At 70.2% G+C, this 55712-nt stretch carries 53 protein-coding genes and 1 pseudogene (2 of these 54 cut by a window edge); 33 read left to right on the top strand and 21 right to left on the bottom strand.

Annotated elements, in window-relative coordinates; genetic code table 11:
* A protein-coding gene (locus ACIQD6_RS18260; protein WP_401883665.1) for a glycosyltransferase family 2 protein crosses the window boundary here: on the bottom strand, positions 1-303 show its beginning. The gene continues 519 nt to the left of window position 1, outside the view; the window shows 303 of its 822 coding nt (coding positions 1-303); the start codon lies at positions 301-303; its stop codon lies off the left edge, out of view.
* Between the two features lie 500 nt (positions 304-803).
* On the opposite strand from ACIQD6_RS18260, the gene ACIQD6_RS18255 reads away from it, so the two are divergent.
* Both ACIQD6_RS18255 and ACIQD6_RS18250 read left to right on the top strand, forming a co-directional pair.
* Positions 804-1610: an SGNH/GDSL hydrolase family protein gene (locus ACIQD6_RS18255; RefSeq protein WP_401883663.1), complete on the top strand. Its 807-nt coding sequence runs from the start codon at positions 804-806 to the stop codon at positions 1608-1610.
* A gap of 202 nt (positions 1611-1812) precedes the next feature.
* Positions 1813-2076: a hypothetical protein gene (locus ACIQD6_RS18250; RefSeq protein ID WP_401883661.1), complete on the top strand. Its 264-nt coding sequence runs from the start codon at positions 1813-1815 to the stop codon at positions 2074-2076.
* Positions 2077-2289: 213 nt separating this feature from the next.
* Here ACIQD6_RS18250 and ACIQD6_RS18245 read toward each other — a convergent pair whose 3' ends face one another.
* Both ACIQD6_RS18245 and ACIQD6_RS18240 read right to left on the bottom strand, forming a co-directional pair.
* Positions 2290-3087, bottom strand: a complete 798-nt coding sequence (locus ACIQD6_RS18245; protein ID WP_401883659.1) for an ABC transporter permease — start codon at positions 3085-3087, stop codon at positions 2290-2292.
* Entirely contained in the window at positions 3084-4133 is a 1050-nt protein-coding gene (locus tag ACIQD6_RS18240) for an ATP-binding cassette domain-containing protein (RefSeq protein ID WP_401883657.1), read from the bottom strand. The genes ACIQD6_RS18245 and ACIQD6_RS18240 overlap by 4 nt, the downstream gene beginning before the upstream one ends.
* Positions 4134-4197: 64 nt before the next feature.
* Here ACIQD6_RS18240 and ACIQD6_RS18235 point away from each other — a divergent pair.
* Positions 4198-4908, top strand: a pseudogene (locus ACIQD6_RS18235) (TetR/AcrR family transcriptional regulator); the annotation flags it as partial.
* A gap of 127 nt (positions 4909-5035) precedes the next feature.
* Here ACIQD6_RS18235 and ACIQD6_RS18230 read toward each other — a convergent pair.
* The 3 genes from ACIQD6_RS18230 to hmgA form a co-directional block, all read right to left on the bottom strand.
* Positions 5036-6373: a type ISP restriction/modification enzyme gene (locus tag ACIQD6_RS18230; protein ID WP_401883655.1), complete on the bottom strand. Its 1338-nt coding sequence runs from the start codon at positions 6371-6373 to the stop codon at positions 5036-5038.
* A gap of 96 nt (positions 6374-6469) precedes the next feature.
* On the bottom strand, positions 6470-7228 hold the full coding sequence (locus ACIQD6_RS18225; protein WP_401883653.1) for a GntR family transcriptional regulator: 759 nt from the start codon (positions 7226-7228) through the stop codon (positions 6470-6472).
* A 140-nt stretch (positions 7229-7368) separates the two neighbouring features.
* Complete coding sequence (gene hmgA, locus ACIQD6_RS18220; RefSeq protein ID WP_401883813.1) at positions 7369-8688, bottom strand: homogentisate 1,2-dioxygenase; 1320 nt, start codon at positions 8686-8688, stop codon at positions 7369-7371.
* A gap of 93 nt (positions 8689-8781) precedes the next feature.
* Between hmgA and ACIQD6_RS18215 the strand changes: the two genes are divergently transcribed.
* From ACIQD6_RS18215 to ACIQD6_RS18190, 6 genes are all read left to right on the top strand, one after another.
* Positions 8782-9531 carry a TetR family transcriptional regulator gene (locus tag ACIQD6_RS18215; protein ID WP_401883651.1) on the top strand — a complete coding sequence of 250 codons (750 nt, stop codon included), beginning with the start codon at positions 8782-8784 and terminating at the stop codon, positions 9529-9531.
* Positions 9532-9655: 124 nt separating this feature from the next.
* Positions 9656-12019, top strand: coding sequence for a molybdopterin oxidoreductase family protein (locus ACIQD6_RS18210; RefSeq protein ID WP_401883649.1), 2364 nt, complete (start codon positions 9656-9658; stop codon positions 12017-12019).
* A 194-nt stretch (positions 12020-12213) separates the two neighbouring features.
* Positions 12214-13737 (top strand): CitMHS family transporter, encoded by a 1524-nt coding sequence (locus ACIQD6_RS18205; RefSeq protein WP_401883647.1) that lies wholly within the window; start codon positions 12214-12216, stop codon positions 13735-13737.
* The gene (locus ACIQD6_RS18200; RefSeq protein WP_401883645.1) at positions 13737-15086 is read left to right on the top strand and encodes an MFS transporter; all 1350 of its coding nucleotides are present in this window, start codon (positions 13737-13739) and stop codon (positions 15084-15086) included. The genes ACIQD6_RS18205 and ACIQD6_RS18200 overlap by 1 nt, the downstream gene beginning before the upstream one ends.
* Positions 15087-15130: 44 nt before the next feature.
* Positions 15131-16543 carry an aldehyde dehydrogenase family protein gene (locus tag ACIQD6_RS18195; RefSeq protein WP_401883644.1) on the top strand — a complete coding sequence of 471 codons (1413 nt, stop codon included), beginning with the start codon at positions 15131-15133 and terminating at the stop codon, positions 16541-16543.
* Positions 16544-16628: 85 nt separating this feature from the next.
* Positions 16629-17711, top strand: coding sequence for a zinc-binding dehydrogenase (locus ACIQD6_RS18190; protein ID WP_401883643.1), 1083 nt, complete (start codon positions 16629-16631; stop codon positions 17709-17711).
* A 187-nt stretch (positions 17712-17898) separates the two neighbouring features.
* Here the strand turns inward: ACIQD6_RS18190 and ACIQD6_RS18185 are convergent, their stop codons facing one another.
* On the bottom strand, positions 17899-18747 hold the full coding sequence (locus ACIQD6_RS18185; RefSeq protein WP_401883641.1) for a LysR family transcriptional regulator: 849 nt from the start codon (positions 18745-18747) through the stop codon (positions 17899-17901).
* Between the two features lie 163 nt (positions 18748-18910).
* Here ACIQD6_RS18185 and ACIQD6_RS18180 point away from each other — a divergent pair, with 163 nt between their 5' ends.
* A complete protein-coding gene (locus tag ACIQD6_RS18180; RefSeq protein ID WP_401883639.1) occupies positions 18911-19399 on the top strand; it encodes a nuclear transport factor 2 family protein in 489 nt (162 codons plus the stop codon).
* A gap of 8 nt (positions 19400-19407) precedes the next feature.
* Positions 19408-20319, top strand: a complete 912-nt coding sequence (locus tag ACIQD6_RS18175; protein ID WP_401883637.1) for an NADP-dependent oxidoreductase — start codon at positions 19408-19410, stop codon at positions 20317-20319.
* Positions 20320-20409: 90 nt separating this feature from the next.
* Here ACIQD6_RS18175 and ACIQD6_RS18170 read toward each other — a convergent pair whose 3' ends face one another.
* The gene (locus tag ACIQD6_RS18170; RefSeq protein ID WP_401883635.1) at positions 20410-21075 is read right to left on the bottom strand and encodes a TetR/AcrR family transcriptional regulator; all 666 of its coding nucleotides are present in this window, start codon (positions 21073-21075) and stop codon (positions 20410-20412) included.
* A gap of 119 nt (positions 21076-21194) precedes the next feature.
* Here ACIQD6_RS18170 and ACIQD6_RS18165 point away from each other — a divergent pair, with 119 nt between their 5' ends.
* The 3 genes from ACIQD6_RS18165 to ACIQD6_RS18155 all read left to right on the top strand — a co-directional run bounded on the left by ACIQD6_RS18165 (position 21195) and on the right by ACIQD6_RS18155 (position 23438).
* The gene (locus ACIQD6_RS18165; protein WP_401883633.1) at positions 21195-22346 is read left to right on the top strand and encodes an acyl-CoA dehydrogenase family protein; all 1152 of its coding nucleotides are present in this window, start codon (positions 21195-21197) and stop codon (positions 22344-22346) included.
* A gap of 89 nt (positions 22347-22435) precedes the next feature.
* Complete coding sequence (locus ACIQD6_RS18160) at positions 22436-22723, top strand: YiaA/YiaB family inner membrane protein (protein WP_401883631.1); 288 nt, start codon at positions 22436-22438, stop codon at positions 22721-22723.
* An 88-nt stretch (positions 22724-22811) separates the two neighbouring features.
* Positions 22812-23438 carry a TetR/AcrR family transcriptional regulator gene (locus ACIQD6_RS18155; RefSeq protein ID WP_401883629.1) on the top strand — a complete coding sequence of 209 codons (627 nt, stop codon included), beginning with the start codon at positions 22812-22814 and terminating at the stop codon, positions 23436-23438.
* Between the two features lie 34 nt (positions 23439-23472).
* On the opposite strand, the gene ACIQD6_RS18150 is transcribed toward ACIQD6_RS18155, so the two are convergent.
* Complete coding sequence (locus ACIQD6_RS18150) at positions 23473-23934, bottom strand: MaoC family dehydratase (RefSeq protein ID WP_401883627.1); 462 nt, start codon at positions 23932-23934, stop codon at positions 23473-23475.
* Between the two features lie 139 nt (positions 23935-24073).
* Between ACIQD6_RS18150 and soxR the strand changes: the two genes are divergently transcribed.
* Positions 24074-24595, top strand: coding sequence for a redox-sensitive transcriptional activator SoxR (gene soxR / locus ACIQD6_RS18145; RefSeq protein WP_401883626.1), 522 nt, complete (start codon positions 24074-24076; stop codon positions 24593-24595).
* 151 nt (positions 24596-24746) lie between these two features.
* Here the strand turns inward: soxR and ACIQD6_RS18140 are convergent, their stop codons facing one another.
* Positions 24747-25358: a hypothetical protein gene (locus ACIQD6_RS18140; protein ID WP_401883624.1), complete on the bottom strand. Its 612-nt coding sequence runs from the start codon at positions 25356-25358 to the stop codon at positions 24747-24749.
* A gap of 240 nt (positions 25359-25598) precedes the next feature.
* Here ACIQD6_RS18140 and ACIQD6_RS18135 point away from each other — a divergent pair, with 240 nt between their 5' ends.
* On the top strand, positions 25599-28499 hold the full coding sequence (locus tag ACIQD6_RS18135; RefSeq protein WP_401883622.1) for a penicillin acylase family protein: 2901 nt from the start codon (positions 25599-25601) through the stop codon (positions 28497-28499).
* Positions 28500-28613: 114 nt separating this feature from the next.
* On the opposite strand, the gene ACIQD6_RS18130 is transcribed toward ACIQD6_RS18135, so the two are convergent.
* A complete protein-coding gene (locus ACIQD6_RS18130) occupies positions 28614-29021 on the bottom strand; it encodes a RidA family protein (protein ID WP_401883620.1) in 408 nt (135 codons plus the stop codon).
* A gap of 235 nt (positions 29022-29256) precedes the next feature.
* Between ACIQD6_RS18130 and ACIQD6_RS18125 the strand changes: the two genes are divergently transcribed.
* From ACIQD6_RS18125 to ACIQD6_RS18105, 5 genes are all read left to right on the top strand, one after another.
* Positions 29257-29595, top strand: a complete 339-nt coding sequence (locus ACIQD6_RS18125; RefSeq protein ID WP_401883811.1) for a winged helix-turn-helix transcriptional regulator — start codon at positions 29257-29259, stop codon at positions 29593-29595.
* Positions 29596-29818: 223 nt separating this feature from the next.
* Positions 29819-32545, top strand: a complete 2727-nt coding sequence (gene lanL, locus ACIQD6_RS18120) for a class IV lanthionine synthetase LanL (protein ID WP_401883618.1) — start codon at positions 29819-29821, stop codon at positions 32543-32545.
* A 44-nt stretch (positions 32546-32589) separates the two neighbouring features.
* Positions 32590-32745, top strand: coding sequence for a VenA family class IV lanthipeptide (locus ACIQD6_RS18115; protein ID WP_401883616.1), 156 nt, complete (start codon positions 32590-32592; stop codon positions 32743-32745).
* A gap of 143 nt (positions 32746-32888) precedes the next feature.
* The gene (locus tag ACIQD6_RS18110; protein WP_401883809.1) at positions 32889-33944 is read left to right on the top strand and encodes an ATP-binding cassette domain-containing protein; all 1056 of its coding nucleotides are present in this window, start codon (positions 32889-32891) and stop codon (positions 33942-33944) included.
* Entirely contained in the window at positions 33941-34795 is an 855-nt protein-coding gene (locus ACIQD6_RS18105) for an ABC transporter permease (RefSeq protein WP_401883614.1), read from the top strand. Before ACIQD6_RS18110 ends, ACIQD6_RS18105 begins: the two co-directional genes overlap by 4 nt.
* Positions 34796-34815: 20 nt before the next feature.
* Here ACIQD6_RS18105 and ACIQD6_RS18100 read toward each other — a convergent pair whose 3' ends face one another.
* On the bottom strand, positions 34816-34956 hold the full coding sequence (locus tag ACIQD6_RS18100; protein WP_401883612.1) for a hypothetical protein: 141 nt from the start codon (positions 34954-34956) through the stop codon (positions 34816-34818).
* A gap of 105 nt (positions 34957-35061) precedes the next feature.
* On the opposite strand from ACIQD6_RS18100, the gene ACIQD6_RS18095 reads away from it, so the two are divergent.
* From ACIQD6_RS18095 to ACIQD6_RS18075, 5 genes are all read left to right on the top strand, one after another.
* Positions 35062-36297, top strand: a complete 1236-nt coding sequence (locus tag ACIQD6_RS18095; protein ID WP_401883610.1) for a helix-turn-helix domain-containing protein — start codon at positions 35062-35064, stop codon at positions 36295-36297.
* Between the two features lie 93 nt (positions 36298-36390).
* Positions 36391-36714, top strand: coding sequence for a hypothetical protein (locus tag ACIQD6_RS18090; RefSeq protein WP_401883608.1), 324 nt, complete (start codon positions 36391-36393; stop codon positions 36712-36714).
* Positions 36711-36926, top strand: coding sequence for a hypothetical protein (locus ACIQD6_RS18085; protein ID WP_401883606.1), 216 nt, complete (start codon positions 36711-36713; stop codon positions 36924-36926). Before ACIQD6_RS18090 ends, ACIQD6_RS18085 begins: the two co-directional genes overlap by 4 nt.
* Before the next feature lie 413 nt (positions 36927-37339).
* Positions 37340-37981 carry a pentapeptide repeat-containing protein gene (locus ACIQD6_RS18080; RefSeq protein WP_401883604.1) on the top strand — a complete coding sequence of 214 codons (642 nt, stop codon included), beginning with the start codon at positions 37340-37342 and terminating at the stop codon, positions 37979-37981.
* Positions 37982-38089: 108 nt separating this feature from the next.
* Positions 38090-38674: a hypothetical protein gene (locus ACIQD6_RS18075; protein ID WP_401883602.1), complete on the top strand. Its 585-nt coding sequence runs from the start codon at positions 38090-38092 to the stop codon at positions 38672-38674.
* A gap of 4 nt (positions 38675-38678) precedes the next feature.
* On the opposite strand, the gene ACIQD6_RS18070 is transcribed toward ACIQD6_RS18075, so the two are convergent.
* Positions 38679-39212 (bottom strand): GNAT family N-acetyltransferase, encoded by a 534-nt coding sequence (locus ACIQD6_RS18070; RefSeq protein ID WP_401883600.1) that lies wholly within the window; start codon positions 39210-39212, stop codon positions 38679-38681.
* Between the two features lie 275 nt (positions 39213-39487).
* On the opposite strand from ACIQD6_RS18070, the gene ACIQD6_RS18065 reads away from it, so the two are divergent.
* Positions 39488-40768: a serine hydrolase domain-containing protein gene (locus ACIQD6_RS18065; protein WP_401883807.1), complete on the top strand. Its 1281-nt coding sequence runs from the start codon at positions 39488-39490 to the stop codon at positions 40766-40768.
* Between the two features lie 63 nt (positions 40769-40831).
* Here the strand turns inward: ACIQD6_RS18065 and ACIQD6_RS18060 are convergent, their stop codons facing one another.
* Together ACIQD6_RS18060 and ACIQD6_RS18055 are read right to left on the bottom strand one after the other, a co-directional pair.
* Positions 40832-42115, bottom strand: coding sequence for an MFS transporter (locus tag ACIQD6_RS18060; protein ID WP_401883805.1), 1284 nt, complete (start codon positions 42113-42115; stop codon positions 40832-40834).
* Positions 42116-42359: 244 nt separating this feature from the next.
* The gene (locus ACIQD6_RS18055; RefSeq protein WP_401883598.1) at positions 42360-43646 is read right to left on the bottom strand and encodes an exo-beta-N-acetylmuramidase NamZ domain-containing protein; all 1287 of its coding nucleotides are present in this window, start codon (positions 43644-43646) and stop codon (positions 42360-42362) included.
* Positions 43647-44004: 358 nt separating this feature from the next.
* Between ACIQD6_RS18055 and ACIQD6_RS18050 the strand changes: the two genes are divergently transcribed.
* The 3 genes from ACIQD6_RS18050 (at position 44005) to ACIQD6_RS18040 (ending at position 47160) form a co-directional block, all read left to right on the top strand.
* The gene (locus ACIQD6_RS18050) at positions 44005-44769 is read left to right on the top strand and encodes an SDR family oxidoreductase (RefSeq protein ID WP_401883596.1); all 765 of its coding nucleotides are present in this window, start codon (positions 44005-44007) and stop codon (positions 44767-44769) included.
* On the top strand, positions 44766-46421 hold the full coding sequence (locus ACIQD6_RS18045; RefSeq protein ID WP_401883594.1) for a class I adenylate-forming enzyme family protein: 1656 nt from the start codon (positions 44766-44768) through the stop codon (positions 46419-46421). The genes ACIQD6_RS18050 and ACIQD6_RS18045 overlap by 4 nt, the downstream gene beginning before the upstream one ends.
* 142 nt (positions 46422-46563) lie before the next feature.
* Positions 46564-47160, top strand: coding sequence for a TetR/AcrR family transcriptional regulator (locus tag ACIQD6_RS18040; protein WP_401883593.1), 597 nt, complete (start codon positions 46564-46566; stop codon positions 47158-47160).
* A 243-nt stretch (positions 47161-47403) separates the two neighbouring features.
* On the opposite strand, the gene ACIQD6_RS18035 is transcribed toward ACIQD6_RS18040, so the two are convergent.
* From ACIQD6_RS18035 to ACIQD6_RS18010, 6 genes are all read right to left on the bottom strand, one after another.
* Entirely contained in the window at positions 47404-48618 is a 1215-nt protein-coding gene (locus tag ACIQD6_RS18035) for an acyl-CoA dehydrogenase family protein (RefSeq protein ID WP_401883592.1), read from the bottom strand.
* Positions 48619-48627: 9 nt separating this feature from the next.
* Positions 48628-49650, bottom strand: a complete 1023-nt coding sequence (locus tag ACIQD6_RS18030; protein WP_401883590.1) for a phosphotransferase family protein — start codon at positions 49648-49650, stop codon at positions 48628-48630.
* 198 nt (positions 49651-49848) lie between these two features.
* The gene (locus ACIQD6_RS18025; protein WP_401883588.1) at positions 49849-50760 is read right to left on the bottom strand and encodes an MBL fold metallo-hydrolase; all 912 of its coding nucleotides are present in this window, start codon (positions 50758-50760) and stop codon (positions 49849-49851) included.
* A 171-nt stretch (positions 50761-50931) separates the two neighbouring features.
* Positions 50932-51318, bottom strand: a complete 387-nt coding sequence (locus ACIQD6_RS18020) for a DUF202 domain-containing protein (RefSeq protein ID WP_401883586.1) — start codon at positions 51316-51318, stop codon at positions 50932-50934.
* Positions 51318-51689, bottom strand: coding sequence for a YidH family protein (locus tag ACIQD6_RS18015; protein WP_401883804.1), 372 nt, complete (start codon positions 51687-51689; stop codon positions 51318-51320). The genes ACIQD6_RS18020 and ACIQD6_RS18015 overlap by 1 nt, the downstream gene beginning before the upstream one ends.
* Before the next feature lie 43 nt (positions 51690-51732).
* Complete coding sequence (locus ACIQD6_RS18010; protein WP_401883584.1) at positions 51733-52254, bottom strand: NUDIX domain-containing protein; 522 nt, start codon at positions 52252-52254, stop codon at positions 51733-51735.
* A 175-nt stretch (positions 52255-52429) separates the two neighbouring features.
* Between ACIQD6_RS18010 and ACIQD6_RS18005 the strand changes: the two genes are divergently transcribed.
* The 3 genes from ACIQD6_RS18005 to ACIQD6_RS17995 all read left to right on the top strand — a co-directional run.
* Positions 52430-54085: an FAD-binding dehydrogenase gene (locus ACIQD6_RS18005; protein WP_401883582.1), complete on the top strand. Its 1656-nt coding sequence runs from the start codon at positions 52430-52432 to the stop codon at positions 54083-54085.
* A gap of 165 nt (positions 54086-54250) precedes the next feature.
* Positions 54251-55210, top strand: coding sequence for a hypothetical protein (locus tag ACIQD6_RS18000; RefSeq protein WP_401883581.1), 960 nt, complete (start codon positions 54251-54253; stop codon positions 55208-55210).
* 97 nt (positions 55211-55307) lie between these two features.
* Positions 55308-55712: the start of an APC family permease gene (locus tag ACIQD6_RS17995; protein ID WP_401883579.1), read on the top strand. 1272 nt of this gene lie beyond the right edge of the window; 405 of the gene's 1677 nt are visible here — the first part of the coding sequence; its start codon is at positions 55308-55310; its stop codon lies beyond the right edge, outside the window.

Below are 55712 nucleotides of genomic sequence, written 5' to 3'. Positions count from 1 at the left end.
GAACCCGCTGATCAGCGCGTCGCCCTTGCCCTTGCCGCGCTGCTCGACGACCTTGACGCCCGGCCACAGATCGCGGGCGACCTGGATGGTGTCGTCGCTGGAATTGCCGTCCACGAGGACGACTTCATGGATCCAGTCGGGCAGTGTCTTGAAGACGTACGGAAGGTTCTCCGCCTCGTTCATCGCGGGGATCACCACGCTCACCGGCGGAGCGATCGCGAGATACGAGGTGATCGGCCGGTACTGGACCGGAGGTATCAACGGATCTTCGCCAGGCGCCGCCGGGCGCAGAAAAGTGCTCACGAGTCTGATTCCCTCTCGTCCGGTGGACCGCCCACCCCCGGGCGGTCCGTGTGTTTTTCCGGTTCGAAAGGGGGGTTCTCACCCCGGTCATGACGGCATGGAACTCCGTGCTGGATGGGTGAGCTGTGGAACTGGCCGCGCGGCACGCGACTCGGCACGTAGTGCACTGTGTGCGGTCATCGAGCACGGCACCCCCCTACCGCGCCCCGCTCCGGGACCCATCGCGGCGCTTGACCCCTCCCCTGGAGCCGCTGTGCGTGATAGTCCGATGCGGGTGAATGTACGACGATATTGACGATTGGAACTGTATGGCAAGGCCTGGAGCCTGAGCTCACTTTTTTACTTCTTTGGCCATACTTCGACGGTCGTATCCGGAACATCCCTCGTCGATGACGATCTGTCAGGAAACCTGCACGGAATGTACTTGGCATGGACACTTCCAGTGAAGTGTGTCCGCTGGTACGACAGTTGTGGCAGAAAACCCGCAGAGGAGAGGTTCTATGAAACTGTCCCGAATCACGGCATTCTCGTCCTCGCTCCTTGTGGCCGCCGTCCTCGCTCTCACCGGAGCGGTCTCGGCCCAGGCGGCACAGTCGGCCGCCGTCGACTACGTGGCGCTCGGCGACTCGTACTCCTCGGGTCTGGGATCCGGCGGTTACGACAGTGCCAGCGGTGCCTGCAAGCGCACCCCCAAGGCCTATCCGGCCCTCTGGGCGGCGGCGCATTCACCCTCGACCTTCGCCTTCACCGCCTGCTCGGGTGCCCGTACGGGTGATGTGACCGCCGGTCAGCTCGCTCCGCTCGGCGCGGCGACCGACCTGGTCAGCATCAGCATCGGCGGCAACGACGCGGGCTTCGCCGATGTCATGACGACCTGTGTCCTCCAGTCGGAGGCCACCTGCGTCAGCCGGATCAACCAGGCCCGCGGGTACATCGACAGCACCCTGCCCGGGAACCTCGACTCGGTGTACACGGCGATCAGATCCAAGGCCCCGGCCGCCCGGGTCGTCGTCCTCGGCTATCCCCGCTTCTATCAGCTCGGCGGAAGCTGCGTCGCCGGGCTGAGCGAGAAGGAGCGCACCGCGATCAACAACGCCTCCGACTATCTGAACGCGGCGACCGCCAAACGGGCGGCCGACCACGGCTTCACCTTCGTCGATGTCGCCGGGGCGTTCACCGGTCACGAGATCTGCTCGGGGTCGGCCTGGTTGCACAGCGTGAACTGGCTCAACATCGGGGAGTCGTACCACCCCACCGCCGCAGGTCAGTCGGGCGGCTACCTGCCGTCCTTCGCTTCGGCCGTCTGAGTCGGCGGTGCACTGACCCCCGGGCCCGGGGCCCGTCCTCTTCCGATCTGTCCAACTCGCCCTGAAATCAGCCGTATCGAAGTCTGAGCCTCTCACCCCGTACGGGTGTGGTTGACCGCGGAGGCGGGATACACGAGTGTTGTCGAGGAGCGATAGGGTTAATCTGCCCGGGCCGGGTGTCTCGTATCGGGTGGGGAGTGAAATGGAACAGATAACAGTGCACAGCAGGGCGCGAATCCCTGCGATCACCTGCGGAAGCAGCGCGACCAGTTCGCGCCTCGACCGCCATCTCTCGGTGCTCGGCGGTCCCGCCGTACCACAGCGGGAGACAGTCGAGGCCACGCTGCTCATGCGTGAACTGACCTCGCGTGACCGGTCGGAGCGTCACCGGAGCAGGAGCGCGCGTGTCTCGCTCTTCGCGCCGCTGCGGCGTCTTCGTCGTTCGCTGTTCGGCAGCCGCGGCTGACCTCATACGGCATCACGGCGTTCTGAACGCGCTCGGGCGGATCACATCGTCCGACGCAGTGCTGTTGCCCGGTCTTCTGACGTCCCCACGGCCCGCAGTAGTGCGTCGGTGGATTCGCCGAGCGCGGAGATTTTCCTTGTTTCAGCGGGGGCCCGGCCGGTGAGTTGACTCCCCGACACCGGCCTTGGCCTCCGTTTTTCGCCCCGATTCCCGTCACTCTCCGTTGTTGGCATATTGCCGTACTGCTAGCGGTACGAACAGTACGAGCAGCGCCAGCGACCAGAGCATGGATCCGGCCACCGGGTGGGTCACGGGCCAGGCGGCACCCGCGACATCCGTCGCCGGCCCGGCGTTGCCGCAAAGATCACGTACGGCCGTAGCGAGGGCGCTGATCGGGTTCCACTCCGCGGTCGTCCGCAGCCAGCCCGGCATCCCGTCCGTCGGGATGTACGCGTTGGAGAGCAGCGGCAGGATGAAGGTCGAAGAGCCCAGTTGACCTGCCGCTTCCTCGTTGCCGATGAGCAGTCCGAGGTACACGCCGACCCAGGTGGTGGCGAAGCGAAAAAGCAGCAACAGGCCTAGGGCGCCAAGGGTTTCGAGCACTCCGCCCTCGATCCGCCAGCCCACCGCGAGCCCCACCAGAAGCAGCGGAACCAGGCCCGCCGCCGTCGTGAGCAGGTCCGCGGCGGTCTGTCCGAGCGGTACCGCGACCCTGCTCATCGGCATTGTCCGGAACCTGTCCATCACCCCGCGCTGTGCGTCCTGTGATGCCTGGAACATCCCGGTCATGATGCCGCCGGCGGCGGTGGCGGCGAGCAGGCCCGGTACCAGGTAGGCGCGGTACTGCTCACCCGGCACGGCCAGCGCGCTGCCGAACACGTAGCCGAAGAAGAGCAGCATGGTGATCGGCATGGTCTGGGTGAGGATTACCACGCCGGGCGCGTGCTTGATCCGCTGGAGATGACGCGCCAGGACGGCGCCGCTGTCGTACGCGATCGTGCTGCTGCTCATGCGGCGTGCTCCTCGGTGGTGGGGCTGGTGGACCCGGTGGGGGCGGTGGGGTTTTCGGGGCGGTGGGCGGTACGGCTCGTGGTGCGGTCGGTCAGCCGGAGGAAGACCTCGTCCAGCGTCGGCGGGCGCAGGCTCGCGTCGATCACCGGCACGCCCGCCGCGTCCAGCTCCCGGACGATCCTGGGCAGGGTCAGCGCGGGGTCCCTCGCCACCGCTCCCGCCGTACGGCGCTCCCGGTCGAGTACCGGCTCCGCGCCGGTCAGTTGGTCGAGCACGCCCGCCGCCGCGAGGAGCGCCGCCTCCTCGGCCGCCGCCGTCGCCTCCTCGGCCAGGACCACCTCCGCGTACGAGCCGATACGCGACTTGAGCGCGGCCGGGGTGCCCCGGTGCGCGGCCCTGCCGTGGTCGATCAGCACGATGTCGTCGGCCAGTTGGTCGGCCTCCTCCAGGTACTGCGTGGTCAGCAGGACGGTGGTGCCCCGCGCGGCGAGGTCGCGAACGGCGTCCCAGATCTGGTTCCGGCTGTGCGGGTCGAGGCCGGTGGTCGGCTCGTCGAGGAACAGCACCCGGGGCCGGGTCAGCAGGCTGGCGGCCAGGTCGAGCCGCCGCCGCATGCCGCCGGAGTAGGTCCGCGCCACCCGGTCCGCGGCGTCGGTCAGCTCGAAGCGCTCCAGGAGTTCATCGGCGCGCGCCCGGCCGGCCGCGCCCTTGACGCGGAGCAGCTTGGCGAAGAGCCGCAGATTCTGACGTCCCGTCAACTCACTGTCGACGGAAGCGTTCTGACCGGTGACGCCGATGGCCCGGCGCACCGCGCCCGGATCGCGGACGACGTCGTGTCCGGCGACCAGAGCGGTCCCGGCGTCGGGAGTGGCCAGGGTGGTCAGGATCCGCACGGCGGTGGTCTTGCCCGCGCCGTTCGGCCCGAGCACCCCGCAGACCGTGCCCTCGGCGACGGCCAGATCCAGCCCGCTCAGGGCCCGCACCCCGCCGTCGCCGCCGAATCGCTTCTCCAAGCCTTCACTAAGTACAGCGTACGTAGTTGTCATGCGGCCCACCGTACCGCACTACGTACGTTGTACGTAACTAAGATGGTGGGCGAGGTGATGACCGATGGCGGGGCGACCTGCTGAACCCGAAGTGATCTGGTCGCGTCCGGAGCGGGCCGGCCGCGGCCCCAGGCCGGCGTACAGCCGCGCGGACATCGCGGCCGCCGCCGTCCGGCTCGCCGACGCGGACGGCCTCGAAGCCGTCACCATGCGGCAGGTGGCCGGTGAGCTGGGCTGCGGCACGATGTCGCTCTACAACTACGTGCCGCGCAAGGAAGACCTGTACGAGCTGATGGCCGACGCGGTCGCCGGGGAGTACGAACTGCCCGAGAAGCCGTCCGGCGACTGGCGGGCGGATCTGACCGCCCTCGCCCACCGGGCGCGCACGATGATGCACCGGCACCCGTGGATGTCGCGGCTGATGTCGTCGGTGTACGGATTCAGCCCGAACTCGTTGCGGTACATCGAGTACAGCCTGGCCTGCCTGGACGCGCTCGACATGCCCTACGGCGAGAAGATGGAACTGGTGGCGATGGTCAACGGGGTGGTCACCACCTACGTCGCCAACGAGCTCCAGAGCGCCGAGCGCACCCGGTCCCTGCCCTGGTCCGCGGAGCAGGAACACACGGTCCGGATGGCCTATCTGGGGCGCGAGATCGCCTCCGGCCGGTTTCCCCGGCTGGCGTCGGCGTTCGCGGAGGACTCCGGGCCGGCCGACATGGAGGTCTTTTTCGACCGGGCGCTCAACCGGGTGCTGGATTCGTTCACCGGGCGGCCGGAAGCGCCCGGTGGAAGCTCCGGCTCTGCTTCCGGTTCCGGTTCCGGCTCTGGTTCCGGTTCCGGCTCTGGTTCCGCTCCGACTCGGAAGCAGGCTCCGACCGGAGCGTGAGGTCGCTCTCCGGTCAGATCAGCGCGAACTGGCCTTCCGGGCCCTCCTCGTGGTGATCCAGTACGGAAGCGGGTCTGCGGGCAGCCGCCGGTACGGGGAGAACGCCCGCCGCCCGCAGTTCCGTCCGGCCGATCCCCGGGCCGCTGTCGCCGCCGGTGGCTCCCTTGGTGATGTCGTGCAATTCGCTCTGGAGCGGGCGGAGTTCCGCGAGGAGTGCCAGGACCGTGATCAGCTCCAGCAGCTCCGAGGTCCACTCCTGCGGCCAGGCCGACGGGCGGATCGCCGCCAGGGTGCCCGGCTCGGGAGCGACCGTACGGCGCTCGAACCACAGCTCCAGTATCCGTACGTCTCCCACCGAGTAGTCCCAGGCCTCGGCCGGTACGGGCGAGACGCGGCCCGTGCCGAGCCGGAGCACCTGGTCCTCGGGGTCGTACGAGATCGTCTCGGGGCGGGCCGGTACGGCGGCGCGTACGTAGGGGCGGCGACCACCGGGCAGCCGGGGCCGTTCGCCGCCGCGCGCCCCGCGCAGCTGGATCCCGGTCATCCGCCGCCCCAGCTCCACCCCGGAGGCCCAGACGCCGGGATCGGCGGTCAGCGGGACGGAGGGGCCCTCGGGGGTGGCGACGGCGGCGGCCACGGACCAGGCCAGCACCTCGTCGGCGGTGACCTCGTGGCCGTAGCGTGCCGTCAGCAGGGCGAGCAGACCGGGGGCGAGGTTCGGTTCCGTACCGCCGGGGCGGCGGTAGAGCGGACGGATCCGCCCCGGCCTTCCCGCCGGTGAACGGCCGACCGGGAGCAGGGCGCTGACCAGCAGCGCGGGGCTCGCGGCCGGGGCGCCGGGTACGTACCCCTGCTCCACGGCGAAGAGCTGGTGGTCGTCGGCCACGCGCCACAGTTCGGGGCGGGCCGCGTCGATCAGCCGGTGGTCGGGGATCAGCCACTGCTCGTCGAACGGCCCGTGAAGCACCCGCGACGGCGGGGGACAGCGGCCCGATTCCCGTACGAACCGCCCGGTGCCCGTGGCCCGCCCCGGCAGCGCGGCGACCGCGCTGTGCGGTGTACGCGCCCGGGTCGGCTCGAACAGCGCCTCGCGCTCGGCGTCCTCCGCCGCCACGAGGCGGTCCCAGCGGGCCGTGAGGGACGAGCGGTCGGGGGCCAGGATCCAGTTCCTGCCGAACCGCAGCGGAGCCGTCGACCACGGCATGAGCTCGCTCAGCAGCGGGATTTCGGAGACCGGCACTGCCTCGGAGCGCGGCGACGGCGGCTCCGGGGCCGGGGTCTGGGGAGCAGCGGGCCGTGGGGCCTCGGTGAGCGGAGCGTCCCCGGCCGAGCCGGACCGCGTCGCCGTCATGGGGGCATCCTTCCGTTTCGCCCTGTATGGCGCTGTGGGCCGTCGGCGGCATCGTAACCGCCCTGACCGGACCGGGGGCCGGGGCGGGTTCTGGCCTCACCCCATGAGGTCCGCCTCGACGGTGACCGAGAAGGAGAACCGGTCGCCCCGGTAGTGGATCCGGGCGACATCCACGACCCGGCCGTCCCTGTCGTACGTCACCCCCGTGTAGTGCAGGATCGGGCTGAGCAGTGGCACCCGGAGCAGCTCGGCCGTGACCGGGTCCGCGAGCCGTGCCTCGACCGTGTCCGTGATCCGGCTGATCCGTACCCCCACCGCGTCGCGCAATACCTTCGTCATCGGCCAGCGCTCCAGATCGGCGACGTCGAGACCGTCTGCCACCTCCGGGCGCACCGCGTTCTCGGCCCAGTTGACCGGCTCCCCGCTCGCGCCGTCGCAGCGCAGCCGCCGGTAGGTGACCACCGAATCGACGTCCGGAAAATACTCCGAGAGTTCACCGGGCACCGGCGCCGGGCCGTGGCCGAGGACCGTGGTCAGCTCGCCCGACTGCTGGGCCACGATCGCGTCGATGGACCCGAGCAGCCGGCGCGGGGCGCCGCGCCGCGCGCCCGGTTCGATAAAGGTGCCGCGCCGCCGGTGCCGGCTGATCAGGCCCTCCGCCTCCAGCTCCTTGAGTGCCTGACGCATCGTCAGAACGCTGACGCCGTAGTGCACGGCGAGTTGTTCCTCGGTGGGCAGCCGCAGCGGATCGTGCGGGCGGCGGCCCAGTATCGAGGCCCGCAGCGACTGCGAGACCTGGTACCAGAGCGGCAGCTTGCGGTTCAGGTCCAGTGAGTCGGGGGCGAAGGCGGTCACGGTGTCTCCGTTGGCTCCGTAAGGTCTGTCGGTTCTGTCGGTTCTGTCGGTTCTGTCGGGTGTCCGGTGCCGGCGTTCCGGTATTTGTTCGCTCCGGATCAAGGTCTGCTCGTTCGGGATCAGGGCCTGCTCGTTCGGGATCAGGGCCTGAAGTGCCGCTCCAGCCCCTGCCATACGGTGTCGTACCCCTGCTGGAGATGCCCGGCCCTGGCCGCCTGCGCGGTCGTGGTCACCGGCCAGCGGGTCTCGAACATGAAGGCCAGCCCGTCGTCGATCTTCTGCGGCTTCAGTTCGGCGGCGCTCGCCCGGTCGAAGGTCTCCCGGTCCGGGCCGTGCGCCGACATCATGTTGTGCAGCGAGCCGCCACCGGGGACGAAGCCTTCCGCCTTCGCGTCGTACGCGCCCTCGATCAGGCCCATGTACTCGCTCATCACATTGCGGTGGAAGTACGGCGGCCGGAAGGTGTCCTCGCCGACCAGCCAGCGTGGTGCGAAGACGACGAAGTCGACACCGGCCAGGCCCGGGGTGTCGGACGGCGAGGTCAGTACGGTGAAGATCGACGGGTCCGGGTGGTCGTAGCTGATGGACCCGATGACATTGAAGCGCCGCAGGTCGTACACGTACGGCACATGGCTGCCGTGCCAGGCGACGACATCGAGCGGCGAGTGGTCGTAGGTGGCGGCCCAGAGGTTCCCGCAGAACTTGCTGACCACCTGGGTCGGCCGCTCGATGTCCTCGTACGCGGCGACCGGCGCGAGGAAGTCCCGTGCGTTGGCGAGGCCGTTGGCGCCGATCGGGCCGAGGTCGGGCAGCACGAAGGGCCGGCCGTAGTTCTCGCAGACATAGCCGCGCGCGGTGCGCTCCAGCAGCTCCACACGGAACCGCAGCCCGCGCGGGATCAGCGCCACCTGGCCGGGACGGGCGGCGAGCAGGCCCAGTTCGGTACGGATCAGCAGGCCGCCGTGCTCGGGGACGATCAGCAGCTCGCCGTCGGCGTCGCTGAACACCCGATCGGTCATGGGGGCGTTGGCGTAGTAGAGGTGAACCGCCATGCCCACGCGCTGGGTCACGTCCCCGTTGCCGCCCAGAGTCCAGAGGCCTGTCAGGAAGTCGGTGCCGGGAGGGGGTTCCGGCAGGGGGTTCCAGCGCAGCCGGTTGGGGTCGGGGACGGTCTCGGTGAACGGGGCGCCCCGCACCGAGCCGTTGTCGATCCGGACGAAGGGCGGATGCGCGGCCGACGGGCGGATGCGGTACAGCCAGGACCGGCGGTTGTGGGCGCGGGGCTCGGTGAACGCGCTGCCGCTCAGCTGCTCCGCGTAGAGGCCGAGCGGCGCGCGCTGCGGTGCGTTGCGGCCGTGCGGCAGGGCGCCCGGGACGGCCTCCGAACTGTGTTCGTTGCCGAAGCCGGGGGAGTGGTCCAGATCCCCGGCCGTCTTCCGCGCCTGCTCGATGCCGCTCATCATCCGCGTCCGCTCCTCGGTGAAGGAAACCTCGAATCCTATGGATCACCGTAGGATTGTCGGCACAGCGCGTCAACGGAGCCACGCGGCATCATGGAGCGCGTGTCCCACGACCGTACGAACGCGACGCCGCAGGCAGGGGCCGATGTCGATGCCGGTGGTGATGCCGGTGGTGATGCCGGTGGTGGTGATGGCAGAGGCAGAGGTGGTGGCAGCGGTCTCCGGCGCACGCCGGTGCAGCGGCGCAGTACGGAGCGGCTCGCCCGGATTCTCGACGCCTGCGCCGAACTCCTCGACGAGAGCGGCTACGAAGCGCTGTCCACCCGTGCCGTCGCCGTCCGCGCGGGGGTGCCCATCGGTTCCGTCTACCGCTTCTTCGGCAACAAGCGCGCCATGGCCGACGCCCTCGCCCGGCGCAATCTGGACAGGTACGCCGCGCGCGTCACGGAGCGGTTCGCCGCCCTCGCCGCTGCCGACTGGCGAGGTGCGCTCGATGTCCTGCTGGACGAGTACCTCGCGATGAAACGCGGTGTGCCCGGCTTCGCCCTGGTCGACTTCGGCGCCCAACTCCCTCTGGGCACACGCGTTCCGGCGTCCGGCCGGTCCTCGGCCGACCCGGCGTCCGATCCCAACCAGCGGGTCGCCGACCGCCTCACCGCTCTCGTCTCCGGCCACCTCGGCCTTGCCCCGAGCGCGGTGCTGCACCGTACGGTCCTGGTCGCCGTCGAGGCCACCGACGCGCTGCTGCAACTCGCGTTCCGTACGGACGCCTCCGGTGACCCCAGGATCGTCGCCGAGACCCGGGAACTGCTCCGCGCCTACCTGGCCAGGACGCTCGACTGAGCTCGCGAGGGTCTGTCCGGCGGATCTCCGGGCCCGTTACGCGCTTCCCCTTCCGCTGCCCGTACCGGTCGGTATGCTCGGCAGTGCTCGCGCGCCACCGCTGCCGCCGCCCCGGAGGACCCCCATGCTTCCCGAGAACACCGTCCTTCCCGAGAACACCGTCGGGGGCGCGCACCGAGTCCGTACCGCCCTCCGTATCTGCCCCCTCTGCGAAGCCACCTGCGGACTGACCCTCACCATCGAGGGGCGTACGGTCACCGGCTCCCGGGGTGACCGTGAGGACGTCTTCAGCAAGGGCTTCATCTGCCCCAAGGGCGCGTCCTTCGGAGAGCTGGACGCCGACCCCGACCGGCTGCGCGCCCCGCTCGTCCGCCGTGGCGGCCGGGACGGAGTGCTGGCGGAGGCGAGCTGGCAGGAGGCGTTCGAACTGATCGCCGCCCGGCTCCGGCCGCTGATCGAGGAACACGGGCCGCAGTCCGTCGGTGTCGTCCTCGGCAATCCCAATGTCCACACCATGGCGGGGGCGCTCTACCCGGCGGCCCTGCTGGGCGCGCTCCGTACCCGTAACCTCTTCACGGCCAGCACGCTCGACCAGATGCCCAAGCATGTCTCCAGCGGGCTGCTCTTCGGCGACCCGTTCGCGATTCCCGTACCGGACCTGGACCGTACGGACCATCTGCTGCTCCTGGGCGCCAACCCGCTGGAATCCAACGGCAGTCTGTGCACCGCACCCGACTTCCCCGGCAAGCTCAGGGCACTGCGCAAGCGCGGCGGCACGCTCACCGTCGTGGACCCGCGCCGTACCCGCACCGCGCGTCTCGCCGACCGGCACGTCGCCATCCGGCCCGGTACCGACGCCCTGCTGCTCGCCGCCCTCGCACAGGTCCTCTTCGAGGAGAAGCTCACCGGCCTCGGACGGCTCGCGGACCATGCCGAGGGGATGTCCGAAGTCCACGACGCGATACGGGACTTCACCCCCGAGGCGGTCGGTCCGGCCTGCGACATGAGCGCCGGGGAGATCCGTGCGATCGCCCGTGAACTCGCTGCCGCGCCGACCGCCGCCGTCTACGGGCGGATCGGCAGCTGCACCGTCGAGTTCGGCACGCTCGCCAGCTGGCTGGTCGACGTACTGAACATCCTCACCGGCAATCTCGACCGGCCCGGCGGCGCGCTCTTCCCGCTCTCCGCGACCGACCGGGCGCCCCGAACTCCCGCTCCGGGCAAGGGTTTCGCCCTCGGCCGCTGGACCAGCAGGGTGAGCGGACACCCCGAGGCGAAGGGGGAACTGCCCCTCGCCGCGCTGGCCGAGGAGATCGAGACACCGGGAGAGGGACAGATCCGCGCGGTGATCGCTCTCGCGGCCAATCCCGTGCTGTCCGCCCCCGACGGCGACCGCCTCGACCGGGCCCTGGCCGGCGTCGACTTCATGGTCAGCGTCGATCCGTACCTCAATGAGACCTCCCGTCACGCGGATGTCGTGCTGCCTCCGCCGCCACCCGCGCAGAGCGCGCACTTCGACTTCGCCTTCAACGGCTTCGCCGTGCGCAACCAGGTCCGCTACACCCCGGCCGCCGTTCCGCTGGAGGACGGCCGGCTCGACGAGAGCGAGATCCTGGCCCGGCTCGTCCTCGCCGTGAGCGGGATGCACGGGGCGGCCCCTTCGGCCGTGGACGAGATGGTGATCGACCGTACGCTCGGCAAGGCCGTCACCGACCCGGGCTCACCGGTCCACGGGCGCGACCCGAAGGAGCTGGCGGCGCGGCTCACCGGGCGTACGGGACCCGAGCGGCGGCTGGATCTGATGCTCCGCCTCGGCCCGTACGGAGCCGGCTTCAGCACCGAGGAGCCCTCCGGTGCATCCGGCGCATCCGGTGCATCCGGTGCATCCGATGCCTCCGATGCCGAGGATCCCTCCGGCACCGAGGGCCTCTGCCTCGACCGGCTGCTGGAGCGTCCGCACGGCATCGACCTCGGCCCGCTGCGCCCCCGGGTCCCGTCGCTCCTCAAGACCCGCAGCGGACGGATCGAGCTGCTGCCCGCGCCGATCGCCGCCGATCTGCCCCGGCTGCGCGGCGCTCTGGCCGCGCGGCCCGCCTCGCTCGTGCTGGTCGGCCGCCGTCACCTGCGGTCCAACAACAGCTGGCTGCACAACATCCCGGCGCTGAGCGGCGGTTCCAACCGCTGCACCCTCCAGATCCACCCGGACGACGCGGCCCGGCTCGGTCTCGCGGAGGGCCGTCCGGTCCGTATCAGCGCGGACGGGGGCGTGCTGGAGGCGCCGGTGGAGATCACCGACGCGGTACGGACCGGTGTGGTGAGCCTGCCGCACGGCTGGGGCCACAGCCGTCCGGGCACCCGGACAACGGTGGCGAGCGCCCGGCCCGGGGTCAATGTCAACCAGCTGCTCGACGGCTCACGGCTCGACCCGCTCTCCGGCACCGCCGTGCTCAACGGCTTCCCGGTCGAGCTGTCGCCCACGGCCGGATAGGCGGCCACGGCTGAATCGGTACCCGCCGCAGTCTCCCCATTCCGGCATCCGTACTACCACCCCCGTCATGACCTGGGCTTTTGCTCGTATTGCTCGCACGTCAACATCTTGTTAACGGCTGGAAACCGGCCCTAACGTCATCCGCACCGCCGCCCCCGGCGGAGTTCAACGGTGAACGTGAGGGGCCTCCCAACATGCTGACTATCCTCGGCTTCGGCATGATCGCCACCTTCCTGGTGCTGATCATGATGAAGAAGATGTCGCCGATCGCGGCGCTGGTGCTGATTCCGGCACTCTTCTGCGTAATCGTCGGGCAGGGCGGCCAGCTCGGTGAATACGTCCTCAAGGGCGTCGGCGACCTCGCGCCCACCGCCGCCATGCTGATGTTCGCCATCGTCTATTTCGGCGTGATGATCGACGTCGGGCTCTTCGATCCGATCGTCCGGGGCATCCTGCGCTTCTGCAAGGCCGACCCGATGCGGATCGTCGTCGGTACGGCCGTGCTCGCCGCGATCGTCTCGCTCGACGGTGACGGCTCCACCACCTTCATGATCACCGTCTCCGCGATGTACCCGCTCTACAAGCGGCTCGGGATGAGCCGGATCGTGATGACCGGTGTCGCCGCCACCGCGAACGGCGTGATGAACACCCTGCCCTGGGGCGGCCCGACGGCCCGCGCCGCCACCGCGCTCAAGGTCGACGCCGGTGATGTCTTCGTCCCGATGATCCCGGCGCTCGCCGTCGGACTGCTCGCCGTGCTGTTCCTCGCCTACGTGCTGGGCATCCGGGAGCGCAAGCGCCTGGGCATGCTGACCCTCGACGAGGCGCTGGAGACCGGCACCGAGACCGCAGGGGGCTCCGGAACCACGTCCGGGAGCAAGCTCGAAAAGCTGCTGGTGAAGACCGGAGTCAGCACTGCCACGGCCGGAGGCTCTGCCACGGCCGGAGGCGCGAGCGCCGGTGCCGGTGCTGGTACGGGAAGTGGCACCGCGACCGGTGGTGCGGGCGAGTCCGGTACGGCGTCCGCCGGGAACACCGACGGGACCGACGAGTCCGACGAGTCCGACGACGACGGCTTCCAGGGTCTCGACCCCAACCGCGCCACCCTGCGCCCCCGTCTCTACTGGTTCAACGCCGGGCTGACCGTCGCGCTGCTCACCTCGATGATCCTGGAGATGCTGCCGATCCCGGTCCTGTTCCTCCTCGGCGCGGCCCTCGCCCTCACCGTCAACTACCCGAACATGGCCGAGCAGAAGGCCCGGATCGCGGCCCACGCCGACAACGTCCTCAACGTCTCCGGGATGGTCTTCGCCGCCGCCGTGTTCACCGGCGTCCTCACCGGTACGGGTATGGTCAAGCACATGGCCGACTGGCTCGTCGGCGCCGTTCCCGAGGGAATGGGCCCGCACATGGCGATCGTCACCGGTGTGCTGAGCCTGCCGCTCACGTACTTCATGTCCAACGACGGCTTCTACTTCGGAGTCCTGCCCGTGCTCGCAGAGGCCGGCGCCGCCCACGGCGTCTCCCCGCTGGAGATCGCCCGCGCTTCCCTCGTCGGCCAGCCGCTCCACATGTCGAGCCCGCTCGTCCCCGCCGTCTACGTCCTCGTCGGCATGGCCAAGGTCGAGTTCGGCGACCACACCAAGTTCACCGTCAAGTGGGCCGCGCTCACCTCGCTGGTGGTGCTCGGCGCCGGAATACTCTTCGGCATCATCTGATGGTCCAGGCTTCCGGCCCGGACCGGGCGCCCGGTGACTCCGGCCCGGACCGGGCGCCCGGCAGGAGAGGCTGGCTCCTCCGCCTCGTCATCGCCTTCGCCTTCGCGCAGGGCGCGGTGTCGATGGCACGGCCGGCGGTCTCCTACCGGGCGCTCTCCGTGGGCGCGGACGAGCGCGCCATCGGTGTGATCACCGCGGTGTACGCGCTCCTGCCGCTCTTCGTCGCCGTACCCCTGGGCCGCAGGACCGACCAGGGACGGTGTGCCCCGCTGCTGGTCGTCGGTGTCTTCCTGATATCCGGCGGCTGCGCCCTCAGCGGCCTGGCGGGCTCGCTCACCTCCCTGGCCGCCTGGAGCGGAGTGATGGGCCTCGGCCATCTCTGCTTCGTCATCGGAGCCCAGTCCATCGTCGCCCGCCGCAGCGCTCCGGCCGAACAGGACCGTAACTTCGGCCACTTCACCATCGGCGCCTCCCTCGGCCAGCTCGCCGGACCGATGGCGGCCGGTCTCGTCGTCTCCGGACAGGGCGACGAGATGGCCCGGACCAGCGGCCTCGCCCTGCTGGCCGCCGCCGCTGCCGCCGCGGTCTCCTTCACCTCGCTCTGGCGGATCGAGGCCCGTACGGCGCGAGGGACGGTGACCGAACGGTCCGCGAAGGTCCCCGTCCTGGGCATCCTGCGCACCAGAGGGGTGGCCGCGGGCATCTTCATCAGCCTGGCCGTGCTCTCCGCGACCGACATCCTCACCGCCTACCTGCCGGTCATCGGTGAGCAGCGGGGGATCGCACCGGCCACCATCGGCCTGCTGCTGAGTCTGCGCGCGGCGGCCACCATCGCCTGCCGGCTGGTGATGACGCCGATGATCCGGCTGGTCGGCCGTACGGTGCTGCTCACCGTCACCTGCCTGGTCGGCGGGCTGCTGTGCGCGGGCATCGCGCTTCCCGTACCGGTGTGGGCGCTGGCCCTGATGCTGGCCGTGCTCGGTTTCTGCCTCGGGGTCGGCCAGCCGCTGTCGATGACCACGGTCGTACGGGCCGCTCCGGACGGGGCACGCTCGACGGCCCTGGCGCTCCGGCTCACCGGCAACCGTCTCGGACAGGTCGCGGCCCCGGCGTCGGCCGGACTGGTCGCGGGCATCGCGGGGACGGCCGCGCCGTTCGTCATGCTCGGGGTGCTGCTGCTGGTGGCGGGTGGACTGGGGCTGCGGAAGCCGGGCGGCGACGGCGCCGGGGAGGAACCGGGTCCGGCCGTCACCGAACCTCAAGAGGAACCGGGTCCGGCCGTCGTCGAACCCCAAGCCGACTCCCACGGCTCTCCCGCTCCTCTGGCGCCGAAAAACTATCGTCGCTAGTTTGGGGCGGGCGAAGAGATTCGGCAGCCCCGGGAGGAATGGCGATGAAGGCATACGACGGGATGTACATCGGGGGATCGTGGCGGCCCGCCGCCGGCACGGACACGATCTCCGTGGTGAACCCGGCGGACGAACAGGTCATCGCCACCGTCCCGGCCGGTACGGCGGAGGACGTCGACGCCGCCGTACGCGCGGCGAGGGCGGCCCTCCCCGGCTGGGCCGCCACTCCGCCCGCCGGGCGCGCCGCGTACATCACCGCGCTGCGCGATCTGCTGGTGGCCCGTACGGACGAGATCGCCGAAACCGTTACCGCCGAACTGGGTGCGCCCATCGCCCTGTCCCAGCGCGTGCATGTCGGCCTGCCGGTCATGGTCGCCGGTTCGTACGCCGAACTGGCCGTCACCTACCCCTTCGAGGAGAAGCTCGGCAACTCCGCCGTGCTGATGGAGCCGGTGGGGGTCGTCGGCGCGATCACCCCGTGGAACTACCCGCTGCACCAGATCGTGGCGAAGGTCGCCCCCGCGCTGGCGGCGGGCTGCACCATCGTCGTCAAGCCCGCCGAGGACACCCCGCTGACCGCGCGCCTCTTCGCCGAACTGGTGCATGAAACCGGCCTGCCCGCAGGCGTCTTCAACCTGGTCACCGGCCTCGGCCCGGTCGCGGGCCAGGCTCTCGCCGAGCACGAGGACGTCGATCTGGTCTCCTTCACCGGCTCCACGGCCGTCGGCAGGCGGATCGGTGCCATCGCCGGAGCGGCGGTCAAACGGGTCGCCCTGGAACTGGGCGGCAAGTCCGCCAATGTCATTCTGCCGAGCGCCGATCTCGCCAAGGCGGTCAAGGTCGGCGTCGCCAACGTCATGTCCAACTCGGGTCAGACATGCAGCGCCTGGACCAGGATGCTGGTCCACACCGATCAGTACGACGAGGCGGTCGAGCTGGCGAAAGCCGCGGTCGCCGCCTACGCCGCGGGCGACCCGCACGACCCCGCGAACCGCCTCGGCCCGCTCGTCAACGCGAAGCAGCGGACGCGGGTGCTCGGCTATCTGGAGAAGGGCGTCGCGGACGGCGCCAGGGTCGTCGCGGGCGGCCCCGAGGCCCCGCACCCCACCGGTTATTACGTCGCGCCGACCGTCTTCGCCGATGTCACCCCCGATATGACCATCGCCCAGGAGGAGATCTTCGGCCCGGTCGTCTCGCTCCTCCGGTACGAGGATGAGGAGGACGCCCTCCGTATCGCCAACGGCACGGTCTACGGCCTCGCGGGGGCGGTCTGGGCCGGGGACGAGAACGAGGCCGTGGCCTTCGCCCGGCGGATGGACACCGGGCAGGTCGACATCAACGGTGGCCGGTTCAACGTGGTCGCGCCCTTCGGCGGCCACAAGCAGTCGGGCGTCGGGCGCGAACTGGGCGCACACGGGCTCACCGAGTACCTTCAGACCAAGTCCCTCCAGCTCTGAGCTTCTTGAGAGCTCTGAGCTTCCTGAGCCCTGAACAGAGCCCTGAACAGAGCCCTGAACAAGAGAAGAAGGAGAGAAGGAACCCGTGGTCCGCGCAGCCATTCTGCCCGCCGTCGGAGCTCCACTGGAGATCGCCGCGATCGACCTTCCCGAGCCCGGTCCGGGCCAGGTACGGGTCCGTCTCGCCGCCGCCGGGGTCTGTCACTCCGACCTGTCCCTGTCCAACGGCACGATGCGGGTACCGGTCCCCGCCGTCCTCGGCCACGAGGGCGCCGGTACGGTCGTCTCCGTCGGTGCGGACGTCACCCATGTGGCACCCGGCGACGGCGTGGTCCTCAACTGGGCGCCGTCCTGCGGCACATGCCACCCCTGCGCCATCGGTGAGGTCTGGCTCTGCGACAGGGCGCTCGTGGGCGTGGCCGGCATCCACGCGGTCCGTACCGCCGACGGCACGGAACTCCATCCGGGCCTGAACGTCGGGGCGTTCGCCGAGGAGACCGTCGTCGCCGCCAACTGCGTGCTGCCGCTGCCCGAGGGCATCCCGCTCACCGACGCCGCGCTGCTGGGCTGCGCGGTCCTCACCGGGTACGGCGCCGTCCATCACGCCGCGCGCGTCCGCGAGGGCGAGTCCGTGGTGGTCTTCGGAGTCGGCGGGGTCGGCCTCGCCGTCCTCCAGTCCGCCAGGATCGCCGGCGCCCCGACGGTCATCGCCGTCGACGTCTCCCCGGCGAAGGAGGCCTTGGCACGCGCGGCCGGGGCCACCGACTACGTCGTCGCCTCCGACACGACCGCCAAGGACATCCGGAAGCTCACCGGCGGCCGGGGCGCCGATGTGGCCGTCGAGTGCGTCGGCCGCGCCACGACCATCCGTACCGCCTGGGACTCCACCCGGCGCGGCGGCCGTACGACGGTCGTGGGCATCGGCGGCAAGGACCAGCAGGTGAGCTTCAACGCCCTGGAACTGTTCCACTGGGGCCGTACGCTCTCCGGCTGCGTCTACGGCAACAGCGACCCGGCGAAGGACCTGCCGGTGCTCGCGGCACACATCCGGGCCGGACGCTTCGACCTGGGGGCACTGGTCACCGAACGGATCGGACTCGACGGCATCCCCGCCGCGTTCGAGAACATGCTGGCGGGCCGGGGAGGCCGTGCGCTGGTCGTTTTCTAGGGTCTTTCGTTTGGATCAGGCCGGATCAGGGAGCGGGGTCTGGTGCCGTGGATCGCAAGGCGGAGGAGGGAGGCGACGCGGAGCGTCGTGGAGTGACGACAACGCGGCGAGGCGCGGTGCCAGGGCACGCGAGCCCGGCAAGATCCAAACGAGAGGCCCTAGCCTGTGGTGAAGGTGCTGGCCGGCGTCACCCCGTTGCCGATGCTCGCGGGGCTGGTTCGCCGAGCAGTTGAGTGCCGGCGCGATCGGCGCCGATGCGCTGCGCGGTGCGGGCGAAGGAGATGATCTCGGGTCGTGAGGTCTGCGGGAGCCAGCCGAGGGCCAGCGTCGTTGTGGGCAGATCCGGTACGGGGACGGCGATCACCTCCCGCGTCAGGCGGTCGGCGGTGCCCGAGCCGGCGACGGTGATGAGCCGGCCGAGTGCGACCCGGTCGAGGATCTCGTCCAGGCCCATCGGCGGGCACTGCTCCTGATAGGCCGGTTGCCGGCGGAGTTCGGTGGTGGTCACTGCCGCACGGCGCGCGAGACGGTGGTCGCGCGGGAGGAGGACGACGGGGTATTCCTCCGCGACCTCGGTGATCCGCAGGTCGGTGAGGTCGTCGCCGTCCGTGCACAGCAGGGCGACGTCGGCCGTGCCGTCGCGCAGGGCGCCCGCCTGGTCATGGGTGAAGACGAGTTCGGGCTCGGCGCCGTCGTGGGACCGCAGGATCCGCGCGAGCAGACCGGAGCCGGTGCCGGGGCGGACCGCGAGGACGAGCCGGGAGGGGGAGACCGCCCGCTGGGTGCGATGCACGGCGGCGTCCAGATCCCGGAGCAGACGGCGGCATTCGCCGAGGAAGACAAGGCCGGCGGCGGTGAGTTCCACGCGGCGGCTGGTGCGCTCCAGGAGACGCACTCCCATGCGGCGCTCCAGCCGGGACACGGCCCGGGACAGCGGCGGCTGAGCGATGCCCAGCCGCTCCGCCGCCCGGCTGAAGTGCAGTTCCTCAGCCACGGTGACGAAGTAGACGAGCTCCCGGGTCTCCAGTCGATCCATACCTCCAGGGTATCGCCGTGTACGGAAACGATCATGGCTCCCCGGGCGGTGCCCTGGTCTGCTGGAGGCAGCGGCTGCCGTGGGGTTCGTTGCCCCGCGGGAGGGCGTTACGCCGGGACTCCGCCGCGGGTCCCGGATGCGACGAGGAGAGGAATCCGCTCTGATGAGCGACGAGCGCAGGATCTCGGAAGTGCTGGCCCGCTACGTCCGTGCGACGGACCGGCGCGACGGCAAGGCGCAGGGTGGCCTGTTCACCGACGAAGCGGTGGTGCAGATCCACACCAAGACCGGCCCCGACAGCTACGAGCCGTTCGGTGAGCCCCTGATCGGCGGGGCGGGCGTGGAATACGCGGTCACGAACCTGATGGCCGCACACCCGGAGGGCGGTTCCAGCCACCACATCACCTCCGACCACCTCATCGACGTCGATGGCGACCACGCCCACCTGAACGCCCAGTTCGTCGTCTTCGCGACGCAGGCCCTCGCCCGCCCGGCCGAGGGCCGGCCGGCCGGGGCCTCTGGCCTCCAGGGCACCGTCCGGCCGATCGAGTCCGGGTACTACGACACGGATCTGCGCCGGGTGGACGGCGAGTGGAAGATCGTCAGGCACAGCGTCCTGCTGGACATGCCGTACGCGGTTGCGGGGGCATGATGAAAGCCATGGTCTACCGCCGCTACGGCGGTCCGGAGGTCCTGGAACCGGCCGAGCTGCCCGAGCCCAAGACCCATTTCGACTCGGTCCTGGTACGGGTGCGGGCCGCGGCGCTGAACCCTGCCGACCTGGCCCTGCAAGCCGGGGCGCGTGACGGCTCCGTCGACACGTACTTCCCGGTCGTCCCCGGCTGGGACATCGCGGGCGTGGTGGAGCGTTCCGGTCCTGCGGCCCCGGAGTTCGCCCCGGGAGACGAGGTCATCGGGTACGTGCGCGGCGACGTTCAGCGTGCCCACGGGGGCTTGGCCGAACTGGTCTCCGCCGATGTACGCACTCTCGTCCGCAAGCCCCGCGCCCTGGGCTTCGCCGAGGCGGCCGGCCTTCCGATGGCTGGACTGACCGCCTATCAGGCCGTCGTCCACGTTCTGGACGTTCAGCCCGGCGAGATCCTGCTCGTGCGCGGGGCGGCCGGCGGGGTGGGCTCCCTCGCCGTCCAGATCGCACGGTCCCGCGGAGCCCGCGTCATCGGCGCCGCCTCCGCGCGCGATCACGGTTACCTGCACACGCTCGGCGCCGAACCGGTCACCTATGGCAAAGGGGCCGCCGACCGCGTACGGGAACTCGCCCCGGACGGTGCGGACGTGGTCCTCGACACCGTCGGCGGTGTGCTCGTCGCGACGGCGAGCGCCGTCCGCCCCGGCGCACGCGTGGCGTCCATCGTCGAGGTCGGTACGCCGGGCGTCACTTCGGTCTTCTGCCGCATGAGCCACACCGATCTCACCGCGCTGACGGAGCTCGTCGAGACCGGGAAGCTCACCGTGCGGGTCGGGGCCACCTACCCCCTGGAACGCGCGGCCGATGCCCAGCGCGCACTGGCCGCCGGCGGCACCCCCGGCAAAGTCGTCGTCGAGATCACCTGACGCGACATCCCCTGGCCCCCGGTCGCGGCTGTGGTCTCGGCGACGGCCCCGTGGGCCGGGGGCTCCAGGGGCATCCGCCCGCGTCCGGGGTCATCCGCTCGTATCCGTATCCGTATCCGGGGTCATCCGCTCGAACTGGAGCGACAGCCCGTCGAGCAGCGCCCGCAGGCCGGTCTCGAAGGAGCCCTCGTCCACCTGCTGCTGCCGTTCGGCGAGCAGATGCGCCTGGCCGAGGTGCGGGTAGTCGGCCGGGTCGTACGCCGTCGCGTCGTCGACGAAGCCCAGGGCGAACGAGCCGAGCGCCGAGCCGGTGATGAAGTACCGCATCAGCGCGCCGATATAGGTGGCCTGCGCGGGCGGCCAGCCGGCCCGGACCATAGCGCCGAAGACGGCGTCGGCCACCCGCAGACCCGCCGGGCGGCGCCCGGGGCCCCGGGCGAGGACCGGGACGATGTGCGGATGGTCGGTGAGGGCGGCGCGATAGGAGACGGCCCAGTCGTGCAGCGCGGTGCGCCAGTCGCGGTCGTCTCTCTCCTCGAACATCGACAGATCGACCTGGGCGCTGACCGCGTCGGCGACGGCTTCGAGGATCTCGTCCTTGGTGCGGAAGTGGTTGTAGAGGGAGGGCCCGCTCACCCCCAACTCGGCGGCGAGCCGCCGGGTGGAGACCGCTTCGAGGCCCTCGGCGTCCACGAGGGCGCTCGCCGCCATGACGATGCGATCTCGGCTGAGCAGGGGCTTGCGCGGTCTGGCCATGGCGCTCATAGTAGGCCTGTCGATCAGAAACTAGCACTGCTAATTAATCGGCTCGTCCGTCAACGTGATCGTGCCTGCCCGTCAGCCGTGCCTGCTCGTCGACCCTGGGGGTGCCCGCCGTGAATCTGGAGCTGAGCGAGGAGCAGGAAGCCGTACGCAAGGTCGCCCAGGACTTCGTCGACCGCGAGGTCACGCCGTACGTCGCGGACTGGGACCGCGGCGAGAGCGTCGACCGGGGCATCGTGGCGAAGCTGGGCGCTCTCGGCTTCCTGGGGCTCACCGTGCCCGAGGAGTACGGCGGCTGCGGCGGCGACCACTTCACGTACTGCCTGGTCACGGAGGAGTTGGGGCGCGGCGACTCCTCCGTGCGCGGCATCGTCTCCGTATCGCTCGGGCTGGTCGCCAAGACCCTCGCGGCCTGGGGCGACGAGGAGCAGAAGCGCGCGTGGCTGCCGGGGCTCACCTCCGGCGAGGCCATCGGCTGCTTCGGGCTCACCGAGCCCGGCACGGGTTCGGACGCGGGCAGTCTCACGACCAGGGCCGTCCGGGACGGTGGTGACTGGGTCGTCAACGGCTCCAAGACATTCATCACCAACGGGACGTGGGCCGATGTCGTCCTGCTCTTCGCGCGGACCAACGACACCCCGGGCCACCGGGGCGTCTCCGCCTTCCTCGTACCGGCCGACAGCCCGGGGCTCACGCGCCGCACCCTGCACGGCAAGCTCGGACTGCGCGGCCAGGCCACCGCGGAACTGGTCCTCGAAGACGTACGGGTCCCGGCCGCCGCCCTGCTGGGCCCCGAGGGCAAGGGTTTCTCGATCGCCATGTCCGCGCTCGCCAAGGGGCGGATGTCGGTCGCCGCGGGCTGCGTCGGAATCGCGCGGGCGGCGCTGGAAGCGGCCGTGGGGTATGCGGGGGAGCGCGAGCAGTTCGGCAGGTCCATCGCCCACTACCAGTTGGTCCAGGAGCTGATCAGCGACATCGCGGTGGATGTGGACGCGGCACGGATGCTCACCTGGCGGGTCGCCGATCTGATCGACCGCGGCGAGGAGTTCGCCACCGCCGCGTCCCAGGCCAAGCTCTTCGCCTCCGAGGCCGCCGTACGCTCCGCCAACAACGCGCTCCAGGTCTTCGGCGGTTACGGCTACATCGACGAGTACCCGGTCGGCAAACTGCTGCGCGACGCCCGGGTGATGACGCTCTACGAGGGCACGAGCCAGATCCAGAAACTGATCATCGGGCGTGCGCTGACCGGGGTTTCGGCCTTCTGAGAGCCGCCCCCCATTGCCGGTCGGTCTGAGTACCGCTCTGAGTACGGATGCGGATGAGATCCGCCGGGCGGCTGCGGATGCTGTCCCCTATGACTGACACTTCCGTCAAACAGCAGAACACAGCGGCTTTCTACGGACAGGCCGTCGCCTCCTTCGCTCTCGCCCTCACGGCCGTGACCGTCGGCATCCTCAAGCTCGAAGCCAGTGCCTGGGTACGCGGCTTCCTCGGGATCGCCGTCCTCTATCTCACGACCTCGGCGTTCACGCTGGCCAAGGTGGTCAGGGACCGGCAGGAGGCGGGGCAGATCGTCAGCCGGGTCGACCAGGCCAGGCTGGAGAAGATCCTCGCCGAGCACGACCCTTTCCAGAAGCTCTAAGCGCTTGCTCAGCCTCGGGGTATGGTGTTCGTCCTGCTGGGTGAGCCGAGTGCCCGGAGTGGCTTGAGTGAGTGGATTGGGGTGAGCGATGCGTACGGCGAATCCGACGGCGGACGGCGAGAACGAGCCGTGGGGTGAGGTCGCCCCGGAAGCGGCCCGAAGGCTGCTGGTCGCCGCCGTCGAGGCGTTCGCCGAGCGCGGGTACCACGCCACCACCACCCGCGATATCGCCGGCCGCGCCGGGATGAGCCCGGCGGCGCTCTACATCCACTACAAGACCAAGGAAGAACTGCTCCACCGGATCAGCCGGATCGGCCACGACAAGGCCTTGGAGATCCTGACGGCGGCGGCGGACGGCGAGGGTACGGCGGCGGAGCGGCTGGCCGACGCCGTACGGTACTTCGTCCGCTGGCACGCGGAACGGCACACGACGGCGCGGGTCGTCCAGTACGAGCTGGACGCGCTCGGCGCGGAACACCGCGCGGAGATCGTGGAGCTGCGGCGGCGCAGCAACGCGGCGGTACGACGGATCCTCGTCGAGGGGGTACGGGACGGGGAGTTCGACGTCCCCGACGTGCCGGGCACCACGCTCGCGGTGCTGTCGCTCTGTATCGATGTGGCGCGCTGGTTCAACACGGCGGGGGTCCGGACGCCCGACGAGGTCGGCGCGCTGTACGCCGACCTCGTTCTGCGGATGGTCGCGGTGCGGAAGTAGTCCGAAGGCGGTTCGGAAGTGGTCCGGAGCCGGTTCAGAAGTGGTAGCGGGACACGGACTCCGCCACGCAGGCCGGTTTGCCGCCGCCCTCCCGTTCGATCGTGACGAGCATGGTGATCTGCACTCCCTCACCGGCGTCGGACACGTCCTTCAGGACGGCCGACGCGCGCAGCCGGGAGCCGACGGGCACGGGGGACGGGAAACGGACCTTGTTGGTCCCGTAGTTGATGCCCATCTTCACGTTCTCGACCCGCAGGATCTGCGGTACGAGCGCCGGCAGCAGCGACAGTGTCAGATAGCCGTGCGCGATCGTCGTGCCGAACGGCCCGGCCGCGGCCCGTTCCGGGTCCACATGGATCCACTGGTGGTCACCGGTGGCATCGGCGAAGAGGTCGATCCGCTTCTGATCGATCTCCAGCCAGTCGCTGTGACCCAACTGCTCGCCGACCCCGGCGCGCAGCTCATCGGCGGAGGTGAAGACTCTCGGCTCGGCCATGTTCCTGTTCCCTGCCTCTCGGACCCGTCGAATGCGCACAGCGCCTAAGCGCTTGCTCAGCATGGGTGGCGGGTGTGCTCCTGTCAACGAGGACACAGGCGCCGGTGCGGTGCCGGGCCCGGCCAGTAGTCTTCGAGGGGTGCCACAGATTCCGGAGAAGATCCATGAGCTCACCGTCGGCCAGCTGTCGGCGCGCAGCGGCGCCGCCGTGTCCGCGCTGCACTTCTACGAGGCCAAAGGGCTGATCAGCAGCCGCAGGACGAGCGGCAACCAGCGCCGCTACGGTCGTGACACGCTGCGCCGCGTGGCGTTCGTCCGGGCCGCCCAGCGGGTGGGTATCCCGCTCGCGACGATCAGGGAGGCGCTGGCCGAACTCCCCGAGGAGCGCACCCCGAACCGCGACGACTGGGCCCGGCTCTCCCGGGCCTGGCGCTCGGAGCTGGACGAACGCATCAGCCGGCTCGGCCGGCTGAGGGATCACCTCACCGACTGCATCGCCTGCGGCTGCCTCTCCATGGAGACCTGCGTCCTCTCGAACCCGGGCGACGTCGTCGGTGACCGCATCACAGGCTCGCGCCTGCTTCCGGAGAGCCGCGTCCCGAAGGGTCTGAAAGCCCCCGGGGCCCCTGAGGACCCGGAGGAAGGGCTCGCAGCCCTCTGAGGACCCGGAGGATCCGGAGACCCCTGAGGGCTCGAAGTTCCCTGGGGGGCCCGAAGTCCCCTGGGGGCTCCGGGGATCCCGAAGGGCCCGGGAGTCCGATGACACTGCGGGGGCGCACCTGAGAGCTGCCCGAGGGCGGCCCCCGCAGGCCTCATGCCACCGACGCCAGCTCCTCCAGCCGTATCAACTTCGCCCGGTGCAGCGCCTCGGACGTGAGGACGGGCGCCGGCACGACGATGCCGCAGCCCGTACAGACCGGTCCCGACCACGGCTCGTTGGTCAGATCGGGCCGCCAGATGATTCCGTGCTCCGCGCACACCGGGCAGGTCACTCCCGGGCCCGTCTCCAGTCCGGAGATCAGCCGCCGCAGCACCTCGGCGAGTGATTCCGACGGATGGACCGCGGGGTTGTCGCACCGGGCGACACCGTTCCCGCCCCAGGTGCGGCGGTGCCAGTCGTCGAAACTCCCGGGTCGTCGTAGCCCGTCGTGCTTCTCACGCTTGCGCCGCTCCGCGAACTTCACCTCGTACGCGAGCCATACGGCCCGCGCCTCTTCCAGTTCATCCAGCGCGGCCATCAGCCGCGCCGGTTCGGGTGCCCTGTCCTCGGGTTCGATGCTGTGCCTCGCACACAGATGATCCCAGGTCGCCCGATGCCCATAAGGGGCGAATCGCTCCAGGCACTTGCGCAGTGAATACCGTCGCAAGGCCAGATCGCACCGTGGGTCGCGCACCTGTCTCGCAAGACTCCGGAATCCGGCCATCGCATGCCACCTCCGTCGCTTCTTCGGCGTTGAGGAATGGACGTACGTCTGCCCCATTCGGCTCCATCAAAAAGCAGATGGCAGTCACGAGTCGGGCATTTAGGTGGATACCGGCCGTGATTCGAAGGTGATTCTCAGAAAGGCCGTTGTGCCGATTCGGAAAAGGTGACTGATGTTCACCTTACTGACGAGTCATACCATCGGTAACCTCCGGCGCACCGCCCTCCCGGAGGAGCATCCATGCGACGACGCACCGGAAGACCCGACCGCGCCACCCCCACCGCCGTCACCGTCACCGCCGCCGCGGTGTTCGCGCTGGGCGCGGCTCTGCTGACCCCGCTGCCGCAAGCCGCCGCGGACCCGGCACGCGCATCCGCCGCTACTGCCCACGCGGCCGGCGCGGCCGCCTCGTCGGCCGGTGCGGCCCGTGCGGCCGACGCCGCCGATGTCACCGATCACTGCCAGAGCCAGTGCGCCGACATCCTGCCGCCCGGCGAGAACGGCAACGCCACTCTCGCCGACATCCTCGGCAACCGCCTGTTCGGCACGTTCCCCGCCCACGCCTCCGATCAACTCGGGCGGTACGACGCCCTGGTGGCGGGGTACGGCGGGCTCACCAACGCGAAGCTCACCGACTTCTTCAACGACTCCTCCTTCGGTGTCGCCGCGGACCAGGTCGAATCCGTCACCTCCCCGCGCGACGACGTCACGATCACCCGCGACAAGAAGACCGGCGTCCCGCACATCAAGGGCACCACGCGTTACGGCACCGAGTTCGGCGCCGGCTACGCCGCGGGCCAGGACCGGCTCTGGATGATGGACCTCTTCCGGCACATCGGCCGTGGCGAACTGACCTCCTTCGCGGGAGGCGCGCTCGCCAACCAGGGCCTGGAGCAGCAGTTCTGGCCCTCGGCCCCGTACACCGAGGCCGAGTACGAGGCCCAGATCGAACGGATCAGGGCCACCCAGGGCGAGCGTGGCGAGCTGGCCATGGCCGATGCCCAGGCGTACATCGACGGCATCAACGCCTACCGCCAGAAGGCGAAGGACGGACGCTACTTCCCCGGCGAGTACGTCCTCACCGGCAAGATCGACTCGATCACCAACGTCGGTGAGATACAGCCCTTCAAACTCACCGACCTGATATCCATCGCCTCCGTCGTCGGCGGACAGTTCGGCGGCGGAGGCGGCGGCGAGGTGCAGGCCGCCCTCTCGCTCCTGGCCGCGCAGCAGAAGTACGGCGTCGTCAAGGGCACCGAGGTCTGGGAGTCCTTCCGCCAGCGCGACGACGCGGAGGCCGTGCTCACCGTCACCGACGGCACCAGCTTCCCGTACGCGCAGAAGCCCGCGAACCCGCGCGGGACGGCCCTGCCCGACACGGGCTCGGTCGCGGCCGAGCCGCTCGTGTACGACAGGACCGGCTCGGCCGGCACCAACGCCAAGGCCCGGATCACCGTCCCGGCCAAACTCAAGCCCGCCCAGGGGATCTTCGACAACGGGGTGATCCCGGCGGGGTCGCTCTCCGCCAGGCGCGGCATGTCGAACGCCCTGCTGGTCTCGGGCCGGCACACCGCGAGCGGAAACCCGGTCGCCGTCTTCGGACCCCAAACCGGCTACTTCGCGCCACAACTGATGATGCTTCAGGAACTTCAGGGCCCCGGCATCAGCGCGCGCGGCGTCGCGTTCGCCGGAGTCGGGATGTACGTCCAGATGGGCCGGGGCCAGGACTACGCCTGGAGCGCCACCTCCGCGCAGCAGGACATCACCGACACCTACGCCGTCGACCTGTGCGAACCCGACGGCTCCACCCCGACCAAGGCGTCCACGCACTACCTCTACCGCTCCGTCTGCACCCCGATGGAGAAGCTGGAACGCAAGAACTCCTGGAAGCCCACCACCGCGGACTCCACCGCCGTGGGCTCGTACCGGCTCCAGGTCTGGCGTACCGAATACGGCATGGTCACCCACCGCGCGACCATCGGCGGCAAGCCCGTCGCGTACACCTCGCTGCGCAGCACCTACCGTCACGAAGCCGACTCGATCATCGGCTTCCAGATGCTCAACGACCCGTCGTACGTGACGGACGCCGCGTCCTTCCAGCGAGCCGCGTCCAGCATCGGCTACGCCTTCAACTGGTTCTACGCGGACTCCCGCACCGCCGCCTACTACAACAGCGGCCTGAACCCGGTACGGGCGGCGAGCGTCGACCCGGCGCTGCCCGTCAAGGCCGAACGGGCCTACGAATGGCAGGGCTTCGACCCGGCGGCCAACACCGCCTCGTACACGCCCTTCGCCCAGCACCCGCAGTCCGTCGGGCAGGACTACTACATCTCCTGGAACAACCGGCAGGCCAAGGACTACGACGCGGCCGGCTTCGGCTTCGGCGCGGTGCACCGCGCCGATCTGCTGGACGACCGGGTCCAGAAACTGGTCGCGGCCGGCGGTGTCACCCGCGCCACCCTCACCAAGGCGATGGCCGACGCGGCCATGACCGACCTGCGCGGCGAGCAGGTGCTGCCGGAGCTTCTGAAGGTGGTGCGCTCGGCGGCGGTCACCGACCCGCAACTGAACACCGCCGTAGAGCAGTTGGAGACCTGGCGGGCGGCCGGGGCGCAGCGCAAGGAGACCGCGCAGGGCTCGCACACGTACGGCAACGCCACCGCCGTACGGATCATGGACGCCTGGTGGTCGAGGCTGGTCGAAGCGGAATTCAAACCGGGCCTGGGCGACGGTCTCTACACGGCCCTCACCGCCTCGCTCCAGATCGACGAATCCCCGGCGTCGAGCCATGGCCCGACGGGCGCGCACAGCGGTTCCGCGTTCCAGTACGGCTGGTGGGGATATGTCGACAAGGACCTCAGGCAGGTCCTCGGCGAGCCGGTGAAGGACCCGACGGCGACGACGTACTGCGGCGGCGGCGTGCTGAGCGCCTGCCGGGACACGCTCCTCACCACACTCAAGGCGGCGGTGGCTGCGCCCGCGAGCGAGGTGTATCCGGCCGACGACACCTGCTCGGCGGGGGACCAGTGGTGCACGGACTCGATCGTCCAGCGGGCGCTGGGCGGTATCAACCACCCCAAGATCAGCTGGCAGAACAGGCCGACGTACCAGCAGGTGGTGGAGTTCCCGAGCCACCGGTGACGCGTTGAGGCATCGATCCGGGGGCAGGACCGCGAGGGACGCGGTCCTGCCCCCCCCCGGTCGAGCCCGTCGTGCAGGCCCGAGGTCATGAACACACTCAGGCGGAAAACCTGATCAATCGATGATCGCGGTGGCTTCGACCTCGACCAGGATGCCGGGCGCTGCCAGGGCGGGGACGCCCACCCCGGTGAGCGGCGGGGCCGGGGTGACCCCCAGCTTCGCGGCTGCCCGAGCGACTCCCTCCATGAACAGGGGCATTTTGCCGGGGGTCCAGTCGACGAGGTAGACGGTCAGTTTCGCCACGTTGTCGAAGGAGGCGCCGACCTCGGCCAGGGCCGTGCCGACATTGAGGTAACACTGCTCGACCTGGGCGGCGAGGTCACCTTCGCCGACCGTGACCCCATCGGCGTCCCAGGCGACCTGCCCGGCGACGAAGACCAGCTTCGACCCGGTGGCGACCGACACCTGCCGGTAGAGGTCGACCTTCGCCAGTCCTTCGGGGTTCGCCAGGGTGATGGCCATGCTGACTCCTCTGTCATGAGAGCCCGTGGGCTCGCTTCCACCGGACCAGGGCGCTCGTGGTCTCTTGTGGTTACTGAGAAACCGTAGGAGAGTCTGCTCTGACATGGAAGAACGCACTTTTCGGTGACTGGGGAACCTCGTGGTGACTAAGCGGCTCGACGGCGCACCCGACCGCGACGGCGCACCCGACCGCGACGGCGCACCCGACCTCGACGGCGCATCCGACGAAGCGGACCTGACGCGCGCGGACTCTCTGGCACGGGAGATCTTCTCGGACGTCGCCAACAAGTGGGCGTTCCTGATCATCGAATCCCTCGGTGAGGGCACCCTGCGCTTCAGCGAATTGCGCGACAAGGTGGAGGGCATCAGCCACAAGATGCTCACTCAGAACCTGCGCATGCTGGAGCGCAACGGTCTGGTCGAGCGGGACGTACACCCCACCGTGCCGCCACGGGTCGAATACACCCTCACCGAGGCGGGCCAGGCCCTGCGGGCGACCGTCGACGGAATGTGTGCCTGGACCCACCGCTACTTCGGTCACATCGAGGCCTCCCGCCGCCACTTCGACGCCTGACGACCGGGCGCCCGCCGTCCCGCCCACGAGCGGGACGGCGCGACGGTACGCCGCCGCGGTCGCGGGCGACCGCGCGCCTCTTCCTGCGCCGGGCGCGCTTTATGGGTGGGAAACAACACCGCGCGCTTACCGAATGGGATGAACTCGGCCAGGTACGTGTTGGCATGCCTATGCCAATGGACATCCTCCCGACGGCGGTTCTCGCCGTTGGGAGGAAATGGCAATGACGAGTCACACGACCGAAGCCGAACTGGAGGGCCTCCTCCACCGAGCCCTGCACGCCGCGGGAACAGGCGCGCGCTGGAGCGCCGACACGGACGAGACGTGGTGCCTTGTCGCGCCTCGGTCCGGTGCGCGGCGCGAACAGGGCTGGAAGCTCCACCTGTCGGCAACCGCCGCCTCCGCGCCGACCGTCCTCGCCAAGGCCCTGGACGTACTGGTGCGGGAGGAGTCGGCGTTCAAGTTCGCGAGGTCGCTCGATCAGGTGAGCGCGCTCAACTCCCGTGCCACGCCCAGGGGAAGCTCAGGCAAGTTCATCACCGTCTACCCCCGGTCCGACGCCGACGCGGCCCGGCTCGCCCAGCTGCTGCACCGGGCCACGGCGGGGCTGGCCGGCCCCAGGATCCTGTCCGACCAGCCCTACACCGCGGACAGCCTGGTGCACTACCGCTACGGCTCCTTCGTCGGCCGGCGCCGGCTGTCGGACGAGGGCCTGCTGGTGTGGTTCATCGAGGATCCCGACGGCAACCCCGTGGAGGACAAGCGCACCGGCCAGTATTCTCCGCCGCCTTGGGCGGTCTGCCCGTTCCCCGCCGCGGGGCCCGTCCCGCCGCGCACCGCGGACGAGGCGAGCGGCCCCGTACTGCTCGGCGGCCGGTTCGCGGTACGGGAGGCGATCCGGCATACGAACAAAGGCGGCGTCTACCGGGGTACCGACGTCCGCACGGGCGCCTCCGTGGTGATCAAGGAGGCCCGGCCGCACGTGGACACCGACGCCTCCGGCCGCGACGTCCGCGACTGGCTGCGCGCCGAGGCCCGGACGCTGGAGAAGCTCAAGGGCCTGGGTCTGGCTCCGGAGTTGCTGGCGCTGTTCGAACACAGCGGGCATCTCTTCCTGGCTGAGGACCAGGTACCCGGGGTCCCCCTGCGTACCTGGGTCGCCGAACACTTCCGCGACGTCGGTGGCGAGCGCTACCGCGCCGACGCGCTGGCCCTGGTCGCACGCCTGGTGGACCTGGTCGCGGCAGCCCACGCCCACGGCTGCGTCCTGCGGGACTTCACACCCGGCAACGTCATGGTCCGCCCGGACGGCGAACCGCGCCTGATCGACCTGGAACTCGCTGTCCTGAAGGACGACCCCGCCCTGCCGACCCGCCTGGGCACCCCATGCTTCAGCGCTCCCGAACGCCTGGCCGACGCGCCCGTCTCTCCGACGGCGGACTACTACAGCCTGGGCGCCACCGCCTGCTTCGTCCTGGCCGGAAAGGTGCCGAACCTGCTGCCCGAGGAACCTGCCACCAGGGCCGCGGAACAACGGTTCGCCACCTGGCTGGCCGCCTGCGCCGGGCCGCTGTCTCTGCCGGACGGCGTGGCGGAAATGATCCTCGGGCTGATGAAGGACGATCCCGCCGAGCGCTGGGACCCGTCCAGGGCCCGCGAGGCTCTACGGAAGCCGGCCCCGGCGCAAGCGGTGTGCGACGCCGCCCACACGGCCCCGGCGCAAGCGGTGTGCGACGCCGCCGCCCGCACGCCGGGGGACGACGCCCGCGCCCGCACGCCGGGGGACGACGCCCCTCACGATCCGGTGGCCGCCGTCGTCGACCACCTCATCGACTCGATGACCCCGGCGGACGACCGACGGCTGTGGCCCGTGTCCACCACGGCCGGGGAGACCGACCCCTGCACCGTGCAGCAGGGTGCGGCCGGTGTGCTGGCCGTGCTGACGCGGTACCGCGAACTCACCGGCGACCCCCGCCTGTCCGAGCTGATCTCCACCGCGGGCCACTGGATCGCACGCCGCACCGACACCCGCCTCCCACGTCCCGGCCTGCACTTCGGCGGCCGCGGGACCGCCTGGGCCCTGTACGACGCCGGACGCGCCATCGGCGACCGACGGCTCACCGACCACGCGCTGGCCCTGGCCCTGGCACCGCAACAGCCCACGCCCAGCCACGACATCACCCACGGCACTGCGGGCAGCGGACTCGCCGCCCTCCATCTGTGGCACCGTACCGGCGACCCGCGCTTCGCCGAACTGGCCGTGGACGCCGCCGACCGGCTGACCGCCGCCGCACAGCGCGAGCCGACCGGAGTGAGCTGGGCGGTTCCCGCGGAAGCCGTCTCCGAGGAGGCCGGCAAACGCTACCTCGGCTTCGCCCACGGAACGGCCGGCATCGGCTGCTTCCTCCTCGCCGCCGCGGCCGTCTCGCAACGCCCCGAGCACATGGAACTGGCCACAGCAGCCGGCGAGCACCTGCTGGCCAACGTCGTACTCACCGGCGCGGCGGCCCACTGGCCCGCCCACGCCACGGACGTGCCCACGGCCCCGTACTGGTGCCACGGAGCCGCGGGCGTCGGCACCTTCCTCGTCCGGCTGTGGCAGGTCACCGGCGACGACAGGTTCGGCGACCTCGCCCGCCGCGGTGCGCACGCCGTCGCGGAACGCGCCTCCCGCGCCGCCCTCACCCAATGCCACGGACTGGCGGGCAACGGTGACTTCCTCCTCGACATGGCCGACGCGACAGGCGACCCCGCATACCGCGCCATGGCCGAGGACCTGGCCCGCCTCATCCTCGCCGAAGGGGCCCACCGACATGGCCACGTCGTCTTCCCCAACGAGTACGGAGACGTCTCGACCAGCTGGAGCGACGGATCCGCCGGAATCCTCGCCTTCCTCCTGCGGCTCCGCCACACCGACCCCCGGCACTGGATGGTCCAGCTGCCGGTCTGAGCGGCAGGAAGCCCTGCCGCCAACTCACAGAAAAGGAGAAGTCCATGGAAAACCAGGACCTCGAACTGCTGGCCCGGCTCCACGCCCTTCCTGAGACCGACCCTGTCGGCATCGACGGAGCGGCGTTCGCCGAGACGTGCCAGTGCATCGGTCTGCTGACCCTGCTGAACACCATCTGCATCGGTATCAGCTGCATCTAGGGCGGCGGCCCCCGGCCGACGGCTGCTCCGGACAGCCGTCGGCCGGATCCCAGGCGACCAGGCGACAACCCGCCAAGCGAGGAGTCCACGCTGTGAGTTGGCAGCTACACGCAGATGACGGCCATCGCACCCGGGCGGCCCTCATCACCGGCCCGCCCGTCACACACCACCCCTCAGAGCCCGTGTACGCCATCCGCGCTCGCGGTCTGGTCAAGAGCTACCCGGGCCCGGAGGGCAGTACCACCCACGCCGTACGCGACGTGGACCTGGACGTGGCACAAGGCGAGACCTTCGCCTTTCTCGGCCCCAACGGCGCCGGGAAGTCCACCACCATCGCCATGCTGTGCGCCCTGGTCCGCCCCACCGCCGGGCACGCGACAGTGGCCGGCGCCGACGTGCTCGCCCAACCCCACGAGGTACGGCGACAGATCGGCATGCTCTTCCAACGCAGCGCTCTGGACCCGGACCTGACGGCTGATCAGAATCTCTACATCCACGCACGGCTCTACGGGCTGCGCCGCCGCCACGCCCGCGAGCGCGCGACCGAGGTACTCGACATGGTCGGTCTGACCGACCGGCGGCGCTTCCCGGTCCGCACCCTGTCGGGCGGCATGCGGCGCCGCCTGGAGATCGCCCGCGGCATGCTGCACACCCCCCGGGTGCTGTTCCTGGACGAGCCGACCACCGGACTCGACCCCCACGCCCGCGCCCAGGTCTGGGAGCACCTGCGCGCACTGCGCGACCGGCACGGCAGCACGCTTTTCGTCACCACCCACTATCTGGAGGAGGCGGAGAACTGCGACCGCATCGCCATCATCGACCGCGGCCGCCTGGTGGCACAGGGCACGCCCCTCGCTCTCAAGGCCGCGATCGGAGATGACCGGGTGGCGCTACGCACCAGCGACGACGCGACAGCACAACACGTCGTGCGCCGGATCGCTCCGTCGAACCGCGCCATCGCCGTGGACACCAACGGGTTCCGCCTGCGGGTGCCCGACGGCAGCGCCTGGATTCCCCGCCTGTGCGCGGCACTGGAAGACCACGGCATCGCCGTGCACGCGGCTTCCGCGACCCCACCCACACTCGACGATGTCTTCTTCCACCACACCGGCCGCAGCATCCACGCCACAGAACCCGGCCGGACACCGGCCGGCCCCACCCCGTGCGACACCACGGCGGAAGCCGGAGGCGGCCGATGACCACCCTCACCCTCCGGGCCCCGGCCGCCTCCGGCAGCGAACGGCCGGCCCGCCTGCGGCACGAACTACGCGCGGTCCACGCCCTGGTCCACCGCGATCTGCTGCGCCTGGCCGGCCAACGCACCCATACCGCACTGATGTTGCTCCACCCCGTGCTCTACCTCCTCGTCCTGGGCGGCGGACTGGCCGCCCTCATCCCCAGCAGCTCACTGGGCGTCGGCTACCAGGCCTACCTCTTCCCCGGGATGCTGATGATGACGGTGCAGATGCCGGCCATCACCGTCGGCATGCGCCTGATCGCCGACCGGCAGAGCGGCTACCTACGAGAACTCCTGATGGCCCCGGTCAGCCGCTCAACCCTGCTCCTGGGAAGCTGCGTCGGCGGCACTCTGGCCGCCACGGCACAAGGCTCCGTGCTGCTCGGCCTGGCCGGTGCCGTGGGCCTGCCCTACGACCCACCGCTCCTGGCGCTGCTTCTCGCCGGCATCATCCTGGCCTCCTTCACCCTCACCGCCCTGGCCCTGGCCCTGGCCGTAGGCCTCCGCAGCGCCGAGACGTTCCACATGCTGCTCGGCCTGGTGATGATGCCGCTGCTGTTCCTTTCCGGTGCCTTCTTCCCGCTGAAGACCATGCCGGGCTGGGCCCGCACTCTGGCCGATGCCAATCCGCTCGCCTACGGAGTGGACCTGCTGCGCCGCTGCATCGCCCTACGGGTACCGGACCAGGCAGCCGCCGGCGGCATCGAATGGGCCGGCTGGCAGCCTCCCCTGATCCTCGAAGCCGCCCTCCTCCTGACGGGTGGCACATTGGCCCTCCTATGGGCCGCCCGCCGCTTCGGACGCCCGGAATGACAAGCCGGCAGCCGTGGTCCCTACGGCTGCGCGCGCTCGGCGGTGTGCGGGTGGTTCCGCAGTGCGAACCATGCCGGAGAGCGGACCTGCTCGAAGGTCTGGAGCCCGCCGATGTCCTCCAGGCCGAACCGGGCCGCCCACGGGGCTCCACTCGAAATCACGTGGAATCAGCTCGACTTGGGCCCACCCGCGCACCCGGTACGGTCAGTGACGCGATGACCTCTGTGCGTGTCCCAAATGCCTTACGCTGGCGATGAGGTGATCCGATGTCGTCACTGCAAGAGAACGTCCGTAATCATCGGCGTCGAGCCGGAATGAGCCAGGAGCAGCTCGCCGAGGCGGCGAGCCTCTCGGTGGCCACTGTCCGTAAGGTGGAGCAAGGTGGAAGCGCCCGGGTGGAAACCCTCCACATGCTCGCAAGAGCACTCGGGACCACAACGTCGAGTTTGTTTGCCACCGAGGCACCCGATCCTGTTCGCGCGAGCGAGGGCGACGGAGTCAAGCTGACGGAACTCAGGCGCGCTCTCATGCCGCCCGTTGGACTCTCCGAAACCCTTGTGGAACCGGAGCGGGTGAGCGACCTCTCCGACATTCTGCGCGACATCGACGAGTCGCACAGTCTTTATCACGCCGACCGCTACGACTCCGTAGCGAAGAGGCTTCCGGGCATCCTGCGTGCAGCCGAGGCCGCCGTCGCCTTCAGCGAGGAGGGGGAGGCGCGGCAGCGGGCCGTCATGGTACGGGCAGCCGCCTTCCTCTTGGCCGGGAAATACCTGATCCAGGTTCGGCGCAACGACATGGCCTATCACGCTCTCTCGCAGGGCATCAGGGCCGCCAGGGAAACGGGGCAGACGCTTGCCGTGGCCACCGGGGTGGTCGGTATGAGCTGGCTGCTGTTGCGGCAGAACAGGTTCGACGAGGCTGAGCGCTTGGCCTCGGCCACTGCCTCCGAGGTCGAACCACGTATGTCAGGGGCCACTCCCGGTCAGCTCGCTGTCTGGGGCGAGCTCTGCCAGCGCGCTGCCTCTGCCGCCATGCGCAACAACCGCCCCGATGTCGGCAGGGAGGCCCGGAGGATGGTTGCGACGGCCGCGAGCGCGCTGGGTGGGGAGCACACCAACTTCCGTGAGCACTGGACCACATTCGGGCCCGTAACGGCCGAGATGAAGGCGATCGAGGATCTCTCCCTCATCGGGGACGCGCGTGGTGTGCTGCGTAGGGCCGATGAGGGGCCTGTGGGCCGCAAGGCGCTGAAGAAGTTCGGCCGGCCGAGCGCGAACAACTGGGACCGGCACCGTCTCGATGTAGCACGGGCTCATGCGATGCTCGGATCGCACCAGGACGCTGTGGGGGAGCTCATTGCCATCCACCGCACTTCACCGGAGTGGCTGAGGCATCAGACGATGGCGGGCCACATCATGAACGACATCCTGGCGCGCCGGAAGCGGACGTTGACCCAGGACATGCGCGAGATGGCCACACATCTGGGCGTGTCCGGCTGACTACTATGCGTTGTGGCACTTCCTGGCAGCACCTCAGTGAAGTGCCACAACGCATGTCTGGGGCGAATCGTCGTGCCTGCATAGCGTTTTCGCATGGCGAGCAATCAGCAGATCAAGCCTGTGAGAGGCACCGTCGCCCGCGACACCCGCACCCTGCGCACCGGCGTTGTGATGGGAAGTATCGGCGGCAGAGTCCAGTTACGCCCCCTCGGCGGTGGACGCGAATGGGAAACGTATCCGGATCGCTGCGAACTGCTGGAGGGGACGGGGCTCGCGCTCGTTGCCAACGCGATGGTCGACACCGGAGACGGTTGGATGCCGCAGCACCCTCCCGCCTGGTGGCCCACGGCGTTCGACGCCTCCCCTTCACGGGAGACGCTTCAGGCGATCGTGTGCGGGTTACGGCGGATCGCATGACCGGAGATGTCGGCAAGCCCCAGCCCCAGCCCCGGGCCCCGGCTCTGTGGGGACCCGAACTGGAGCCGACGCCGGTTGAGGGATGCGACGTCTGCGCCGCACTGGTCAGGCAGCGCGAGCAGGCGCGGCGTTCGATCGGCGCGCTGAGCGTACGGGAGTGCAACAGGGAGCTGAGGGCTCACCCGCACCGGCGGGCGGGGGACTGGAAATGAGTTGCTCGCGATGTGCGGCGTTGGAGGCGGAGATGCAAGCGGCCCGATCGGCAGGCGACTTGACCAGGGTCACCGACTGCGTCGTCCTGCTCCGTCGGCACCCTCAGCATGACAACGTCCCTGTGGCGGTGGTGCATCTTGGCTTGGCTGGACCAGATGATCAAGGGAAGGCCACTTCAGCCGTTCGGGGAATGACCAGGTGAGCGAACCAGTTCGCCGCCCGAGGCCTGCGAGGCCAAGAACAAGCTCGCGGCGAATGGAACCTCTTCAGTCGATGATCGCGGTGGCTTCGACCTGCCGGCGGCGTGCCCTCTTCACCAGCGCGCCGCCAGTAGCGGGAACAGAACCCCTTGCTGGAAGGCATTTCGATGGACACCCTCACGATCCGCCGCACAAGCGTCACTCTCCCTTCCTTGAACGAGCCCGGGCGGTATCTGTCCAACGTCATCTCGCTCGAAGGTGGACGCGGCCGGGTCGCCGAGTTCCACTACGCGGACGCTGATCTGCGCGAACTCGACCTGGCCGACACGCATCTGATGGACGGACGCGTCACCGGGCTCAAGGCCCAGCGCGTCCGGCTGGACGAACTCCGCGTCGACTCCGTGGAGTTCTCCGGCTGCGATCTGTCTTCCCTGCACTGGGCAAAGAGCAAGATCTCCCGCGTCGTCTTCCGTGACTGCAAGCTGATGGGTGCCACGCTGGAGGACCTCACCTTCGACAACGTCCTCTTCGAGAATTGCAAGCTCGACTACAGCACGCTCACTCGCATCCGCGCCGCCGGGCCCGTGATCTTCTCCAAGTACTCTCTGCGAGAAATCACGTTCGCTGCGGCCGAGCTGGGCACCGCCCTGGTCGACGACTGCGATCTACGGCTGACTCGGTTCGATGGCGGCAAGTTCCGCGGCCTGGATCTGCGTGGCAACGACCTCTCCCAGCTCCGTGGCATCGCTTCACTCAGACAGGTGGTCATCGACCGAGCGCAGATCCCGCAGTTGGCAGAGGCGCTCGCGGACGAGCTGGACGTCACCTATGGCGAGGATCTCGCCGAAAAGTAGTCGCAGTCCCGGGCTTCGACCCGGGCGGACATGAGCGGCCACGGCGGCGATTTTGCTCGGATCCGCGGAGTCCCGACCGGCTCTGTCACGGCTGGCTACTCTGCCGGTATGAAGATCATGCTGCTTGGTCTGGTGGCCGGGGTGGGATTCGGGGCGGCTACCTCACTCGCCAACGCGCTTTCGTCGCCGTACGGAGGGCTGGGTGCCCCGCTCGTGGGCACCGTCTGGGGCGGCGGCGCCAAAGTGCTCAGCCTGTTGATGGATGCCGGCTGGTCATGGGCCGCGCTGGCGGTGGCGGTGGGCTGGCTGGCGGGGACAGGTATCCGAGGCGCGCTGGCCGGGGCCTTGACGTTGACCGGGGCCACGGTGGCGTACTACGTGACGGATGCCTTCGTCTGGGATGCCGGCGGGGGCATGGCCGTGTGGTTGGTGGTGGGTCTGCCGTTCGGGTTGGTCCTGGGGGCGGTGGGTGCGGCCATCAGGCGGCCCGGGCTGATCGGTTTGCTTGCCGCGTTGACGGTGCCGGTGGGCGCAGCGGTGCAGATGGTCGTGATGCCGCCCCGGCCTCATCTCACCTTGACCCCGGCCATTGTTCTCGCCGAGGTCATCGTCTGGACGGCCGCTGTGCTCGGTGCCTGCTGGGGTGTCTACCGTTTCCGGGCCGAGAGGCGTGCGGTCGCGGTCGGACAGTGAATCGTCACGCGTCGAACTCCGAGAGGTCGATGGCGTGTACGTGCAGCGGGAAACCGTGCACCGGGTGGGTGGTGACGCGTTCGGGGACCATGCCCAGCTTCCGCATCACGTTCTCCGACGCTTCGTTGCCCGGCCGGCTGATGCTGATGACGCGCTCGATGCCACGGTCCTGGAGCGCGAACTCCAGAGCGGCGTGGGCCGCTTCCGACGCGTAGCCCTGGCCCCAGAACGGCTGGCCGAGCCGCCAGCCGATCTCCACGGCCGGCAGTACTTCCGGCAGGTACTCGGGTACGGACAGGCCCGCGAAGCCGGCCAGTTCTCCCGAGGCGAGGAGTTCGACGGCGAAGAGGCCGAAGCCTTCCTCGTCCCAGTCCTCCTCCCACCGTTCGATGGCCTCCGCGGTCTGGTCCGGGGTCAGGACCGAGCCGTCGTCGATCCATCGCATGACCTCGGGGTCCGCGTTGATTTCTCCCATGGGGACGAGGTCGTCCTCGTGCCAGCGGCGGAGGACGAGGCGGGGAGTGTGGATCTCGGTCATGGCCCCATCCTGGGGTGTGGCCCTGCTCCCGGCCAAATGAGGCCCCTCGGGCGATGCCACCGACATCCTCGAAGCTCATCTCCACCTCGGAGGACCGCTCGGGCATATCCCAGTCGAACCGCTCCGGGCATCGACCGTGATGACGAGGCGCCATGGACCACAGGATGAGTAAAGGGGGAGCAAACAGTCCCCCGGGGGAAGGATGCAGGGCTCGTCCGTCACCCGGAAGAATCGTTCCTGTCGTGATGGGACACCGAGGGGGAGAAGCTATGCGCATGCGAACAGCCCGGCTCGTCGGAGCGGCGGTGGGGGCCACACTGCTGATGACCACCGTCGTGCCGGCCGCCACCGCCGCCGCTCCGGGGGCGCCCGGCGCGGAAGCCGCTCCGTCGAGAACCGAACCTCTGGACCGGGCCGCTCTGCGCGCCGGACTCGACGCCATCGACGAGGCGGGGATGTACGGCGTCTACTCATCCGTCCGCGCGGGCTCCCAGCGCTGGACCGGCGCCGCCGGGGAGGCCGACGTGGACACGGGGCGCCCGATGGAGCCTGGCATGCGCCACCGGGTCGGCAGCGTCAGCAAGACCTTTACCTCCGTCGCCCTTCTCCAGCAGGTGGAAAAGGGCCGGATCGACCTCGACGCGCCGGTCGCCGACTACCTCCCGGACCTCATCCCGGGCGAGCGCGGCCGGACCATCACCGTACGAATGCTCCTCAACCACACCAGTGGTATCGGCGACTACATACTCGGTGCCTTCCCCTCCCTGGCCCAGAACTCCACCACCAGCCTGGACGAGGAGCGCTTCCGCTCCATCCCTCCGGAGGAACTGGTACGAATCGGCCTCAAGGCCCCGGTCACCGAGCAAGGGAAGTTCAGCTACTCCAACACCAACTACGTGATCGCCGGGCTGATCCTGGAGGAGGTCACCGGCCGGGACGCCGCGACCTACATCACCCGCAACGTCATCGACCGGGCCGGGCTGCGCCACACCACGTACCCGCGCACCCCCTTCATCGCCGGCCCGCACCCCCGGATGTACGAGTCCTTCTACGGTCTGGGCGGCCCGCCCCGCGACTACAGCGTCTACAACATGTCCTGGGCGAGCACGGCCGGTTCGCTCGTCTCCACCACCGACGATCTGAACCGTTTCTACCGCGTCCTGCTGGGCGGGAAGCTCATCGGCTCGTCCGCCCTCACCGAGATGCTCCGCACCGTACCGGCGGGCGGGGTCGGATACGGCCTCGGTATCTACTCGCTCGACCTGTCCTGCGGGCGCTTCTGGGGCCATGACGGAGCGGTGTTCGGCGCCGCGACGATGGCGATGTCCAGCCGCGACGGCAAGCGCCAGCTCGCCTATGGCTGGAATCTGACGAAGTATCAGAAGATCAATGAGGAAGGGCAGTTGGAACCGAGCCCGATCGACGCGGCCATCAACGGCCACATGGCCGAGGCGCTCTGCCCCGGCGCCGGCGCGGACGCCCGGAAGGCGCTGCCCGGCGATCTGCCCGGCGTCGACATCGCACCGGGCGCCCGGGCTGCCACCGTGGCCCGCTGAGACCTGATACGACCGCGGAAGCGCCGGAGACCCTCTCCGGCGCTTCCGGCGGTCCCGCGCTCGTTACCCCAGTTCCCGCTCACGGGTCTCCGGCAGCGCCAGCACGCACAGCAGCGACACCAAGGCCATCGCGCTGACGTACCAGCCCACCGACGACGAGCCGAAGCCCGCCTGGAGGCGCGTCGCGATCAGTGGGGAGACCGCGCCGCCCAGGACTCCGCCCAGGTTGTACGCGAGGGACGCGCCGGAGTAGCGGACCCGGGCGCCGAACAGTTCCGGGAGATACGCGCCCATCGGGCCGTACACCACGCCCATGCAGAACAGCGCGCCGCCCAGCGCCAGGGCGATCAGTACCGGCTGCCCGGTGTCGAGCAGCGGGAACAGGATCAGGCCCCAGACCGCCGCCAGCCCGCAGCCCACCAGTACCAGGCGGCGCCGGCCGCCCGCGTCGGAGCGGGTGGCGGCCAGCCAGGTGCCCGCCGCGAGGAAGAGGCAGGCGACCAGGGACAGTCCGAGCATGGTGTCGCGGGGTACGCCGAGGGAGGTGGTGGCGTACGACAGGCAGTACGTCGTGGCCGTGTAGAACAGCCCGTACGCGACGATCATCCCGCCCGCGCCGAGCAGCAGTTCGCGCGGATGACGCCTGAGGACGTCGAGCGTCGGGGCCTTGCTGGCCTCCTGTCGCGCCATCACCCGCTCGAAGACCGGCGTCTCGCTGATCTTCAGCCGTACGAACAGGCCGACGGCGACGAGCAGGAACGACAGCAGGAACGGAACGCGCCAGCCCCAGCTCGCGAAGGCCGCGTCGTCGAGGGAGGCGGACAGCAGCCAGAAGATGCCGGTGGCGGCGAAGAATCCGACGGACGGGCCGAGTTGGGGGAACGCGGCGTACAGGCCGCGCCGTCCGGGAGGCGCGTGTTCCACGGCCAGGAGTGCCGCGCCGCCCCACTCGCCGCCGAGGCCGATGCCCTGGAGGAAGCGCAGCAGGACGAGCAGCAGAGGTGCCCAGATGCCCCAACTGTCGTAGCTGGGCAGCAGTCCCACCAGGGCGGTGGACAGGCCCATCAGCAGCAGCGAGGCGACGAGGACCGATTTGCGGCCGACGCGGTCGCCGAAGTGGCCGAAGACGACCGAGCCGATGGGCCGGGCGGCGAAGGCGACCGCGTAGGTGGAGAAGGAGGCGAGGGTGGCATTTATGGGGGAGAGGTTCGGGAAGAACGCCTCGTTCAGTACCAGCGCCGCCGCCGTGCCGTAGATGTAGAAGTCGTAGAACTCGATGGCGGTGCCGATGAAACTGGCCACGGCCACCCGGCGCAGGCTCTCCGGGCTGTCGTCCGCCGGGTTGATGTCCCCTGGTCCCGCCGGGCTGTCGTCGGCGGGACCGGGGCTTTCCTTCGCACGCTTCGTCGCGTCCGTGGGGGGCGTCGTGTCGTCGATCACGACCGGCACTCTGGCGGTCGATGTACGGCGCGGTCAACGGGCGGGACGCGTACTCCCGGATGGTGAGATGTCCGGTCGCGGGCCCGGGTTCCGCGGTGCGGGCGGAAACGTCCACGTCGGAATGTCGACGGCCCGTCACCGTTGGTGCCCGTCACCGGTAATGCAGATACTTCCGGCGTACGGCACGGAAGTCCGCGAGTTCGTCCCGCCAGGCGTCCACCACCTCGTCCGTCGACGCGCCCGCGTCGATCATCGTGCGGACCGCGCTCGAACCTGTCAGCTTGTCGATCCAGTTGTCGGAGCGCCAGGCGAAGCCGCTCCACACCTTCTTGGCGGTGACCAGCAGCACGATTCCGGTGCGTACCGGATCGAACAACTCCCGGTCGTGTACGTGCAGTTGCACCCCGCCGATCGTCTTGCCCTGGAACTTGGAGAAGGTCGGCGCGAAGTACGCCTCGCGGAAGCGCACGCCCGGCAGCCGCTCCGCGTTGGCCGCTTCCGCCCACTTCCGGTCGATGCCGTCCGCGCCCAGCAGCTCGAACGGGCGGGTGGTGCCGCGCCCTTCGGACAGATTCGTCCCCTCGAAGAGGCAGGTGCCGGAGTACGCGAGCGCGGTGTCGGGCGTGGGCATGTTGGGGCTCGGCGGCACCCATGGCAGGCCCGTCGCGTCGAAGAAGTCACCGCGCCGCCAGCCGGACATGGTCACCACGTCCAACCGCACGGGCTTCTTGTCGAGGAACTCACCGTTGAACAGTCGCGCCAGTTCGGCGACGGTCATGCCGTGCGCCTGGGAGATCGGCCGGCGTCCGACGAAGGTGGCGAACTCCGGGTGCAGAACGGGCCCGAGAGCCGCCCGCCCGCTCACCGGATTCGGCCGGTCCAGCACCACGCATCGCTTGCCCGCGAGGGCCGCCGCCTCCATGCAGTCGTACAGCGTCCAGATGTACGTGTAGAAGCGGGCGCCCGCGTCCTGGATGTCGAAGACGACGGTGTCGACGCCGGACGTGGTGAAGATGTCCGCCAGCGGCTGCCCGCTCTTGAGATACGTGTCGTAGACGGGCAGACCGGTGGCCGGATCGTCGTAACGTCCCTCCGAGCCGCCGGCCTGGGCCGTGCCCCTGAAGCCGTGCTCCGGTCCGAAGACGGCGGTCGGATTCACCCGGTCGTCGGCGTGCATGACGTCCACGATGTGGTGTGCGTCCCCGGTGATCCCGGTCGGATTGGTGACCACGCCGACCTTCTGCCCGGCGAGCAGCCGGTAGCCGTCGGCGGCCAGCCGGTCGAAGCCGGTACGCACGCGGCCCCGGCCGGACCCGGACCCGGACCTCGACCCGGACGATCGAGCGGAGGCGGACGTGAGGGAGGGCCCCGGGGCCAGCGCCCCCGCGGCCCCCACCGCGCCACCGGCGGCCAGTAATCCCCGTCTGGACAGGCTCATTCCGTCGCTCCTGTCACTCCCGCTACTTCTGTCACTCCCACCACTTCTGCCGCCCCCGTCGCCTCCACTGCCTCCGCCGCCCCCGCTGTTCCCGCCGTCCCTGCCGCCTCCGTGCATCGGGCACCTCCACACCTCGGGCCGACCGTCATGGCCACGCACGCTAGCGCTCCGAACCGGCGCGCGGAACGAGGCGTGGCCCGGTGGTTCGGTGCCCGCGCACCCAGCTTCCCCACCGCTCTCCCCGCCCCCTTCCCGACCGTTTTCCCCATCCCTTCCCCCGCTCCATACCGACTGGTTAGTCTCCTGATGTCGGCGGCATGGCCGACCAGGAACCAGCAGCCCGGAAAGGCAGGTCCCGATGAGTACGGTGCACGGCAAGGGAGTTGTGGTCACAGGGGCAGGAGGTGGCATCGGTGCCGCGCTCGCCCGCAGGTTCGCGGCCGAGGGTGCCCGCGTGGTGGTGAACGACCTCGACGCGAAGAAGGCCGAGGCCGTCGCCGCCGGGATCGACGCCGTCGCGGTGCCCGGCGACGCCTCCCTGATCGTGGACGAGGCCCGCGACGCTCTTGGCGGCACCGTCGACATCTACTGCGCCAACGCCGGCGTCGGTTCACCCCCGGGCGACGAACTCTCCGACGACGACTGGTCGGCCGCCTGGGACGTCAATGTCATGGCGCACGTCCGGGCCGTCCGGGGGCTGCTGCCCGACTGGCTGGAGCGCGGCAGCGGCCGGTTCGTCTCCACCGTCTCCGCCGCCGGACTGCTCACCATGATCGGCGCGCCCTCGTACAGCGTCACCAAGCACGGCGCGCTGGCGTACGCGGAATGGCTCTCGCTCACCTACCGCCACCGCGGCCTCAAGGTCCACGCCATCTGCCCGCAGGGCGTACGTACGGACATGCTGAACGCCACGGGAAGCGCCGGTGAACTGGTGCTCGCCCCCACCGCCATCGAGCCGGAAGCCGTCGCCGATGCCCTCGTCGCGGCCATGGAAGAGGACCGTTTCCTCGTGCTGCCGCACCCCGAGGTGGCGGGCTTCTACCAGGCGCGGGCCGGTGACCCCGACCAGTGGCTGGACACCATGAACCGGATCCAGCAGAAGTGGGAGAGGATCGACGGATGACAGGTTCGATATACGCGGCCAAGCCCTGGCTCGGCCTGCTCAGTGAGGCGCAGCGGATCCCGCTCGACCCGCCCGCGTCCGTCGTGCACGCCTTCCGCGCGGCCGTCGCCCGCGCCCCCGAACGCACCGCGCTCGCCTACTTCGACGGCCGGATCAGCTACCGCGAGGCCGATGAGCTGTCCGACTCCGTGGCCGGCCATCTCGCCGCCCAGGGTCTGGCCGCGGGCGACCGCGTCGCGCTCATGCTCCAGAACAGCCCGCACTTCGTCCTCGCGCTGCTCGGCGCCTGGAAGGCGGGCGCGATCGTCGTCCCGCTCAACCCGATGTACAAGTCCGCCGAGGTCGCGCACGCGCTCGCGGACGCCGAGGTCACGGCGCTGATCTGCGCGGACCGTGCCTGGGAGGCGTATCTGCGCGAGACGGCCGCCGCCTCGCCCGTACGGTTCGCCCTCACCGCCTGCGAACTCGACTTCCAGACCCGCGACGACCCTCGTGTCCTCGGCTTCGCCCGCCTCCCGCACCCCACGGACGCCGACGATCTGCTGACCGTCGCCCGCAGTGGTCTGCCCGCGCCCGCCGAGCGGGACCCGGCCGCCACCGACGTCGCGCTGATCAGCTACACCTCAGGGACCAGCGGCAAACCCAAGGGCGCGTTGAACGCCCACGCCAACATCATGGTCAACGCCGAGCGCCAGCGCACCGGCCACCCCATCGCGGAGGGCTCCTGCTACTTCGCGCTCGCGCCGCTCTTCCACATCACCGGCATGGTCTGCGAGCTGGCCGCGTGCGTCGCCAACGCGGGCACCCTCGCCCTCGCGTACCGCTTCGAGGCGGGCGTGGTCCTCGACGCCTTCGCCGAGCACCGCCCCGCCTACACCGTCGGCCCCTCCACGGCCTTCATGGCGCTGGCGGCCCAGCCGGACGTCACCCGCGAGCACTTCAGCTCCTTCGAGGTGCTCTCCTCGGGTGGCGCGCCCCTGCCGCCCGCGCTGGTCGAGTCGTTCCGCGCGGCCCTCGGCCCGTACCTCAGCAACGGCTACGGCCTCACCGAGTGCACCGCCCCCTGCGCCTCCGTACCGGCCGACAGGGAAGCCCCGGTCGACCCGGTCTCGGGCACGCTCTCCGTCGGTGTGCCGGGACCCGACAACGTCGTACGGATCATCGACGCCAAGGGCGCGGAGCTGCCCTTCGGCGAGCAGGGCGAGATCGCGGTACGCGGCCCTCAGGTGGTGTCCGGCTACTGGCGGCTGCCAGAGGCGACCGCCGAGGCCTTCCCGGACGGCGAACTGCGCACCGGTGACATCGGGTTCATGGACCCGGACGGCTGGCTCTACGTGGTCGACCGCAAGAAGGACATGATCAACGCCTCGGGCTTCAAGGTCTGGCCGCGCGAGGTCGAGGACGTGCTGTACACACATCCCGAGGTGCGCGAGGCGGCCGTGGTCGGTGTCCCCGACATCTACCGGGGCGAGACCGTGAAGGCGTACGTCAGCCTGCGCCCCGGCGCCACGGCCGGACCCGCCGAGCTGAGCGCGTACTGCCGGGATCGCCTCGCCGCCTACAAATACCCGCGCGAGGTCGAGATCCTGCCCGAGCTGCCCAAAACCACGAGTGGAAAGATCCTGAGGCGGGAACTGCGTCCTCCCAAGTAGGCGTCCCGTAGATCACGCGGACGGCGCGGACAGCGCGGACAGCGTGGACAACGCTGAAGCGTCGGCCCCGCGGACAGCACGGGCAGCACACAGGCAGCACGGACGTACGGAACGGTACGGAGCGAAAGACAGGTGGCGGCACATGGCCAGGACGACGACTGACGGGGGCGGCACGCCCGTCCCCCAGCGGCTGCTGGCCGCCGCCACCCGGCTCTTCGCGGAGCGCGGCTACGACCGCACCTCGGTCCAGGAGATCGTCGAAGCGGCGGGAGTCACCAAGGGTGCGCTCTACCACTACTTCGGCTCCAAGGAGGACCTCCTCCAGGAGGTCTACGCCCGGGTGCTCCGCCTCCAGCAGGAGCGTCTCGACGCCTTCGCCGACGCGGACGAGCCGGTGGAGCAACGGCTGCGGGCCGCCGCCGCCGATGTCGTCGTGACGACGATCGACAACCTTGACGACGCCTCGATCTTCTTCCGCTCGATGCACCATCTGAGCCCGGAGAAGAACAAGCAGGTACGGGCGGAGCGGCGTCGCTACCACGAGCGGTTCCGCGCGCTGGTCGAGGAGGGCCAGCGGAGCGGGGTCTTCTCCACCGCCACGCCGTCCGATCTGGTGGTGGACTACCACTTCGGCTCGGTCCACCACCTCTCCACGTGGTACCGGCCGGGCGGCCCGCTCGCCCCGCAGGAGGTGGCGGACCATCTGGCGGACCTGCTGCTGCGGGCGCTGCGGCCGTAGGCCGTGCCCCCAGGGCCTGCGCGCCGTACAGGCCCTGGGGACGGTTGTGGGGGTAGCCCTTTCGCGGTGGGAGCCGAAGGAGTGCACTCCCGAAGCTATCGAGCAGAACGCCCCATGTTATGGGCTGAAGGGTGATTTTCACCGTAAAGGCTGAACTGGGTGGCGAGTTGACGTCATACGGTGGTGGCGCGCCCGGCGTCTGTGCGCCAGGAGCGCCACCACGCCGCCCCACCTGCCGACCGGTCAGAGGTACTTCTTCAGCTCCCGCCGCGCCAGCGACCGCTGGTGCACCTCGTCGGGACCGTCCGCCAGCCGCAACGTCCGTGCCGCGGCCCACAGTTCGGCCAGCGGGAAGTCCTGGCCGACCCCGCCCGCGCCGTGCAGCTGGACGGCCCGGTCGATGATGTCGACGACCGCGCGCGGGGTGGCGATCTTGATGGACTGGATCTCCGTGTGCGCGCCGCGGTTGCCGACCGTGTCCATCAGCCAGGCCGTCTTCAGCACCAGCAGGCGCAACTGCTCCACCGTCACCCGCGCGTCCGCGATCCAGTTCTGGACGACGCCCTGCTGCGCGATCGGCTTCCCGAACGCTGTACGGGACAGGGCCCGTCGGCACATCAGCTCGATCGCCCGCTCCGCCATGCCGATCAGCCGCATGCAGTGGTGGATACGGCCGGGACCGAGCCGGGCCTGGGCGATCGCGAAGCCGCTGCCCTCCTCGCCGATCAGGTTGGCGGCGGGCACCCGGACATTGTCGAGGACGACCTCGGCGTGGCCGCCGTGCGAGTGGTCCTCGTAGCCGTAGACCTGCATGGCACGGCGGACTTCGAGCCCCGGGGTGTCGCGCGGGACCAGGATCATCGACTGCTGGCGGCGGATGTCCGCGCCGTCCGGATCGGTCTTGCCCATCACGATGAAGATCGCGCAGTCCGGGTTCATCGCCCCGGAGATGTACCACTTGCGGCCGTTGACGACATAGTCACCGCCGTCGCGCCGGATCCGGGTCTCGATGTTCGTCGCGTCCGACGACGCGACCTCGGGCTCGGTCATCGCGAACGCCGACCGGATCTCGCCCGCAAGCAGCGGCTCCAGCCACTGCTTGCGCTGCTCCTCGGAGCCGAACTGGGCGAGCACCTCCATGTTCCCGGTGTCGGGAGCCGCGCAGTTCAACGCGGTGGGGGCCAACTGCGGGGAGCGGCCGGTGATTTCGGCCAGCGGCGCGTACTGGAGATTCGTCAGCCCGGCCCCGTACTCGGCGTCGGGTAGGAAGAGGTTCCACAGGCCCTGCCGGCGCGCCTCGGCCTTGAGATCCTCCACGACGGCGGGCGTGTCCCAAGGACTGGCCAGCCGCGACCGCTGTTCGTGCGCGACCGTCTCGGCCGGCAGGACGTACTCGTCCATGAAAGCGAGCAGCTTGGTGCGCAGCTCTTCGGTGCGGGCGTCGAATGCGAAGTCCATGGAATGTACTCAGCCTTCCTGAAGGGTGGTGAGGCCGTGCCGGATGAAGACGGGGACGAGATCGCCGATCCGGTCGAAACCGGCGCCGACGGTCTGTCCCAGGGTGTGGCGGTAGTGGATGCCCTCCAGGATCACGGCGAGCTTGAACCAGGCGAACGCCGTGTACCAGGAGATGGCCGAGGTGTCCCGGCCCGAGCGCGCCGCGTACCGCTCGACCAGCTCACCGGGCGCGGGATGCCCCGCCGCCCCGGCCGTCGTACTGATCGGAGAGTCCGGCAGCTCCAGGCGCGCGCTGTACATCACCAGCAGTCCCAGGTCGGTGAGCGGGTCGCCGAGCGTGGACATCTCCCAGTCGAGGACCGCCTTGATCCGGTCGTCCTCGCCGAGCAGGACGTTGTCGAGCCGGTAGTCGCCGTGGATCACGGTGGGCGTGCGGGAGACGGGCAGCGCGCGGCCCAGAGCCGTGTGCAGTTCGTCGATACCGGCCAGCTCGCGGTTGCGGGACGCGTCGAGCTGCTTGCCCCAGCGGCGCAACTGCCGGTCCAGGAAGCCCTCGGGGCGGCCGAAGTCGCCGAGACCGACCGCGCCGGGGTCGACGGCGTGCAGGTCGACGAGCGTGTCGACCAGCGCGAGGACGGCGGTGTGGGTGCGCTCGGGGCCGAGCGGGGCGAGCTGTTCGGCCGTACGGTACGGAGTGCCCGCCACGTACTCCATGACGTAGAAGGGCGCGCCGAGTACGGACTTGTCGTCGCAGAGCAGCAGTGGCTCGGGCACCGGCACGGCCGTCGGATGCAGTGCCTCGATCACGCGGTACTCGCGCTTCATGTCGTGGGCGGTGGCCAGGACATGGCCCAGCGGAGGCCTGCGCACCACCCAGCGGCCGGTTCCGTCGGTGACGGTGTACGTCAGGTTCGACCGCCCGCCCTCGATGAGACGCGCGTCGAGCGGTCCGCCCACCAGCCCGGGGCGTGCGCGGTCGAGATGGCCGCGCAGTTGCTCGGGATCGAGTCCTGGCGGGGGGACCTGGTTCATCGTGCGTACCTCCGTGGGAGCGGCGGGCGGGCGGTCGCCGTGGTGCGGGGAGCGAGTGAACCCATGATGCCGACCAGTCGGTATGTAGTCCAGTGCCGGTTGGACACAGGTTCGCCGTCTGTCCGGTGCCCGCGCGGACACCGGACAGACGGCGAACCTCGCCCCCGTGCGCCTCCGGTGTCCGCGTCAGGCGTGACGTCAGGCGTGACAGGCCACCGGCACGCCGCCGTTCATCGCCGTCATGTCGCCGAAGACGGCGCCGACGTCCAGCGGTGAGCCTTCCGGCAGCCCGTCCAGCTCCGCGTACGCGCGGTGCAGGTTGGCCACCAGGCGCTCGCTCTCGCGCAGTTCGGCGAACTCCCCGAGATCGGCGCCGCGCGCGGCCTCCAGCGGGGAGAGCCCCTTGGCGTGGGTCGTCCGCGCCAACTCGGTGACGTAGAGCAGATAGCTCTCCGTCGCGTCGAACGCCGACGGGTCGGTGATCGGGCCGTGCCCGGGGACGACGACCGTCGCGTCCAGCGAGCGCAGCAGATCCAGTGCCCGCAGCGATCCGCGCAGGGAGCCCATGGGCACGAACGGCGTACCGCCCTGGAAGACCAGATCGCCGGTGAAGACGATGCCCTGCTCCGGCAGGTGCACGATCGAGTCGCCGATGGTGTGCGCCGGGCCGGGGTGGATGACCCGTATCTCGACCGCGCCCACATGGACGGTGAGACGGTCGTTGTACGTCACGGTCGGCGCGGTGATCGTGATGTCGCCGAAGTCGGTCTGCGGCCAGACCATATGGAGCTGATGACCGGCCGCGAACTGCTCGCTGCGGCAGGAGTCATGGCCGATCACGGTCGCCTCGGGCACGAACACGCCGTTGCCGTAGGTGTGATCGCCGTGATGGTGCGTGTTCACGATGGTGCGGGGGAGCGGGACGCCGGTCTCGACGAGCGCGTCGCGCAGCTGGTGGGTCCGGCGTTCGGTGGCGGTGGTGTCGACGAGGAGGGTCGACCCGCCGTCGCTGATGAACCCCGCGTTGTTCAGGCACCAGCCGCCGTCCGGCTGGACGTAGGCGTGCACTTCGGGGGTGAGGCGGACGGTGTACGGATCCGTGGCAGGCATCGGGGGTCCTTCGGGTCGGGCCTAACAGTCGGTCTGAGCATGCCAGTTGAGGATGCGCCGCCGGACGCGCGGGTTCGCCGCTTCTCCGGCACACTCACACCGACACGATCACACTGACACCATTACGGTCAGTGCGATCACGGTCACGCCATGACGATCGCACCATCACGGTCACACCATCACGGTCACCGCGATCACGGCGAGCAGCACGGTGCAGGCCGTGGCGGTGAGCGCCGCACGCTCCGTGAGGCGCTGCGGCCTGGCGGCCTCCAGCGTGAGTACGCGCCGGTGTGCCACGCCCAGAAAGCCCAGCCAGACCAGGGCGATCAGCGCGGTGCCGGTCAGACCGGTCGCCGTACCGCCGTTGTGGATCGCCTGCCGGGCCGCGAGCACCGCCGCGACCGTGCAGGCGAGTGTCGTACGGCGCCAGGCGAGCCGCGTCCGCTCGGGCTGAAGCCCCGGATCCCGTTCCGGATCCCGTCCGGACTCCGGCCCCGAACCGTCACCGCCACCGTCGCCGCCTCGGTCACCGTGACCGAGGCCCGCGCCCTCGGTCATCAGCCCGCCCGGCCCAGCACCACGATCACCAGCATCACCACGGCAACCACCCCCACCGCCAGACTCAGCAGCGTCGGGAACCGGGTCACGGGCAGATCCTCCTTGCGCCGCATCGCCCGCTCGCAGCGCACCCAGTGGTTGACCGCCCGCAGGGCGCACAGCGCGCCGGCCGCGAGCAACGCGGCCGCGAGCCCGACCCGTACTCCCCAGCGCAGGTCCGGCAGGAACTGGTCGACCGCGAAACCGCCGCCGACCAGCGCGAGCGCCGTACGGATCCAGGCCAGGAACGTGCGCTCGTTGGCGAGGGAGAAGCGGTAGTCGGGGGTCTCGCCCTCCTCGCCGATGCGCTGGGGCGAGAACCACAGCCGCATGCTCCGCGCAGAGCCCCGTACAAAGTCGATCACGCACCGCACCCTACGCGCGGCCGGTACGGAACGCTTTGAGCCGTTCGTACGCAGCGAGCCCGTCCGGAGCCCACTGCCAAGTCCCCAGCCGCCGCTCCAGCTCCTCCTCCGGGAGGAAGTCGTGCCAGGCGACCTCCTCCACCTGGGGGCTCACCGGCAGCGTGCAGCGGACCTCGTACACGTACGACCACGAGCGGTACGCGCCGTTTTCGGACGTGTACTGGAACGGGAACAGCGGTACGGGCCTCGGCAGCCCCGACACCCCCAGCTCCTCCTCGGCCTCCCGCAGCGCCGCTTCGTCGTAGCTCTCGCCCGCGCCGACGACACCGCCCACGAACATGTCGTACAGCGACGGGAAGACAAGTTTCACGGGGGTCCTGCGGTGGACGAAGACCCGGTCGTCCGCGTCCCGGGCCAGGACGAAGACACTGCGATGACGCAGGCCCTTGGCGTAGATCTCGCCGCGCGGGGCCTGCCCGGTGACGTGGTCGTTCTCGTCGACGATGTCCAGGATCTCGTCAGCAGTGCTCATATCGGCCATCCAATCAGTTGACTCGTTACTCGCGCGTACGGAAGATCGGACCACTCGCCCGGCCCTCCCCGAGGCCGCGAGAGCCCGAGCCCCGAGAGCCCAAGCCCCCGAGAGCCCGAGAATCTCCCCCGGACGCAATCCTCCGGACGGAATCTCCCCGCGAAGGATGGAAACCATGGCGTACGACGCTGATGTGATCGTGATCGGGGCCGGCCTCGCGGGCCTGGTCGCCACTGCCGAACTGGTCGACGCGGGCCGTTCCGTCATCGTCCTCGACCAGGAGCCGGAGCAGTCGGCAGGCGGGCAGGCGCACTGGTCCTTCGGCGGACTGTTCTTCGTGGACTCGCCCGAGCAGCGCCGGCTGCGGATCAAGGACAGCCACGCGCTGGCTCTCCAGGACTGGATGGGCACGGCGGCCTTCGACCGCCCCGAGGACCACTGGCCGCGCAAGTGGGCCGAGGCGTACGTCGACTTCGCGGCCGGCGAGAAGAGAAGCTGGCTGCACCGGCAGGGCATGCGGTTCTTCCCGGTGGTCGGCTGGGCGGAGCGCGGTGGGTACGACGCGAACGGACACGGCAATTCCGTGCCGCGCTTCCACATCACCTGGGGCACCGGGCCCGGTGTGGTCGAGCCGTTCGAGCGGCGGGTGCGCGAAGGCGTCGCCAAGGGCCGGGTGACCCTCAAATTCCGGCACCGTGTCACGGGTCTCGGCACCTCGGCGGGGGTCGTGGACACCGTGACCGGCGAGACCCTGGAGCCGAGCGGCGCGGCACGCGGCACCGCGAGCAGCCGTACGGTCACGGGGGCCTTCGAACTGAAGGCCCAGGCGGTGATCGTCACCTCGGGCGGTATCGGAGGCAATCACGATCTGGTCCGTGCCCAGTGGCCCGCGCGGCTCGGCACTCCGCCGCGCACGATGCTCTCCGGGGTGCCCGCGCACGTCGACGGCCTGATGATCGGCATCACGGAGGCGGTGGGTGCCCACCACATCAACCGGGACCGGATGTGGCACTACACCGAGGGCATCGAGAACTGGAACCCCATCTGGGGCAAGCACGGCATCCGCATCCTGCCCGGCCCGTCCTCGCTCTGGCTGGACGCGCGGGGCCGCCGGCTGCCCGTTCCGCTCTTCCCCGGTTTCGACACGCTCGGCACGCTGGAGCACATCATGCGCTCCGGCCACGAGTACACCTGGTTCGTCCTCGACCAGCGCATCATCGGCAAGGAGTTCGCGCTCTCCGGTTCCGAGCAGAACCCCGACCTGACCGGGAAGTCGGTCCGCGACGTCATCGGACGGGCGCGCGCCGACGTGCCGGGGCCGGTGAGGGCGTTCATGGACCAGGGCGTCGACTTCGTCGTCGAGAAGGACCTGAGCGCGCTCGTCCGCGGGATGAACGCACTCACCGACGAGCCGCTGATCGAGGAGGCCGCGCTGCACCGCGAAATCGCCGCGCGCGACCGGGAGATCGCCAACCCCTTCACCAAGGACCTCCAGGTCACAGCGATCCGGGGAGCGCGGAAGTACCTGGGCGACAAGTTGATCCGTACGGCTGCCCCGCACCGGATCCTCGACCCCGCGGCGGGGCCGCTGATCGCCGTACGGCTGAACATCCTGACCCGTAAGTCCCTCGGCGGCCTGGAGACCGACCTGTCCTCACGGGTACTGACCGAGGCGGGCGACCCGCTGCCCGGCGTCTACGCGGCGGGCGAGGCGGCCGGATTCGGCGGCGGCGGGGTCCACGGCTACCGCGCCCTGGAAGGCACGTTCCTGGGCGGCTGCATCTTCTCGGGGCGTACGGCGGGCAGGGCGGCGGCGAAGGCGGTCGGGTAACGGTCCGGCCGGGACCGAGGGGGCCGGGGCGACAACGGGTCAATCCCGGTACCCCGCCCGGTAGTTGGCCGCGCTTTGTCCCGAGAAGACCTTGACGTGAGGCCTTGCCTACCGATTTGCTGTCCGCGATCATCGCCCACATATGTGCCCTGGAGGAACCCGCGGATGTCCCCGCCTCCGCCGCCCCTGGGCCGCTCACGAAGACGGGGCCCGCGCTCCGGCCACTTCTTCGATCCGGCCCTCGGCGACGCCGAACTCGTCGTGGCGAGAGACCAGTTGGCCAAAGGGCGTTGGCCCGAGACGCGAAACCTGCTCGCCGGAACAGGCGACGACTGGGACCGGCGAGGCCACCGTACGGTCGTCCTCGCCCAGGCGGCCGGCGCCCTCGTCTGGGCCCGGGACTGGCTGCTCGCCGAACCCGAGAGCTCCGACGCCGCCACTCTCCTCGGCTGCGCCACCGTCATCGGCGCGCTGCGCGGCGAAGAACGTGAACAGCACGCGCGGGAAGCCTGCCGTGACGCGATCCGGCGGGCGCCCGCCGACCCCACACCCTGGCTCGCCCTGCTGCTCCTCGCCCGTACGCTCGGTACGGACGAAGAGACCGCGCGGCTCTTCGACGAGGTCAGGACCCGCCACCCGGACCATCACCACGCGCACCACCTGATGGCGGCGCGGCTCGCGGAACGGAAGTCCGACCCGAGCCAGTACCCGCTCCACGAGGTCTACGACTTCGCCGCCTGGGCCGCCGAACAGGCGCCCGTGGACTCACCGCTCGCGATCCTCCCCGTGGTGGCCCACGCCGAGCGCTACCGCGTCCTGGCCGCGTCCGGGCGCGAGCCCGCCGACCCGGCCGCCTCCGGCCACTGGACGGGCCGACGCGCCCGGCAGGTGCTCAGGGGCGCGTTCGACTGGTGGCTGGAGTGGGAGAGCGAGGAGCATCCGCGGCACCGCGTCGACCTCAACTTCCTGGCTCACGCCCAGTTCCACGACGGGCGGCTCGCCGAGGCGGGCGCGCTGTTCCTGCGTATCGGCCCGCACAGCACCAGGGCTCCCTGGTCGTACCCGGACCGGGAACCCCACGCCGCTTTCCGCGCCGCGCGTGACGCCGCGTTCGGCGCCGCTTGAACGGCGCCGCCTGAACAGCACCGCACGACTCGTACGCCCGCACCCCGCACTGCCCGGACTCTCCGCACCCCTCAACCGAAAGGACCCCCCTGTCATCATGCCAACGGGCAGACGGAGCAGTTCAAGAGCGAGCAGTTCAAGAGCGAGCAGCTCAAGAGCGAGCAGCTCAAGACCGGGCAGCTCAAGACCGGGCAGCTCAAGACCGGGCAACTCACGTACGAGTGCCTCGGCGACGAGCGGGGTCAGCACCTTCAAGGGGCAGGAGCGGGCGCTGCGCGCGGACCGTCTCGGCACGGCGGGCCTGCTGCTGTCCGTACTCGCCGCCGGCGCGCCCCTCCTGGCCGTCGCCGGAGTCATGCCGACCGCCTTCGCGGTGACGGGCGTCGTCGGCCGGCCGCTGCTCTTCGTCCTCGTGGGCGCCGTCCTGGTCCTCTTCAGCGTCGGGTACGCGGAGATGAGCCGCCATGTCCACAACGCCGGCGCCTTCTACGCGTACATCGCC

Source organism: Streptomyces sp. NPDC088400 (genome assembly GCF_044753355.1).
Classification (GTDB): Bacteria; Actinomycetota; Actinomycetes; order Streptomycetales; family Streptomycetaceae; genus Streptomyces.
This window is presented reverse-complemented; position numbering and strand designations above follow the sequence as displayed.

Excerpts from the sequence above, each read along its gene's own strand:
- ACIQD6_RS18255 (WP_401883663.1), top strand. The coding sequence starts at position 804 with ATGAAACTGTCCCGAATCACGGCATTCTCGTCCTCGCTCCTTGTGGCC.
- ACIQD6_RS18250 (WP_401883661.1), top strand. The coding sequence starts at position 1,813 with ATGGAACAGATAACAGTGCACAGCAGGGCGCGAATCCCTGCGATCACC.
- ACIQD6_RS18245 (WP_401883659.1), bottom strand. The coding sequence starts at position 3,087 with ATGAGCAGCAGCACGATCGCGTACGACAGCGGCGCCGTCCTGGCGCGT.
- ACIQD6_RS18240 (WP_401883657.1), bottom strand. The coding sequence starts at position 4,133 with ATGACAACTACGTACGCTGTACTTAGTGAAGGCTTGGAGAAGCGATTC.
- ACIQD6_RS18230 (WP_401883655.1), bottom strand. The coding sequence starts at position 6,373 with ATGACGGCGACGCGGTCCGGCTCGGCCGGGGACGCTCCGCTCACCGAG.
- hmgA (WP_401883813.1), bottom strand. The coding sequence starts at position 8,688 with ATGAGCGGCATCGAGCAGGCGCGGAAGACGGCCGGGGATCTGGACCAC.
- ACIQD6_RS18215 (WP_401883651.1), top strand. The coding sequence starts at position 8,782 with ATGGAGCGCGTGTCCCACGACCGTACGAACGCGACGCCGCAGGCAGGG.
- ACIQD6_RS18210 (WP_401883649.1), top strand. The coding sequence starts at position 9,656 with ATGCTTCCCGAGAACACCGTCCTTCCCGAGAACACCGTCGGGGGCGCG.
- ACIQD6_RS18205 (WP_401883647.1), top strand. The coding sequence starts at position 12,214 with ATGCTGACTATCCTCGGCTTCGGCATGATCGCCACCTTCCTGGTGCTG.
- ACIQD6_RS18200 (WP_401883645.1), top strand. The coding sequence starts at position 13,737 with ATGGTCCAGGCTTCCGGCCCGGACCGGGCGCCCGGTGACTCCGGCCCG.
- ACIQD6_RS18195 (WP_401883644.1), top strand. The coding sequence starts at position 15,131 with ATGAAGGCATACGACGGGATGTACATCGGGGGATCGTGGCGGCCCGCC.
- ACIQD6_RS18185 (WP_401883641.1), bottom strand. The coding sequence starts at position 18,747 with ATGGATCGACTGGAGACCCGGGAGCTCGTCTACTTCGTCACCGTGGCT.
- ACIQD6_RS18180 (WP_401883639.1), top strand. The coding sequence starts at position 18,911 with ATGAGCGACGAGCGCAGGATCTCGGAAGTGCTGGCCCGCTACGTCCGT.
- ACIQD6_RS18175 (WP_401883637.1), top strand. The coding sequence starts at position 19,408 with ATGGTCTACCGCCGCTACGGCGGTCCGGAGGTCCTGGAACCGGCCGAG.
- ACIQD6_RS18170 (WP_401883635.1), bottom strand. The coding sequence starts at position 21,075 with ATGGCCAGACCGCGCAAGCCCCTGCTCAGCCGAGATCGCATCGTCATG.
- ACIQD6_RS18160 (WP_401883631.1), top strand. The coding sequence starts at position 22,436 with ATGACTGACACTTCCGTCAAACAGCAGAACACAGCGGCTTTCTACGGA.
- ACIQD6_RS18155 (WP_401883629.1), top strand. The coding sequence starts at position 22,812 with ATGCGTACGGCGAATCCGACGGCGGACGGCGAGAACGAGCCGTGGGGT.
- ACIQD6_RS18150 (WP_401883627.1), bottom strand. The coding sequence starts at position 23,934 with ATGGCCGAGCCGAGAGTCTTCACCTCCGCCGATGAGCTGCGCGCCGGG.
- ACIQD6_RS18140 (WP_401883624.1), bottom strand. The coding sequence starts at position 25,358 with ATGGCCGGATTCCGGAGTCTTGCGAGACAGGTGCGCGACCCACGGTGC.
- ACIQD6_RS18135 (WP_401883622.1), top strand. The coding sequence starts at position 25,599 with ATGCGACGACGCACCGGAAGACCCGACCGCGCCACCCCCACCGCCGTC.
- ACIQD6_RS18130 (WP_401883620.1), bottom strand. The coding sequence starts at position 29,021 with ATGGCCATCACCCTGGCGAACCCCGAAGGACTGGCGAAGGTCGACCTC.
- lanL (WP_401883618.1), top strand. The coding sequence starts at position 29,819 with ATGACGAGTCACACGACCGAAGCCGAACTGGAGGGCCTCCTCCACCGA.
- ACIQD6_RS18115 (WP_401883616.1), top strand. The coding sequence starts at position 32,590 with ATGGAAAACCAGGACCTCGAACTGCTGGCCCGGCTCCACGCCCTTCCT.
- ACIQD6_RS18105 (WP_401883614.1), top strand. The coding sequence starts at position 33,941 with ATGACCACCCTCACCCTCCGGGCCCCGGCCGCCTCCGGCAGCGAACGG.
- ACIQD6_RS18095 (WP_401883610.1), top strand. The coding sequence starts at position 35,062 with ATGTCGTCACTGCAAGAGAACGTCCGTAATCATCGGCGTCGAGCCGGA.
- ACIQD6_RS18090 (WP_401883608.1), top strand. The coding sequence starts at position 36,391 with ATGGCGAGCAATCAGCAGATCAAGCCTGTGAGAGGCACCGTCGCCCGC.
- ACIQD6_RS18085 (WP_401883606.1), top strand. The coding sequence starts at position 36,711 with ATGACCGGAGATGTCGGCAAGCCCCAGCCCCAGCCCCGGGCCCCGGCT.
- ACIQD6_RS18075 (WP_401883602.1), top strand. The coding sequence starts at position 38,090 with ATGAAGATCATGCTGCTTGGTCTGGTGGCCGGGGTGGGATTCGGGGCG.
- ACIQD6_RS18070 (WP_401883600.1), bottom strand. The coding sequence starts at position 39,212 with ATGACCGAGATCCACACTCCCCGCCTCGTCCTCCGCCGCTGGCACGAG.
- ACIQD6_RS18065 (WP_401883807.1), top strand. The coding sequence starts at position 39,488 with ATGCGAACAGCCCGGCTCGTCGGAGCGGCGGTGGGGGCCACACTGCTG.
- ACIQD6_RS18055 (WP_401883598.1), bottom strand. The coding sequence starts at position 43,646 with ATGAGCCTGTCCAGACGGGGATTACTGGCCGCCGGTGGCGCGGTGGGG.
- ACIQD6_RS18050 (WP_401883596.1), top strand. The coding sequence starts at position 44,005 with ATGAGTACGGTGCACGGCAAGGGAGTTGTGGTCACAGGGGCAGGAGGT.
- ACIQD6_RS18045 (WP_401883594.1), top strand. The coding sequence starts at position 44,766 with ATGACAGGTTCGATATACGCGGCCAAGCCCTGGCTCGGCCTGCTCAGT.
- ACIQD6_RS18040 (WP_401883593.1), top strand. The coding sequence starts at position 46,564 with ATGGCCAGGACGACGACTGACGGGGGCGGCACGCCCGTCCCCCAGCGG.
- ACIQD6_RS18035 (WP_401883592.1), bottom strand. The coding sequence starts at position 48,618 with ATGGACTTCGCATTCGACGCCCGCACCGAAGAGCTGCGCACCAAGCTG.
- ACIQD6_RS18030 (WP_401883590.1), bottom strand. The coding sequence starts at position 49,650 with ATGAACCAGGTCCCCCCGCCAGGACTCGATCCCGAGCAACTGCGCGGC.
- ACIQD6_RS18025 (WP_401883588.1), bottom strand. The coding sequence starts at position 50,760 with ATGCCTGCCACGGATCCGTACACCGTCCGCCTCACCCCCGAAGTGCAC.
- ACIQD6_RS18020 (WP_401883586.1), bottom strand. The coding sequence starts at position 51,318 with ATGACCGAGGGCGCGGGCCTCGGTCACGGTGACCGAGGCGGCGACGGT.
- ACIQD6_RS18015 (WP_401883804.1), bottom strand. The coding sequence starts at position 51,689 with ATGCGGCTGTGGTTCTCGCCCCAGCGCATCGGCGAGGAGGGCGAGACC.
- ACIQD6_RS18010 (WP_401883584.1), bottom strand. The coding sequence starts at position 52,254 with ATGAGCACTGCTGACGAGATCCTGGACATCGTCGACGAGAACGACCAC.
- ACIQD6_RS18005 (WP_401883582.1), top strand. The coding sequence starts at position 52,430 with ATGGCGTACGACGCTGATGTGATCGTGATCGGGGCCGGCCTCGCGGGC.
- ACIQD6_RS18000 (WP_401883581.1), top strand. The coding sequence starts at position 54,251 with ATGTCCCCGCCTCCGCCGCCCCTGGGCCGCTCACGAAGACGGGGCCCG.